The organism is Bradyrhizobium sp. Unk1 (assembly GCF_059512345.1).
In genome coordinates this window covers 1-57,193 of the sequence record NZ_JCAMOP010000034.1, presented here as the reverse complement: position 1 = coordinate 57,193, position 57,193 = coordinate 1, and the positions used below count along the sequence as shown (strand labels likewise).

Sequence of the window (57,193 nt, the reverse complement as noted above, 5' to 3'; positions counted from 1 at the left end):
CATAGGCCGCTTCGGGACGGCCCGCGCCGCGATAGGCGTCGACCGGCACGCTGTTGGTGAAGATGGTGCGCACCCGGCAGTGGAAGGCCTGGATGTCGTAGAGGCCCGGCAGCATGCCGGCGCCGCCATGCGGAATGTAGGGGCCGAACGTCGACAGATACGCGCCCATGTCGCCCATCAGGTCGCAATCCATCGCGAGGAATTTGCCGTCCTCGGCCAGCGCCATCTTGGCGGTGGTGACGTTATCGCGGCCCTGCGCGTCGCCCATGAAATGCTCGGTGCGGTCGGCCGCCCATTTCACTGCTGTCTTGAGCTGCCGCGCGACGACCGCCATCAAGGCGTATTCGCGGTACGGAAACAGCTTCGTGCCGAACCCACCGCCGACGTCGGGGCAGATCACCCGCATTTTCTCGGTGGAGATGTTGAGCACGTTCTGGCAGAGGATGTCGCGCAGACGATGGCTGCCCTGGCTGCCGACGGTCAGCGTCAGATGATCGCGCTTGGCGTCGTATTCGCAAACCGCCGCGCGCGCCTCCATGAAGCTCGCGACCACGCGCGGATTGACGATGGAGATCTCGGCCACCGCATGCGCTTTGGCAAAGGCAGCCTCGGTCGCGGCCTTGTCGCCGATCGAGACGTCGAACAGCACGTTGCCGGCCTTGTCCGGCCAGACCTGCGGCGCGCCCTTCTTGACGGCGTTGACGACGCCGGTCACCGCCGGCAGCGGGCTCCATTTGACCTCGATCGCCTCGATCGCGTCGCGGGCCTGGTCAATGGTCTCGGCGACCACGAAGGCAATGGAATCACCGACATGGCGCACCTCGTCCTTGGCGAGGATCGGGTAAGGCGGGCCGGTGAACGGATCGGTCTCGAGATTGAACAGGCAGGGCAGATTGCCGAGATCCTTGACATCATCGGCGGTCAGGATCAGCGCAACGCCCGGCAGCGTGCGGGCCCGGCTCGCATCGATGGTGTATTTGGCATGCGCGTGCGGCGAGCGCAGCATCAGGCAGCGAAGTGCGGCCTGCGGCGCGTAATCGTCGGTATAGCGGCCCTTGCCGCGGATGAGCGCGTCATCCTCCTTGCGCAGCACGCTTTGGCCAACGCCGAACTTGATGGGAGCCGCCATTTTCTTATCCCGTCCTCATGGTTGTTTTGCGGGCATATTGCCGTGGAAAAAGTGGCAAGGCAAACGGCTTTGGGCAGGCGCAGGCCGCGAAGACTCGCCCGGTGCCTCGCCTGTCAGAGCGGGATACGACGAAAACGCCGCAGCCCGGTCATTTCCCTGTGAACAACGGTCCGGTCGATGGCACGATAGTTGCCGAACTCGTCCCGCGGTGCACTCCTAAGAAAGTAGTCGTGCTCACCGCCGCTTGTTCGCAAAGCGTATCTCCGCTTCTGACGGTTGATCACCTATATCACGCCCCGCCTCCAAAGATCTGTGGCGCGATCTCTCAGCGTATCGATGGCGCGTTGAGGCGTGAGGTAGTCGATCTCGCCGCGCGTCAAACCGATATCTATCAGCTCCCTGTCACTCAGGTCGTGCAAGCAGACGGTGGGGCTCCGGCGCCGCTCCCGAAACGCGCGCCAGTATCGCTTGAGCAGGCTCAAGGCGATGGAAAAGTCGAGGCGGAGCCGCTCGGCGTCGACCTCCGGCTCGCTTGTGCTGTTCGTCAATTGAGGTGGCATCGGATGCTCCTGCTGTTGTGCCGGCAGGGAGCGTGGCCAAACAAAAGGCCCCGTCCGATGCCGGCGGGGCCTGGTGGAAAAGATGTCGTCGTCGAATTCCTAGCGCGCGACTCCTTCCACGGCCCAGCCGAAGCGGGTCATGTCCATCGAGTTGATGTTGCGCACTGATTTGATCATGAGAGGCCTGTACCACGGCAATCGTGCAAAATCAAGGGATGTGCGGAGGCTGGCTGCATCCTGGAGGCGAGTCCCTCGCTCCGGCGAATTCGCTCATTCGACGCAACGGTTCACGCCCCCTGCGCGAGGGGCATTCCATAGCGGACGTTTTCGACCGCTCTGAGAGGGCGGCCATTGCCCCCTGGGACATTCTCAACAGCCGGCCGACCTGGACGAGCCGGCCGGCTGCGCGCGCATCAACGGACGTGCGTCGCTCAGGGACGAACGCGGATAATCGTATTCCCCTTGCGTCGCTCGGCCGGATTTAAGGCGGCGACGGCATCGTCGAGGGTCGCGACGTTGCCGATGTTGGTCCGCAGTCGTCCGTCCCGCACCCGCTGGACGATCTCACTCAGTTGGGCACGATCAGCCTCGACGACGAAGTCGATCGCCAGCCCGTTGGAAGGCCGCGCCTCCGCCGGTCCGACGATGGACACCAGTGTTCCCCCCGCTCGAATGAGTGCTGTGGACCGCTTCTGGATGTCACCACCGATGACATCGAACACCAGATCGACTTCGCCGATGTCCTCCAGTGCGTCGTTGTCGAGGTCGACGAACTCCTTCGCACCGAGATCGAGCACTGTCTGACGATCGGCGGCACGTCCGGAGCCGATGACGTAAGCTCCGGCCGCTTGTGCGAGTTGCGTCACCATAGACCCGACTGCGCCTGCCGCCCCGTGTGCCAGCACGCTCTGTCCCGCCCGAACGCGACCGTGCTGGAACAGCCCTTGCCACGCGGTGAGGCCCGAGATCGGCAGGCTCGCGCCCACGGTAAAGTCGACGTCGCCCGGCAACGGCGCAAGGTTGCGCGCCTCGATTGCCACGTACTCGGCCAGCGTGCCGTCGCGATACCAGTCCGCGAGGCCGAACACCCGTTGTCCCACCGACAGCCCCGCCGTTCCATATCCAAGGGCAGAGACCACTCCGGCCAGCTCGTGCCCAGGGATCGACGGCGTTCGGTCGCGATCAAGGCGATCGGCCCAGCTCGAGGGCCACGCAAGCTCAGTCGGGATAAATCTCGACGCATGAACCTGGACGACGACATCGTTTATCGCCGCCTGCGGCTCGGGCCGATGCACCAGCTTCATACCGGCCGTTCCCGCGGCTTGCTCCGTTACAACGATCGCCTTCATGAGATTTCCTCCTTGGTCATTTATCTGTTCGGTGGAAATGTGAGGGAGCGCGCCCGCGCCCGCTTTCCACAAAATGCTAGGCAGTGTGGAACTCCTGTCTCCGTGTCGGCGATCTCGTTGTCTGCACCGACCGGAACTCCCGCTAAGCCCGATGGATCGGGCTCGTTCCGATCCATGGTCGTAGCGAGTAGATGCGTTACGTCTGGCTATAAAAAAGTACCAAGATTGACGATTCTGGCTGTACCAGCCGATGCCGCGATGTCGGCCTTGAGACTGCGAGCCGACGAGAATCGCAAACTGGGCTTTGCAAGTTGCTGCAGACGCCACCCGACTGGACTTATTCAGTCAGCTCACGGGGCGAACAACCCCAAGAAGCGACCGGTCAGCGATGATGAACTCACTGACGCCTTCGCGCTTCCGGCCCTAACTGAGACTGCCTCGTGATGCCTCGCTAAGGTTGGCTCCTGGCCCTTCCGAAGTGCACCGACTGCAGGTCCGCTTTTCGTGGGCAGAGCGGACCTGACAAACCTACCGGCACTCGCTTAGCCACGCACCAGCGAGACCAGCCACTTGCGTCCGAACAGCACGAGGACCGTGAGCGCGTAGACGATCGTGCCGCCGACGGCGAGCAGGGCCAGCGTCGCTTCGTCGTGGAAGTGCATCGAGGACAGATAGGAACCGCCGAAGCGCGCGATCAGCCAGAACGTGGCGGCGAGGATCAGTCCGGTCAGCAGGAATTTGGCGAGCGACATCAGCCAGGCGCGGTCCAGCACGAGAAAGCCTCGCCGCACGGCGAAGAACAGCACCAGCAGCAGATTGGTCCAGACACCGACGGCTGTTGCCAGCGCCAAACCGATCTGGGCGAGCGATCCCATCAAGGCGACCTTCAGCGCGACGTTGACGGCGATGCCGGTCAGCGACGCCCGGACCGGCGTTGCGGTGTCCTTGCGCGCATAGAAGGTCGCGACCGCACTGCGGATCAGCACGAAGGGGATCAGGCCGATGGCATAGGCCGCGAGCGTGGCGCCGGCGGCGGCGGCATCGGCCTTCGAGAACGCGCCACGGGCGAACAGCGCACGCATGATCGCGTCGGGCACGGTGATGAAGGCCGCCACGAACGGCACCGAGAACAGCAGCGTGAAATCGAAGGCGCGGCGCTGGGCCTTCATCGCGCCGTCATGGTCGTTCGCCGTAATCCGCCGCGACATCTCCGGCAGCAGCACCGTGCCGATGGCGATACCGATGACGCCGATCGGCAGCTGGTTGAGGCGATCGGCGTAGTAGAGCGCCGAGAGCGCGCCAGCCGGCAGGAAGGTCGCGATGATGGTGTCGGCGAACAGCGCGACCTGCGTGCCCATCGAGCCCAGCGTCGCCGGGCCGAGCGCTTTGAAGAATCCACGTACGTCTTCGTCGAGTTTGAGCGGCGCAAAGCGCGGCAAGCCGCCATGGCGCGCGAGATCGCCGGCGAGCAGAAAATATTGCAGGAAGCCCGAGATCAGGACGCCCCAGGCAGCGGCATGCCCTGCACTGGGAAACCAGGCGGCAACCGCCAGCGTCATCATCATGGAGATGTTGAGGAAGATCGATGCGGCGGCGGCGCTCGCAAAGCGCTGCATCACGTTGAGCATGCCACCGTAGAGCGTCACCAGCGTGATCAGCAGCAGATAGGGAAAGGTGATCTGGGTCAGCTCGATCGCGAGCTTGCGCTGCTCGGCGTCCTCACTAAAGCCGGGCGCCAGGATGCTCATGGCCTGCGGCATGAACAACCAGGCGACGATCAGCAGTACCACCTGAGAGGCCAGCAGCAGCGTGAAGATGCGGTCGGCGAACAGTTTTGCCGCCCCCTCCCCGCGCTCGCCATGGACGTGGGCATAGGCCGGCACCCAGGCGGCGTTGAAGGCGCCTTCGGCAAAGATCGCGCGGAAATGATTGGGCAGCCGCAGCGCCACGAAAAAGGCGTCGGCCACGGGGCCGGCGCCGAGGATCGCCGCGAGCATGATGTCGCGGGCAAATCCCGTCAGCCGCGAGAGCAGCGTGTAACCACCGACGGTGAAAATGCGTCCGAGCATGCGCCTGTTTTAGAGATGAATCGAACAGAGGTCGATTGCATCTTGCGATGCGCATTGCTGCGCCCTCTCCCCTTGCGGGAGAGGGCAGCACCGCCGGTAGACGCAAACTCGTTGGGGTGAGGGGTATCTTTCTGCATTCCGCGTGGAGAGATACCCCTCACCCGTCTCGCCGCTATCGCCATAGCCGATGCAAAGCATCGGCGTTCTTAAGGGACGGCGGCCGAAGGCCGCCTATGCCACCCTCTCCCACAGGGGGTGAGGGGAAGAAAGGCGAAAATCAGCCCGCGATCGCGCCGCGTACGGCGGCGATGATTCGCTCCTGGTCGGCTTCGGTCAGGTAGGCGTGCATCGGCAGGCTGATGACGTCCTGCGACAGGCTCTCGCAGCCCGGCAGGCCGCCGTCGGCGACCGGATACTGCTTGTAGGCGGTCTGCTGGTGCATCGACTTGCCGTAATAGATCGCGGTCGGCACGCCCTGGGCCTTCAGCGCGGCGGCAAAGCCGTCGCGGTCGGTGCCCTCAGGGAGACGAATGGTGTACTGCGCCCAGACCGAGGTGTTGCTGGGTGCCAGGCGCGGCACGGTGACGACGTTCGACAGGCCGCGCGCATAGCGCTCCGCGACCTTGTTGCGGGCGGCGATCTCGTCGTCAAAAATCTTCAGCTTCTCGATCAGGATCGCGGCCTGCATGGTGTCGAGCCGGCCGGTCAGCCCGAGGCGGACGTTGTCGTACTTGTCCACGCCCTGCCCGTGCACGCGGATGCTGCGCAGCGTCGCGGCGAGTTCGTCGTCATCGGTGAAGATCGCGCCGCCGTCGCCGAAGCAGCCGAGCGGTTTGGCCGGGAAGAAGCTGGTCGCGGTGGCGAGCCCGAAGGTGCCGAGCTTGCGGCCCTTGTAGCTCGCGCCAAACCCCTGGGCGGCGTCGTCGAGCACGAACAGGCCTTCGGCCCTGGCGATCTCGGCAATTGCGTCGTGGTCGGCAGGCTGCCCGAACAAATCGACCGGAATCACCGCGACCGGCTTCAGGCCGGCCTTGCGGGCGGTCGCGATGCCGCGCTTCAGCGACTCCGGGCTCATGTTGAAGGTGGCTTCATCGACATCGACGTAAACAGGCGTCGCGCCGGTCCGCGCCACCGGCGATGCGGTTGCGATGAAGGTGAAGGACGGGCACAGCACGGCATCGCCGGGGCCGACATTCTTCGCCATCATGACCATCAGGATGGCATCGGTGCCGCTGGCGCAGCCGATCACGTGCTTGGCGCCGCTATAGGCCGCAAGCTGCTTCTCAAGCTCGGCGACTTCAGGGCCGTTGACGAACTGGCAATGGTCGAGGACGCGCTTGACGGCGGCATCGAGCGAGGCGCCGAGCCGGCGGCGCTGCGAGGCGACGTCGACGAAGGGAATGGGATCGGAACGCAGATGCTGGTTCATGGCGCCTTGCGAAGTTTGAGAAGTCGACATGGAAAGGGATCAGCCGGCGACGCGGCGCGGGCCTGTGCGGGCGGGGGCCTTGGCCGCAGGCCGCGACGGCGTTTCCAGGCACTGCGTGGCGATCTCGAGGCTGGCGACGCCCTCGTCGCCGGTGACCGCGGGCGTCTCGCCGTCGCGCACGGCCTTGAGGAACGCGATCAGCTCGGCGCGGAGCGGCTCGTCATGGCCGACCGGCAGATGCCGCATCGAATAGCTGCCGTCAGGCTTGAAGCCGAAGCACTCGGTGACCTGGCGCGTCAACAGATCGCCCATCACGTATTTGCCGCGGGTCGCGACCGTGACGCTGCGCGCCTTGAACGGCGTCAGCCAGTTGGTGTTGATGTGCGCGAGCACGCCGTTGGCGGTGCGGAACTGCAAGAGCGCGATGTCCTCGCGCTCGGCGACCGCGCTCGACAATTGCGGCTGCACCTCGACGATGTCGGATTCGGTGAACCAGCGGATCAGATCGATGTCGTGCACGGCGAGGTCGATGACGACGCCGACATTGGACATGCGCGGCGGGAACGGGCCGACGCGGGTGATCGCGATGGAGAGAATGTCTTCGCCCGCGATCGCCTGCTTGACGGCGGCGACCGCCGGATTGAAGCGCTCGACATGGCCGATCATCAGCGTGACGCCGGCCTTTTGCGCGGCGGCGACGATCTCGCGGCCTTCCGCGACCGTGGAGGCGATCGGCTTCTCGACCAGCACGTGGATGTTCTTGGCGATGCAGGCGAGCGCGACCTCGTGATGCAGATGGGTCGGCGCCGCGATGGTGACGGCGTCGACACCTTCGGCGAGGAGCTGCTCGAGCGTCTCGAAACCCTGGCAGCTGGCAAGCTCGGTGGTGCGCGTCAGATGCGCTGGCGACGGATCGACCACACCGACGAGGCTGACGCCTGGAAGACCGCTAAGCACGCGCGCATGGTTGCTGCCCATCACGCCCGCGCCAATGACGCCCACGCGCAAGCCGGCCTTTGCCGGTGCAAACCCTTTGGAACTCATCTGAGTAAACCCCGATTCAACGCAAATCCCCGGGCCGCTTCTAGCACGGGCGCCACATTTGTGGCGAATGCCGACCTGACGGTCCGGACACGATTTGATTCAAAAAGTTACACGTTCCCCGGGCCTTAAGCCGAAAAACAGGCCGCCTTGTCGGCCCGGGTCGCGTGATTCGGAGTTGGCTGGTTACGACCTTTGATAGTCGTCTTCAATCCGGATGATGTCGTCTTCCCCGAGATAGCTCCCGGTCTGGACCTCGATGAGTTCCAGCACGATCTTGCCGGGGTTCTCCATCCGGTGCACCGCGCCCATCGGGATGTAGATGGACTCGTTCTCGTGCACCGTCTTGACGGTTTCGTTGACGGTCACCCGGGCGGCGCCGCGGACGACGATCCAGTGCTCGGCACGATGATGGTGCTTCTGGAGCGACAGCCGCCCGCCCGGCTTGACCACGATGCGCTTGACCTGATGGCGCTCGCCATTGTCGACGGACTGGTAGCTACCCCAGGGCCGGTGCACCTTGAGATGTTCCTCGGTGACCTTCGGTGCGACCACTTTGAGCTTCGTCACCAAGCGCTTCAGGCCGTTGGCATCCTTCTGGCGCGAGACCAGCACCGCATCCGCGGTGGCGACCACGACGAGATCGTCGACGCCTTCGAGCGCGACCAGCGCATGATCGCTCGTGACGTTGCAGTTGCGCGAATCCTCGAACACGGCGGTGCCGTGCGCCGAGTTGCCTTGCGTGTCCTTGTCGGACAATTCCCACACGGCACGCCAGGAGCCGACGTCGGACCAGCCGCAGGACACCGGCACGACCGCTGCGCGCGAGGTCTTCTCCATCACCGCATAGTCGATCGAGATCGCCTTCGCCGCGCCGAACGCCTCGGGCTCCAGCGTCACGAAGCCGAGATCGCGGCCGGCATTGCTCACTGCATTGGACACCGCCTCGACGCTCGCCGCGTCGACCCTGCGGTACTCGTCGAGCAGGACAGCGGCCGGAAACATGAAGTTGCCGCTGTTCCAGAGATAGCCCGAGCTGACGTAGTCGGCCGCCTTCACGGCATCAGGCTTTTCGACGAAGCGCGCGACGGCGTGCACCTCACCGGTGATCACCTCGCCCGGGCTGATATAGCCGTATTCGGTCGCCGGCCGCTCCGGCTTGACGCCGAAGGTGACGATGCGCCCGGCGCTCGCGGCGATGAGGCCCTCGCGGCACGCAGCGACGAAGGCCGCATTGTCCTGCACCACGTGATCGGCGGCGAGCGCGAGCACGATTGCGTCACTGGCGCGGTTCTGCGCGAACACCGCGCCCGCGGCGATCGCGGGGCCGGAATCGCGCCGCATCGGCTCGAGGATCACATCGGCCTCGATGCCGATCTCGGCGAGCTGCTCCAGCGCCATGAAGCGATAGGACGCATTGGTGATGACGATCGGACGATCGAACAGCGAAGCGTCGGAGACGCGCAGCAGCGTGTCCTGGAAGGTCGAGCGCGTGCCGAACAACGGCAGGAACTGCTTGGGGCGCACCTCGCGCGAGGCCGGCCACAGCCGCGTGCCGGCACCGCCGCACATGATCAGGGGGATAATGCGTTTGTCCATCGTCATTTCAAACCTTGAAGTAGTCCCGATACCAGGTGACAAAATTACGAACCCCGAGCGCGATCGGCGTTGACGGTGCAAAGCCGGTGTCGCGCGTCAGATCCTCGACATCCGCGAACGTTTCCAAGACGTCTCCCGGCTGCATTGGCAGCAATTCTTTGATTGCCGTCCGACCCAGCTCCTGCTCCAGAAGTCCGACGACATGCATCAGCTCTTCCGGATGGTGGTTGCCGACATTGTAGACCTTAGACGGCGCATTTGCGGCAGCCGGGTCATCCGCGGGCACCCGATCGATGAGCTTGGATACTACACGGGTGACGTCGTCAATATAGGTGAAGTCGCGACGCATTTTGCCATGGTTAAAGAGCCGGATCGGACGATCCGCCATGATGGCGTTCACGAACAGAAACAGGACCATATCGGGCCGGCCCCACGGGCCGTAGATGGTGAAGAAGCGCAGGCCCGTGACCGGCAGCCGGTAGAGATGGCTGTAGGACTGCGCCATCAATTCGTTCGCCTTCTTGGTCGCGGCATAGAAGCTCACGGGATGGTCGGTCCGGTCCTGCACGGCAAATGGCAGTTTAGTGTTGGCGCCATAAACGGAGGATGACGAGGCGTAGACGAGATGACGACAAGAGTTGTTGCGGCAGCCCTCCAGCACGTTGAGAAAGCCCTGGAGGTTGGAATCGGCGTAAGTGTGCGGATGGTCGATCGAGTAGCGCACGCCTGCCTGGGCCGCGAGATGCACGACTTTGTCAAATCGATGTCGCGCAAACAGCGCCGCGATGGTCTCGCGGTCGGCAAGATCGGCCTCGACGAAGGCGAAGCGGGAATCGTTCCGAAGCAGCGCCAGGCGCGCCTGTTTCAGCGCCGGATCGTAATAGCTGTTGAGATTGTCGAGCCCGATCACGGGCCGGCCCTCAGCCAGAAGCTGCCGGGCGACGTGAAAGCCGATGAACCCGGCGGCTCCCGTGACCAAAATCGCCTGATCCGTCATCCTGTTCCCAAGCGATCTGTTGCCACGCGATCCCCAAGCCGGCCCCGCGGCGCCTGTTTAGCCGCGGTATCGAGGCCGTCGCAATAGCCTCGCCGCTATTCGTCACCGCTCCAGATAAGCGCTATTGCAAGATCGGCGCCAAGACCATACCAAAGCGGCCGAATTCGACGCCTCGCGTCGGGTTGCCTCAAATCTTCGCAAACCCAGTTCATGCGGGCGAGATGCGCCGAATCCTGCTGTCGACGGCCAAAATCCTGATTTCCGGAGCGCTGCTCTACCTGGCGCTGCGCAAGGTCGATCTGTCCGAACTGTTTTCGCGCCTGACCGCGACCAGCCTGCTCTGGATCGCCATGGCGATCGCGGTCACGTTCCTGCAAATCTTCGTCGGCGTGGTCCGCTGGCGCGAGATCAGCGCCGAATGCGGCGCGCCGCTCGAGCTCGGCCGCGCCATGCGCTACAACGTGATCGGCGCGTTCTTCAACCAGACGCTGCCCTCCGCGATCGGCGGCGATGCGGTCCGGCTGTGGCTGGTCGCGCGCGCCGGCGCCGGATGGCGTGCGGCCACCTACTCGATCTTCGTCGACCGCGCGATCGGCCTCGTCGCGCTGGCGATCGTCGTCGTGGCGAGCCTGCCCTGGAGCTACCAGCTCATCACCGATCCGCACGGACGCTCGGCACTGCTGCTCGTCGATTTCGCCGCGCTCGCGGGCGGCGTCGGTTTCCTGATCTTCGGCGCGCTGAAATGGCCGTGGCTGAAGACCTGGTGGGCCACCCATCACATCCACGCCTGCGCCGTGATTGCCAACCGCGTGATCTTCAACGCCAAGCGCGGACCGATCGTCGCAATTCTGTCGCTTCTCGTTCACGTGCTCGCCGTCGTCATTGCGTGGTGCGTGGTGCAGTCGATCGCCGCGCCGGTCAGCTTCGGCCAGACATTCCTCCTCATTCCGCCGATCATGCTGATCACCCTGATGCCGATCTCGATCGCCGGCTGGGGCGTGCGCGAGGCGACGATGGGCCTGGCCTTCGGTTTCGCCGGGCTTTCCGCCAACGAAGGCGTCAACGTCTCGCTGCTGTTCGGCGCCGTGCTCTTCATCGTCGGCGCCATCGGCGGCCTGGTCTGGATCCTCAGCGCGGAGAAGGCCGCGAAAGGGTCGGCGCCGCTCGGGGTGCCGGAGTGAGCCCAGCCATCGACGCTGTTGCCGCCATGTCCTCGCTGCTTGCCGTCGCGGTCGCCGCGCTGATGTCGGCCTTCATCACCTGGACCAGCCGTCCCCTGCTCCAGCGCTACGCCCTGGCGCGGCCGAATGCCCGTTCCTCGCATCGCATTCCGACCCCGCAGGGCGCCGGTATCGCGGTGATCACCGCCACGCTGCTGGTCGCATCGGCCTGGGCCGCCTGGGCGAACCTTGCGATCCCGCCGGCGCTGGTCATTGCAACGATCGTGATCGCGCTGGTCGGATTCGCCGACGACATCGTGTCGCTGCCGGTGCTGGCGCGGCTCGCGCTGCAAGCAGCCTGCGTCGGCGCGGTCGTGTTCACCGCGCCCGAGACCGCGCGCATCGTGCCGGCAGTGCCGCTTGCGCTCGAGCGCGGCCTCATCCTGCTCGCCGGCGTCTGGTTCGTGAACCTCGTCAATTTCATGGACGGGCTGGACCTGATGACGGTTGCGGAAGTCGTGCCGGTCACTGCGGCGCTGCTGCTGCTGGGACTGCTCGGTGATCTCTCGTGGCCGGCCGCGCTGATCGCCACGGCGCTATGCGGCGCCATGCTCGGCTTTGCGCCGTTCAACCGTCCGGTCGCAAAAGTGTTCCTGGGCGATGTCGGCAGCCTGCCGATCGGACTTTTGCTCGGCTGGTGCCTGCTGGAGCTCGCCTGGCACGGGCAGCCGGCCGCGGCGCTGCTGCTGCCGGCCTATTACCTCGTGGATTCCACCATCACGCTGTTTCGGCGCATCGCGCGGCGCGAACAATTCTGGTCGGCGCACCGCTCGCACTTCTATCAGCGTGCCACCGACAACGGCTTCACGGTCCGCCGCGTGATCGGCGATGTGTTCGCGCTCAATCTATTGCTGGCGGTGCTTGCCGTCGTCACCGTACGCGCAAGCTCGACCTCGGTCACATGGCTCGCGCTCGTCGCGGGCGCGATCGCGATCGGATTCGTCCTGCGCCGCTTCTCTCGCTCTCAGGCGTCCTGAGCCGACAGCGCGAGCCGCAGGCCCTCGTCGAGGGAGACCTGCGGCTGCCAGCCGGTCGCGATCGCCTTGGCGAGGTTGAGCTCGAGCGAGCCGATCAGGCTGTCATGGGTATCCTGCCGGCCCATCACGCTGAGCAGCGTCCGGCGGCATGCCGAACAGGCGCGAGTTCTTGCCGGCTGCCTTCGCCAGCCGCTCGATGAATTCGGGCGTCGAGACCTGTTCCCTGTCGGCGACCAGGAAGATCTCGAAATTGCTCGTGGGATCGGGGTGAGCCAGCCGGCGCAGGATGAACGACGACAGATTCTGCACGGCCAGGAACGCGCGCTGATTGCGGATCGCGCCAAAGGGCAGCGGCAGTCCCAGATTCACCGCGCGCGTCAGCAGCGCGAAATTGCCCTTGGCGCCCGCGCCATAGACCAGCGGCGGCCTGATCACCGAGATCTTCATGTCGCTGTCGCGCGCCAGCGTCCTCAAGCCCGCCTCGGCGGCGGCCTTGGACATGCCGTAGAGGCTGCGCGGCGTGAGGATATCCTCTTCGCTGAACGGCGCGCGGCCTTCATTGCTGCGGCCGTGCACGAGAACGGTGCTGACGAAGATGAACTGGCGCACGCCCGCCGTCGCCGCGGAGCGCGCCAGGTGCAGCGTGCCGGCGATGTTGACGTTGCGGTAGAGCTGGACCGCGTGCTCCTCGTGCTTGTGATGCACGCGCGCGGCGAGATGGACCACGGCGTCGACGCCTTCGAGCGCCGCCTGCCAATCGGTATCGGGACCGATCGATTCGATCACGACCTCGTCCTCGATCCCCGCCAGGCTGCGCACCGCGCGGCGGACCAACCATCCCTCGCGCACGAGCTCAGGCGCGACATGGCGGCCGACGAAGCCGCTCGCCCCTGTCACCAGCACGACCGGTTTTCGCTCGCTCATCGTTGCTCCGCCAGATCGGGGTTGCGCAACAATTCGTCGATCAGCCCGGCATAGGCGTCCATCGCGGTCGTCCGGTCGAATCTCGCCGCCGCCTTCACCGCGCGTTCGGCCATGGCGGCGGCGTCGCAACGGGATGCCGCGCGGATCGCGTCGGCAAGCTGATCGGCGCGGCCCGGCGTCACGACCCGGCCGAGCCCGTTCTCCACCAGCGCCACGGGACGGCCGACCGCCAGCAGATTGTAGAACCGGCTCGGCACCGACACCCCCGCCACGTCCTTCCGGTACGGAATGATCCAGAGATTGGCAGCCGCCAGGAACGCCTCGAGCTCGGCATCCGCGACCCGCGAAACGAAGGACACATTGGGCAAGTTCGCTTCAGCCTGCAACTGCTTCAGCCGCTCGAAGCCGATGCCCCAGCCGGACAGCAGGAAGTGGAAGTCCGGCTCGTCCTTCAAGAGGCGTGCCGCCTCGAACACGATCTCCGGATCATGGGTGAAGCCGAGATTGCCCGACAGGCCGACAATGAATCGCGCGGAAAGCGCTTTGCGGAACGGATTGTCCTGCGACAGGGGACGTGCCGCGGGTACGAGCGTCGCCCAGTTCGGGATGAAGCGGATCTTGTTCCGCGTCATGCCGGAATAGCTCAAGAGCGGCCGCTCCGCATCGCGGCCGATGGTGATGACGGCATTGAGCGCCCGGAACATCAGGCTGTTGGCCGCGCGCATCGTCCGCGTCACGAACGAGCCGGGTTTGAGGATTTCCGCCATCACGAGAACATCGGGGAAGAGGTCGTGCATGATCAGCGCCGAGCGCGCGCCCTTGCATCTTGCCGCTGCCGCGACCGCGTAAGGCAGCATGAACGGCGCGGTCACGGTGAGCACGACGTCGCCTGCCTTGAGCTCTCGGATCAGCGCGAAGAAGGTGCGCGCCGCGAACAGCAGCGGGACAATCCACGCCGCACCAGCGCGGCCTTTCCCGCCATCCGGTTCCTGATGGCGATTACGCGCGGCTTGCCCGGGCCGGTTTGCGAGGCCGGCAATTCGCCGGGCGAGCCCGACAGCACGATGACCTCGTGGTTGACGGCGACGCGACAGGCGATCTCTGCCATGATCGCCGCCGTCGTGCTCGGATCAGGCGGATAGTGCTGGCTCGCGACGACGATCTTGCCTTGAGACTGCATGGTCAGGCCGCGGTCGACCCGAATTCCGGAACCGCATCCTTCAGGATCGTCTTGATCGTGGCCCGATCGTCCCGCGCGATCGCCTGCTCCAGCGCCGCGATCCATTTGCGCAGCGTCTGCATCGGCGGCTCGTTGGGCTGCGCGGCCATGATGCCGGCGACACCGATCTCGCGGGTCGGCTCCTCGGAGGCGAACAGGATCTCGTGCAGGCGCTCGCCCGGCCGCATGCCGGTGAACACGATCTCGATGTCGTAGCCGGGCTGGAGGCCCGAGAGACGGATCATGCGCTCGGCGAGATCGACGATCTTCACCGGCTGGCCCATGTTGAGCACGTAGACCGAGACATCGGGGCGCGCGGTGCCGAGCGCATGGGTCGCCGCCGTGATGACGAGATCGCAGGCTTCGCGGATGGTCATGAAGTAGCGGACCATGTCCGGGTGCGTCACCGTCACGGGGCCGCCGGCCTCGATCTGGGCCTTGAACTTCGGGACCACCGAGCCGTTCGAGGCCAGCACGTTGCCGAACCGGACCGAGATCAACCGCGTCGGCGGCCTGGCACTGCCGCTAGCTGCGGCAAGATCGTGGTCGAGCGCCTGGCAGTACATCTCGGCGAAGCGCTTGGTGAGGCCGAGCATCGACACCGGCTCGATCGCCTTGTCGGTCGAGATCATCACCATGGCTTCGGCGCCGGCGCCGTGCGCCGCATCGGCAACGTTGATCGAGCCGAAGATGTTGGTCTTGACGCCCTCGCTCCAGTCGCGCTCCAGGATCGGCACGTGCTTGAGCGCGGCGGCATGGAACACGATGTCCGGCTTGAACTCCGCCATCAGGCGGATGATGCGCTCGCGGTCGCGGATGTCGGCGATCCGCCCTTCGATCGCGGCCGGCGCGCCCTGCGCAGCCAGCGTCTCCGTGACCGCGTAGAGCGCCGGCTCGGAATTTTCCACGATCAGCAAACGCGCGGCGCCGAAGGCAACGACACGCTCGCAGATCTCGGACCCGATCGATCCGCCGCCGCCGGTGACGATGACAGCCTTGCCCTTGATCAGCGCTTCGACCCGCGCATAGTCGATCTTTTCGCTCGGCCGCAGCAGGAGGTCCTCGACCGCGACGGCCGTGAGGCGCGGCGCATCGCCACTCTCCAGCGATGGCATGCGGTTGACGATCACGCCCAGCTTGCGCGCGCGCATCAGGATCGATTCCGGTTGAGCGTCCGGCTCGAACGCGGACGGCGTCATCACCAGGCGTGCGATCGGCTTGTCGCGTTTGGCGAAGTCGCCGATGACGTCCTCGATGTCGTCGATGTCGCCCAGCACCGGCACGTTGCGGATGAACTGGCCGCGATCGGATCTCGAAGGCGACAGCAAGCCCACGGGCCAGATGCGCTTGATCGCTCCGCTCTCGATCCCGCGCAACAGCACCTCGGCATCCGCGGCGCGGCCGATCAGCAGCGTCGGCGCGGCATCCTCGCCCCTCGCATGCCGGCGCACCCGCGTATAGCGAAAATAGCGATAGGCCATGCGCAGCGCGCTGAGGAAGGAGATCTCGAGGAACCAGTAGAGGACGATCGTCACCTTGCCGAGGAAGAAGGCGCCGCGGACGTTGGGGGCGACGAAGATGTAGTCGAGCGCCAGGAGGGCAACCGTCAGCACGGTCGCGACGCGGATGATGTTCAGCGCGTCAGGCAGCGAGATGAAGCGCCATTTCGTCGTGGTCAGGTTGAAGAGGAAGAACACGACCACGCTGAAGGCGAGGAAGTAGGGCAGGATCTGGAACAGCAGCGGCAGCCGGTCGAAGAAGCCGTCGCCGCCCTCGAACCGCAGGTAGAAGGCTGCGAACAGCGCCGCCGTGGTCGCCAGCAGGTCGTGGAGCGCGATCAGGAAATTGCGCAAGGTGAGATGCGAAAGACGCGTCATCCGCCGACCGATGAAATCCCAGTTAGGTGCAACCTGACCGCGCTGATAGCCCATCTCGACAAGACTTGCCAGTACGACAAGACTTGCCAGTACCAGACTTGCCAGTACCAGACTCGCCAGTACCAGACTTGCCAGTAAAGGCTTGCCAGCCGCGCGGCCGTTCAGGAACCGGCTTCCCCCGCCTTCGCCTCGGCGTGTCGGGCCCGGATCACCATGCCGCCGGCAACGCCGACGCCGATGACATACATCCAGCCCTCGTGGAAGTCGAACAGATGGGAGTTGAACAGCGAGGTGAAGACGTTCTGCACCACGACCAGAAGGCCAATCCAATGGGCCAGCCCGTCGCCGCGGAACAGCAGGAGATGCAGGATCCAGATCGCGTAGAGAACGACGATGCCGATGACGCCCCATTGCACGGCGACATTCAGCGTCTGGTTATGCGGATTCCCGATCACCTCGGCGGACGCCTGGTAGTTGCCGCTGGGCGTCGCGACCGCTTCGAACAATCCGCGCGTCGAGCCGGTGCCGTGCCCCTTGATCGGCGCCTCCGCGAAGAAGCCGAGCGATTTCCGCCAGAACTCGAGCCGCAGGCCCAGCGAGGTCGGCTCGCCCTTTTCGACATAGCGCGTGTAGTCACTGGCGAAGGTGTCGGCGGTCTTGCGCAATTGCGGCGAGGCCTGCCAGGCGAGAGCGGCGCCGGCGAGCAGAGCGGCCGAGATGATCGCGATGCTGTGCCATCTCAGATGCAGCAGTGCGAACACGCCGAACATGATCGGAACGGTGACGAGCGCGGTGCGCGATACCACCACGAAGGCCATGTTGACGAAGAAGCTGAGCGCCAGCGCGGTCAGCAGTCCGGCGAGCCAATAGCGCTTCTGGCGCAGCAGCATCACGATGGGATAAGCGAGCGCGACCGCGCACAGGGTGAATTCCTGGCTCTGGTCGATGTAGTTCTTGACGAAGATGCCGCGCTCGAGATGGTCGGACTTGAGCGTCAGGTTGGGATAGAAGGCGACCAGCCACGACATCACCGACAGCAGCGCGCAGGACACCAGGAACGCGATGAAGATCCAGTGCCCGCGCGACGAGCGCTCGAAATGATAGAGGAAGACCGGCAGCACGAGCAGCTTGACGGTCGGGTTGACCGCATAGAGCCGCGCGCCCCAGGCCGCATCCGACCACAGCGTGCCCACCAGCGCGAGCAGGACCAGCGCGATCGGCGCGGCTGCGATCGGCCGCTTCAGCGATTGCAGGAATGCGCGGACGTCGAGAAACGGCACCATGCAGACCAGGAACACAGCGTTGAAGATCGCTGCGAGCGAGGTCGACCAGGGCAGTGAGGCCACGGTCAGGATCGCGAACAGGTCGGCCGTCTCGCACCACGCCGCCGGGCTGCGAAAGCGCCGCCACAGCATCTGGGCGGTCGTCTCCCGTGCAAGCGTCGTCGCTTGGTCCGTCACTTGCCCCCTCCCCGCGCGCGATGGACCAGCGCGGTCGTGCTGAAGCCCTGGAGGATGTCGACCAGCACGACGGTTCCGCCGGCGGCTTCGACGACCTCGTGGCCGACCACCTGCTCGCGGGTGTAGTCGCCGCCCTTCACCAGCGCGCTCGGCTTGATCCGGGTGATCAGCTCGATCGGCGTATCCTCCTCGAAGATGACGACGAGATCGACGGCTTCGAGCGCCGCGAGCACTTCCGCACGCGCCCGCTCGTCCTGAACCGGGCGATCGGCGCCCTTCAGCCGCCGCACCGAGGCATCGCTGTTGAGGCCGACGATCAGGCGATCGCAGGCTCCGCGCGCCGCGGTCAACACCTTGACGTGGCCGGGATGCAGGATGTCGAAGCAGCCATTGGTGAAGCCGACGCGCAGGTCCTGCCGGCGCCATTCCGCGAGCTGCGCGTCGAGTGTATCAGGCTCGAGCACGATCTTCTCCTCGGCCGCAAGATAGGCATGCGGCAGGATCTTCCGCCGCAGCTCGGCCGCACTCACGCTGGCCGTGCCTTGCTTGCCGACGGCGACGGCAGCGGCCGCATTGGCCATGCGCAAGGCCGTGTCCCAGTCGGCACCCGCCGCGAGCGAGACCGCAAGCGCGGCGGCGACGGTGTCACCGGCGCCGGAGACGTCGCGCACCTTCACGGAGACAGCCGGAACGTGAACGGCCTCGCCATTGCGCGGCACCAGCGTCATGCCGTGCTCGCCTTGCGTGACCAGGATCGCCTCGCAATCGGCGAGCCGCATCACGTCCTCGCTGGCATCGACGATGCTCTGCGGCGTATCGGCGCGGCTGCGGGTCGCCTCCGAATATTCCTTGCGATTGGGCGTGAGCAGCGTGGCGCCGCGATAGATCGCCCAATTCAGGCTCTTGGGATCGACGATCACGGGCTTACCGAGCGTTCGCGCGGCGTCGATGGTGTGGCGGATCACGCGCGCGGTCAGCACGCCCTTGGCGTAGTCGGAGAGCAGCACGATGTCGGCGCGCGCGATCTGCGGCAGGATTGCGTCGATCAGCCTGGTCTCGATGTCGTCGGAGGCAGGCACCGCCTGCTCCCAATCCGCGCGCAGCATATGCGTGGAAAAATGCTCGGAGACGAAGCGGACTTTTCGCGTGGTCGGCCGCGACGGATCGCACACCAGCACGCTTTCGATGCCGGCATGCCCCGCAAGTGCCGCTTCGAGCCGCTTGCCCGCATCGTCCTCGCCGACGAGGCCGACGAAGATGCAGCGCGCCCCAAGGGAGGCGATATTGCGCGCGACGTTGCCGGCGCCGCCGATATGGATCTCGCTGCGCTGGGCGGCGATGACAGGCGCCGGTGCTTCCGGCGAGATCCGCGACACCTCGCCATAGACGAATTCGTCCAGCATGATGTCGCCGATGCACAGCACCGTCCGGCTTGAGATGGCTTGCGCGAGGGCGTCGAAATCGAGAATGGGCGTCGGCATGGTCCTTGAAGCCTCAGCGGAAGCGGTCGGGCCGGTCGAGATAATCGCCGACATAGGCTTTCACCGCATCCTCGAGCGTCGTGAAGCCGCCGTTATAGCCGGCGCGATGCAGGCGATCGACCTCGCTCTGGGTGAAGTATTGATAGCTGCCGCGGATCTGCTCGGGCATGTCGACATATTCGATGTTGGGCCTGGTGCTGAGCGCCGCATAGGCAGCGAGCATCAGGTCCCTGAAGCTGCGCGCCTTGCCGGTACCGACGTTGAAGAGACCGGACACCGATGGCGTCGCCAGCAGCCACATGACGACGCGGACGACGTCGTCGACATAGATGAAATCGCGGCGCTGATCGCCGTCGGCGATGCCCTCGCGGTGCGACTTGAACAATTGCACGACACGGCCCGCCCTCACATCGTCGAAGCGGCGCGCCAGCACGCTCATCATCGAGCCCTTGTGGTATTCGTTGGGACCGAACACGTTGAAGAATTTCAGTCCTACCCATTGCGGCGGGAGCGGATCGCCGTTCGCTGCGCGACCGGCGACCGCGAGATCGAACAGGTGCTTGCTCCAGCCGTAGAGATTCATCGGCCGCAGTTTCTTCAATGCAGGCAGCGAGGCGTCGTCGTCAAAGCCGTCGGCACCATCGCCATAGGTCGCGGCCGACGAGGCGTAGATCAACGGCACCGCTTCCTCCGTGCACCAGTCCAGCAGGCGCATCGACAGGCGAAAATTGGTCTCGATCACGAGGTCGCCGTCGGTCGCGGTGGTCTCGGAAATCGCTCCGAGATGGATCACGGCGTCGAGCTTGCGGCCCTTCAGCCAGTCGAGCAGCTCGGCCGGCGGGACGATATCCACAAGCTGGCGCTTGGCGAGGTTTCGCCACTTGCCCTCGGTCCCGAGGAGATCGCAGACGACGATATCGCTGCGGCCGGCCTCATTCAGCGCAGCCACGACATTCGATCCGATAAAACCGGCCCCGCCGGTCACCAGCAACATTCCACCTACCCTGCCAGGTTTTGCCCTGCCCGATTTTCACGGCCCGGTCCTGCCCTAGCGCATGATCCGCCAAAGTGTAAGCGGTTTTGGGATCGGTCCTCAGCCGGCTTTACCTGCCGGCTCGGAGCGGGTAACCGAACCGCCACATCAGCTCGTTCCGGGTCCTATTAACGAATGAACCAAGATTCGCAATTTAGCGGAGATGCAGATCGGAGCGACACAAGCCCGATCCTGATCATCCCCTATATGTGGATCGGCGATTTCGTCCGGAATCACACCGTTGTCCGGATCTTGAACGAGCGCTGGCCCAACCGGCCGGTCGATCTCCTGACCACCTCCCTCTGCGCGCCCTTGGTCGATTACATGCCCGGCGTGCGCGATGGCCTCGTCTGGGACCTGCCGCGCAGCCGGCTCGCCATGGGCCGCCAGTTCGGCCTGGCGAAGCTCCTGCGCGAGCGGAATTACCGGACAGCCCTGGTGCTGCCCCGGACCTGGAAGGCGGCCATCGCGCCCGCCCTGGCCGGGATTCCGGAAAGGGTCGGCTTCGTCGGCGAGTTCCGGTTCGGCCTGCTCAACCGCTGGCGCTGGGGCGAGAAGAAGCTGCCCCGCTTCATCGACAAGAACGCTGCGCTGGCCCAGCCCGATGGCGCCCCCCTGCCCCCGGAATGGCCGGTGCCCCAATTGCGGGTCCCGGCCGAGGACATCGTCCGCTGGCGGCAGGCCAATGGCCTCAGCGCCGGCGCCGCCGTGGCGCTCGCCCCCGGCTCGGTCGGCGCTTCAAAGCGCTGGACCTACTATCCGGAGGCCGCCCGCCTGCTGGCCAAGCGCGGGCTGGAGGTCTGGGTGGTCGGCGGCCCCGCGGAAAAGGGCCTCGCCCAGGAGATCGTCGCCGCAGGCGGTCCGGGCGTACGGGACCTCACCGGCACCGATTTGCGCAACGGCGTCCTCGCCATGGCGGCGGCCGGCGTCGCCATCTCCAACGATTCCGGCCTGATGCATATCGCAGCCGCGCTCGGCACGCCCACCATGGGCATCTTCGGCCCGACCAGCCCCTACCTCTGGGCGCCGCTCAATGGCCTCGCCGCGACCGTGGTCCAGGACAAGAGCGTGCTCTCATGCCAGCCCTGCCAGAGCACGATCTGCAGGATGAACGACCACCGCTGCATGCGCGACATCGCGGCCTCCGAGGTCGTGGCGATCGCGCAGCGGGTGCTCGGAGTGTGAACTCATTGACGCCATGAGTACGCGCCCTGGTCGGGTCCTCGGGCAGACGAGTGCTCTGCAGACCCTATTGATTTAGATCAACTAAGCGTTCGCCAGTTCGCCGCATCCAAATGCTGCTCGAAACCGATACGAAGGGCCGCGTCTTGCTGCGCCCCCGTCGAAGAGGCTGATCTAGCGGTATTGACCATTCAGTCGGAGAGTTTCATGAGAACCTTCAATCCTTTGGTGACGTTGGTACTTCTCGTGATGCAAACGGCCTCGATTCAGGCTGCGGATTTGAACGGAGCCTGGTCAATCGACGCTTCGGCCTGTGGCCAAATATTCACCAAAGAGAACAACAGGCTCGCCTTCAAGAAGGATGCCGATCTTCACGCGGGCGGCTTGATCGTCCAGGGAAGGCAAGTCACCGGCACATTTGAAAAATGCACGGTCAAATCGTTGCGCGATGACGGGCCGAATATGCGAATAATCGCGTCGTGCTCGGACGGCGTCGCGATTTCAGACGTGACATTCGATCTGACATTCTCCGGAGAGAATAATATCACACTCAGCTCCAAGGAGCCGGTGCCAGTGCAAATGCCGTATGTGCGCTGCCCAATGTGAAGTCGACCGCGACGGCCGTCGAGGCCGTGCCGATGATGACATCATGCCGGTGTTTTGCCCGACGAGTCAAATCCATTTCGTAAAATCAGAATAAAATCTCGCCGGCCGCCAAGCCATTGATTCTGCTGGCACCGGCTACTGTGCATGGGGTTGTTTTCGCAGTTTTTGTTTGCGGCGGCGAAAATGGCGGCTCAGACCAGCGGACGATAGACCTCCCCGATCCGCGCCGCTTCGGCATCGAGGCTGAACTTTGCCAGCACGCGCTGGCGTCCCCGCTCGCCCATCGCCGTTGCAGCGGCCACGTCGCGCATCAGCGGCCCGACAGCCGCCGCGAGCGCATCCGCATCGCCCGTTGGGATCAGCACACCAGTCACCCCATCCTCGACCACAAGCTCGGCGGCACCGGCGCGCGCAGCTACCAGCGCGCTGCCGGCCGCCATCGCCTCGATCAGCGTCAATCCAAAACCTTCGTTGCGTGAGGTGAAGGCGTAGATCGTCAGCCGCTGATACCAGCGCTGCACCGCTTCGATCGGCAGTTCGCCGGTGATGACGATGCGCGATTGCAGGTTGGCGGCCTCGATGCGTTTCTTCAGGTCGTTCGCGAAAACAGTCTGCTCGGCCGTGACCTGACCGACGATGACTGCGGTGAAGTCAGGATAGCGCGGCAGCAACCGGCACATCGCATCGACGAACACATCGGTGCCCTTCTGCGCGCGCACGCGACCGAAACAGCCGATCGCGTAGCGGCCCGGCAGCGCGGCTTCCGCGAAAGCCGCGGCGCGATCGATCGGCGGCGCATAAACGTCGGTGTCGACGCCGTGCGGGATCACCGTCGCCTTCACTTTCAGGAACGAGGCCGAGAGATCTGACGTCGCGATGATCGCGTCCATGCGCCGGATCAGCCAGCGCGTGATCCAGCTGTGTTGCCGCTGCGCGGCCGACGTGAACACGAGTTTGAGCGGCCAGCCGAGCGCGCGCAGCACGACGCCCGCGATCATCTCGTTGTTGCGCCGCGCGTGCCAGATCAATGGCGTTTTGCGGCGCCATAGTTTGAGGAAATCGGCAGCGCTCAAGCGCGAGATCCCCTCCGGCGCATCCGAGCCGAACCACGCCGCGCGATACAGTTTCGCCAGCCGCGGCGCCACCATCCGGTTGGTCGCGGTGACCCCGGAATAGCGCCTGTGCAGATTTGGCACGATCACTTGCAGATCGCCGGGGGAATTCGCCACGTCATGCTCCGTTACGGAAGCCCCCTATACGCAACATTAAGCATAGTGACCAGTTCAGGGCTGCCGAAACCCCCTCTTCACCGCGCAAACGTTAACTTGGCGCGTTGATCGAAGACGGGTGAGATCATGACTGTGCTAGTCACCGGCGGCGCCGGCTATATCGGAAGTCACACGGTCCTGGCGCTGGCGGAAGCCGGCGAGGACGTCGTCGTGATCGACGATCTCTCCACCGGTTTCTCCGCCTATCTGCCCGAGGGCGTGCCGCTGTTCATTGGCGACGCCGGCGACGAGAACCTGGTCGAAGGCGTGATCGCCCAGCACAACATCGAGAGCATCATCCATTTCGCGGGCTCCGTCGTCGTGCCGGAGTCGATGCGCGATCCGCTCGGCTACTACCGCAACAATTTCATGACCGCGCGCAACCTGCTCAATGTCGCTGTCAAGCGCGGCATCAGCCGTTTCATCTTCTCCTCGACCGCCGCGGTCTACGGCAATCCGGACCTGGTGCCGGTGCCAGAGCATGCGCCGACGCGGCCGCTGTCGCCCTACGGCTCGTCGAAGCTGATGACCGAGATCATGCTGCACGACGTCGCCGCCGCCTACAGCATGCAATACGTGACCTTGCGCTACTTCAACGTCGCCGGTGCCGATCCGCAGGCGCGTATCGGGCTGGCCACCGTCGGCGCCACGCATCTGCTCAAGATCGCGGTCGAGGCCGCGACCGGCCAGCGCGCCAAGATCGACGTGTTCGGCACCGACTACCCGACCCAGGACGGCAGCTGCATCCGCGACTTCATCCACGTCTCCGACCTCTCGCAGGCGCATCGCTCGGCACTCGCTTACCTGCGCAATGGCGGGGCCTCGACGACGCTGAATTGCGGCTATGGCCGCGGCTATTCGGTGCTGGAGACCATCGACGCGGTGCGCCGGATCTCGGGCCGCAGCTTCGCCGTGCAATACGCCCCGCGCCGGCCCGGCGACATCATGACCATGGTTGCCGACACCAGCCGCATCCGCGGCCTGCTCGACTGGAAGCCGCAATACGACGACCTCGAGACCATCGCGGCCCACGCGCTGGCCTGGGAGGACAAGCTGTTCCGCGAGCGCCATGGCGAGCTCCGCCACGCCGTCTCGGCCTAGATTCCATCCCAGCGCAAGCCCTTAATTGGGCTTGAAAAGCGCGGCTTTAGCGGGCACAGAGGCCCTTCGATCCCTGACGCGCGGGCAGGCTTTTACTTGCCCCGTCAATGGACACCGGATGGCCCAGTTTCCAAAGAAAATCACCGACGATCCCTATACGGCGGCAATCTTGATTCACCGCCTGGTCACGGAACAAGGGGTCATCTACTGGCGGCGTTACCTCGTCGCCTTCGCGCTGATGGCGCTTGCCGCCGGATCGACCGCGGGCGCGACCTACGTGCTCGGCCAGGTCATCAACCAGGCCTATGTCGACAAGAACGTCCCGGGCATCGCGATGTTCTCAGGGCTCACGGTGATCCTGCTGTTCATCAAGGGCGTGGCGACCTACGGCCACATGGTGATCCTGACCAAGATCAGCAACGCCATCCTCGCCACCAACCAGCGCCAGCTGTTCGCCAAGCTGATGCGCGAGAGCGTCGGCTTCTTCTCCGAACGGCATTCGTCTGAATTCCTGGCGCGCCTGACCGCCGGCGCCAAGGCCATCACCGATGTCCTCAACATGCTGGTCAACGCCGTCGGCCGGGATCTGATGATGCTGCTCGCCATGATCGGCGTGATGGTGTGGCAGGACCCGGTGATGTCGTTCATCGGCCTCGTCGTGGTGCCGCCGGCAATGCTGGTGCTGCGCAAGCTGGTCAAGCGCATCAAGGGCCTCGCCTTCAACCAGTTCACCGGCACCGCCGACATTTTGGAGACGATGCAGGAATCGCTCCAGGGCATCCGCACGGTGAAGGCATTCACGCTCGAAGACACGATGCAGAAGCGCATCGACGAGAACATCGCGATCGTCGAGCGCAACGCCAACAAGATGGCCCGCGTCGCCAACCGTTCCAACCCGCTGATGGAGATGCTCGGGGGCTTCGCGGTCGCCGGCTGCCTGCTCTACGGTGGCTACAGCGTGGTCGCGCTCAACGCCACGCCCGGCGCGTTCTTCTCCTTCATGACCGCGTTCCTGATGGCAACCGAGCCGGCCAAGCGGCTGGCGCGGCTCAACATCGACCTCAACAGCCAGCTCGTCGGCGCGCGCATGCTGCTCGAAGTGGTCGACAGCCCGGCGAGCGAGCATTCCGACGACGACAAGCCGGCGCTGAAGCTGTCCGAAGCGAAGATCGAGATGCGCGACGTCAGCTTCTCTTACCGGACTGGCGAGACCGTGCTCAACCGCATGAGCTTCGTGGCCGAGCCCGGCAAGGTCACCGCGCTGGTCGGCCCCTCCGGCGGCGGCAAGTCGACCGTGCTGGGGCTGCTGCTCCGCTTCTACGAGGTCACGCAAGGCGACGTCGTCATCGACGGCCAGTCGATCGGCGCCGTCTCGCGCAAATCGCTGCGCGCGCAGACCGCCTATGTCGGCCAGGACGTGTACCTGTTCCGCGACACCATCCGCAGCAACATCGCCTTCGGCAAGCCTGGCGCGACCGAAGAGCAAATCATTGATGCCGCGAAAGCCGCCTGCGCGCATGATTTCATCATGAGCTTCCCGCTGGGCTACGACACGCCGGTCGGCGAGCACGGCACGCAGCTCTCCGGCGGCCAGCGCCAGCGCATCGCGGTGGCGCGCGCGCTGATCAAGAACGCGCCGATCATCCTGCTGGACGAGGCTACCGCCGCGCTCGATTCCGAGTCCGAGCGGCAGGTGCAGGAGGCGATCGAGCATCTCTGCCAGAACCGCACCACCATCGTGATCGCGCACCGCCTGCACACCATCATGCACGCCGACGCGATCCTGGTGGTCGAGGGCGGCGAGATCGTCGAGCAGGGCCGGCACGACGAGCTCTTGCGCCGCTCGGGCCGCTACGCCTCGTTCTTCCGCCTGCAACACCACGATGCCGGCGCTCTGGCGCCGATCAGCGCAACCGCATAGAGTTTCCTTCACCCCACCAAGAGCAGCGAGACCGCTTCATGAACGCCGCCTCCTACGTCATTCCGCTTCCGCCCCAGGCCTCGCTTCCCGTCGTCGGAGAGAGCGGCCGTTACCCGGTGCGCCGCATCTGGTGCGTCGGCCGCAATTATCTCGAGCACATCCGCGAGATGGGCAACGACGAGCGCGCCCCGCCGTTCTTCTTCGCCAAGCACGCCGACATGCTGGTGCCCGACGGCGCCACCATTCCCTATCCGCCGCTGACCAAGGATCTGCATCACGAGGTCGAGCTGATCGTCGCGATGAAGAGCGGCGGCCTCAACATCCCCGCCGACAAGGCGCTCGACCATGTCTACGGCTATGCCGTCGGCATCGACCTCACTCGCCGCGACCTCCAGATCGCCTCGCGCAAGAAGGAGCGTCCCTGGGAGATCGGCAAGTCGTTCGACGGCTCGGCCCCCTGCTCCGCAGTGCAGCCGGCCTCGAAGATCGGCCATCCCGCCAAGGGCAAGATCTGGCTGACGGTCAACGGCAAGGAAGCCCAGAAGGGCGATCTCACCGAGCTGATCTGGAACGTGCCCGAGATCATCTGGCAGCTCTCGCAGCAGGTGATGCTCGCCGCCGGCGACATCATCATGACGGGCACGCCGGCCGGCGTGTCGCAGCTCCAGCCGGGCGACAAGCTCGAATGCGGCGTCGACGGCGTCGGCACGCTGAAGGTGAGCATCGGCCAGCCGGAATAGGCTGAACGACATCTGGAAATCGAAAGGCCCCGGACATGTCCGGGGCCTTTTGCATTTCTACCAGGCCTTCACCGGCCGGTTGGCGTGGCTCGCCTGCGGCACCCCGCGATTGAGCGACATGTGGGAATGCACGCACAGCCAGCCATCGCCATTTTTTGAGAACACCATCGTCGCCCGGCCGGGGCGCGGAAACGCGCTGCCATCGGGATAGTAGCCTGTGCTCGTCCACGGCGCGACCACCGTCGCCATCGTGCCGTCGGGGGATGCCAGGATCGAGACCTGGTCGAAGACGAAGCGGAAGTCGGTCGTCTTCGGCCAGACGTTGTTCCATTGGGACGAGACCCATTGGTCGAGGCCGGGGATGACATCGTTATGCGTGCCGAAGGCCAGCACGTCCGGGTGGAAGAGCGGCCGCGCCGAGGCGTAGTCGACCTCACGGACATACCCTGAGAAGGTGTCCAGCCACGCGCGGAAGAATTGCACGATCTCGGTGTTCGCAAGTGGCAACGGGGCCATTGCCTGCTCCATGTTTGGTCGCTAAATCGCGGCGATCTTGTTGCCATGGACCGCAGAGTGCAGCAAGATTCGCAAGGTTCGGACCGGAGGGTCCCGCAGAGACTGCGTCACAAAACGAGAGGATGTCTCGGATGTCGAACACGATCACGGAGCTCGAGGGGCTGCTGATGCAGCGCTCGCTCACCGACCCACAGCTTGTGGCCGCAGCGGAAAAGGCAGCGGACTTCCGCATCCTGCCGGAAGCCACTGTCATCAAGATCGGCGGCCAGAGCATGATCGATCGCGGCCGTGCCGCGGTCTATCCGGTCGTCGAGGAGATCGTCGCCGCCCGCAAGGCGCACAAGCTGCTGATCGGCACCGGCGCCGGCACCCGTGCGCGTCATCTGTATTCGATCGCCGCCGGGCTCCGCCTGCCCGCCGGCCTGCTGTCGCAGCTCGGCGCTTCCGTTGCCGATCAAAATGCCGCGATGCTTGGACAGCTGCTTGCCAAACACGGCATCTCCGCCGTCTCCAGCGCCGGGCTGTCGTCCGTGCCGCTGTTCCTCGCCGAGGTGAATGCCGTGATTTTCAGCGGCATGCCGCCCTATAGCCTGTGGATGCGGCCCGCGGCCGAGGGCGTGATCCCGCCCTATCGCACAGACGCCGGATGCTTCCTCGTCGCCGAGCAGTTCGGCTGCAAAGCGATGATCTATGTGAAGGACGAGAACGGCCTCTACACCGCGAATCCCAAGACGTCGAAGAACGCCACCTTCATCCCGAAGATCTCGGTAGCGGAGATGAAGGCCAAGGGCCTGCAAGACTCCATCCTGGAATTCCCGGTGCTCGATCTACTCAACGCCTCGCGCCATGTCCGGCAGGTGCAGATCATCAACGGCCTCGTCCCCGGCAATCTCACCCGCGCGCTCGCTGGCGAGCATGTCGGCACCATCATCACCGCGAGCTGAAGAGAGCACCGTCATGGCTGATACCAACCAGATCAAGCACGTCGCCTCGCCGCTCGCGCGCCAGACTCTGCTCGACAGCGATCTCACCCGTCCCGTTGCCGGCAACCGTCCGATCAAGCTGCTGCCCTGGCTGCAGGTCATCAAGATCGGCGGCCGCATCATGGACCGCGGACACGAAGCGATCCTCCCGCTCGTCGACGAGCTGCGGTCGCTCTTGCCGGAGCATCGCCTGCTCATCCTGACCGGCGCCGGCATCCGCGCGCGCCATCTTTACAGCGTAGGCCTCGACCTCGGCCTGCCGGTCGGCTCGCTCGCCCCGCTCGCCGCCAGCGAAGCCGGCCAGAACGGACATATCCTGGCGAGCCTGCTCGCGCCGGAGGGTGTGTCCTATGTCGAACACCCGACCATCGCGAGCCAGCTCGCCATCCACCTCACGGCCGCGCGGGCGGTCGTCGGCAGCGCCTTCCCGCCCTACCACCATCATGAATTCCCGACTGCGCGCATCCCGCTGCATCGGGCCGACACCGGCGCCTTCCTGCTCGCCGACGCGCTCGGCGCTGCCGGGCTCACGATCGTGGAGGACGTTGACGGCGTCTACACGACCGATCCCAATGGCGCGGATGGCAAGAAGGCCGAGCTGCTGAAAGAGACGAGCTTTGCCGATATTGCGAAGCTGAAGGGCACACTGCCGTTCGATCCGGCACTGCTCGAGGTGATGGCCAACGCGCGGCACATCGCGCGCGTACAACTGGTCAACGGCCTCGTGCCGGGCCGGATCAGCGCGGCGCTGCGCGGGCAGCATGTGGGGTCGATCATCAACACCGGCGCCAAGCCGGTGTGAGGCCGCAGCAACGTCCGCAAAAACAAAACCCCGGAGCCTGCTCCGGGGTTTTTCGCAACTCAGATCACCGTAGCGCCGATATCACGATGAGACCGAGGATCAGCGCCGTCAGCGAATATTTCAGCGTGTAGTAGACGTTGCGGTTCCACTCCTTGACCTTGCGGCTGCCGAGGTGGATCTCGTAGAGCTTGCCGAACACCTTGTTGAGCACGCCGACGCTCTCGCCGTCCACGTTCTGGGTCGCCGAAGCCTTGACGATATGATGGCTGACCCAGCGGTTGATCGCGGTCATGAAGCCGTACTTCATCGGGCGCTCGACGTCGCAGAACAGGATGATGCGGTTGACGTCGGTCGCATTCTCCGCGCTGTGGATGAAAGTCTCGTCGAACATGAAGGCCTCGCCGTCGCGCCAGACGCATTCGACGCCGTCGACGAGGATGCGGCACTTGTTCGAGTTCGGCGTGACGAGGCCGAGGTGATAGCGCAGCGAGCCGGCGAAGGGATCGCGGTGCGCGCCGAGCTTGCCGCCCGGCGGCAGCATCGCGAACATCGCGCCGTGCACGCTCGGGATCGCGTTGAGCAGGTCCACCGTCTTCGGGCACAGCGTGCGCGCCGAGGGCAGGAAGTCGTCGTACCATTTCAGGTAAAACCGCTTCCAGCCGCTCTTGAAGAAAGAGTAGAAGCCCCAATCGTTGTTCTTCGCGGCGGCCCGAATGAAGCCTTCGTCGAACAGGCGCACCGCCTCGTCGCGAATGGTCTCCCAATTCTCGCTGAGCGGCTTCAGCTCCGGAAACTGCTCGACCGGGATCACCGGGCTGTTCGGCACGGCCGAGCCCGCATACATCAGCACATTGTAGGGCGAGAGGTAGGTGGAGTGATCGCCGAGCTGGCGCGCGAAGCGCAGTCGCTGCTTGCCGCGGAAGTGAACGTAAATGGTTGAAGCCGCGAGCACATAGAGAATGACGAGCTGCGGTGCAAAAAGCTGTTTTAGCATTTCCCCGAATCCCGAGTGACCCAGCCGGGAACGTGATCTACTCCGACCCGGCCCGAGCTGCAAGATATTGGCGTGCATCCTGAGGCTGTTCCGCAGGTTGTGATTGGGACGTCCCGAGCCGTGCCGCGCACAATTTGAAATCGTAGCTGACCCGCCGCCAATCCCGGCGTTGCGGTCGGTTTGCAGCATGCTATCCTGGTTCCAGGGCTGGAAAATCGGGGTGCGTCTTGGGGATGTGGCGGTCGTTGGCGGGCTCCGCGCTCGCGCTGGTTCTGCTTGGAATATTCGCACCCGTGAACGGCCAAGCCACTTCGAACGGCCAAGCCACTTCGCCGTTACCCCAAGGCCGCAAGCGTCCGGATCCGGAGCTGCGCGGCCAGTGGCTACGGGTCGGGCAGACATTCGCCTGCAAGGTCGAAGCCGGTAAGCGCATTACCCCGCCCGATCCGGACATCCTCAGCTTTGCCTGTCAGCGGATGGGCGCGCTTGGGGTCGGCATCTCGGAGGCCTCACTCAAGGCCGCGCTCGGCGAGCCGCACCGCAAGCTGCCACCGGCGGACAACGCCACGAACTATGTGTACTTCCTCGGCAAGCCAGACCCTCGCCGCGACCGTGAAGGCGAACCGCGTCGTCGCACTTCAGGTCAGCGGGCCGGCGCCGGTCACCGCCTACAGCTTCAACCAGGTCAATCTCGGCGACAGCACCGACAAACTGATGGCGCGCTTCGGCGGCCCCTTCCATGTCGGGCCGAGCGGGCTGGAGAAAACCGAGCTCTGGACTTACGAGCCATGGCCCTTCTCATTCGAGGTGCGGCAAGACCGCGTCACCTCGATCCGGATCAGCGATCCGACCGTCGGGGCTAAGTAGGTTCGATTGCGAGCGTGCCGCTCACACCCGCGACAGCGCCTGCAGGCCCTTGAAGGTCAGGCGCTTGGGGTCGGTGACGCCGGCGAGATAGAGCCGGCGGATGAAGGCGATGACGGCGTCGCGGTCGCAATCGGTCAGCGCGACGACGGCGTCGACCGCAATCTTCTGGGCTTCCATTGGGCTCACCTCGGCCTTGCGAGTAACCCCGGCCGAGACAGGCTAGGACTCATCCGTTAAATCGGCGTTAACCGTTCTGGAACCATCGCCGATTCAGCCCGGCGGCCGTATACGCAAAACAACGCATTGGCTGTCGTCGCGCGGCCGGAATGTCTAGCGCGCACCGAGGCTCTTCTTGAGCTGCGCAAAGTGCTTCTTCAGCCGGGGCACGGCGAAGTCGGTGAAGGCCCGTACCTTGGGCACCGCGAGCCGGCCCTGCGGGCAGATCAAATGCGCGGGCATCTCCGGATCCTCATCGCCGGCCAGCACGATCTTGAGCTCGCCGCGCCCGACCTGCTCGGCCACCTGATACGAATACATCCGCGCCACGCCGCGCCCGGCGACCGCGGACGCCACCGCCGCGTAGGTGCTGTTGACGACGAGGCGCGGCGTGAACTGGACTGTCCTGGCTGCCGATGAGCCGGCCTGTGGCGCAAAGGTCCAGGAATTGGGAAGGTGCGCCATCGCCACGATCTGGTGCTTGGCGAGATCGCCGGGTTCAGCGATGCGCGGGTGCTGCTTCAGGTAGCGCGGCGCTGCGACAACGACGCGGCTGATCTCGCCGACCCGCAACGCCACCATCGCCGAATCCGCGAGAGGCCCGATGCGAAGCGCAATGTCGACGCCCTCCTCGATCAGATTGACCGAACGGTCGAACAGCAGGAGCTTCGCCGACACCGTCGGATAGGCATCGAGAAATGCATCGAGGATCGGTCGCAGCACCATCTCGCCCGACACAACGGGAGCAGTTATCGTGAGCAGGCCGCGGGGTGCCGTGCGCGGTCCGGCCGCGATGTCGTCGGCCTCCTCCAGCTCGGTGAGCACGCGGCGGCAGATCGCCACGTAGCGCTCGCCCTCCTCGCTCAGCTTGATCGATCGCGTCGTCCGGTGCAGCAGCTCGGCGCCGACCCGCTCCTCGAGGAAGGCGATGGCGCGGCTGACCGCCGCCGGCGAGCGGCCGAGCTTGCGCCCTGCGGCGGCCAAGCTGCCCTCGTCCACCGCAAGGACGAACACCTTCATCGCATCCAGACGATCCATGCCTGCCCGTCGCCCCATCAAATTCCAGTGACAAGCTAGGCGTTCGCCCCCGCCGCGACAACCGCCGCCAAGGGCCGGACCGGCATTCGTTCGCGCCACGTAACAGTGTCTGCCGGACAATGTGTATTCGCAGCCGGGCCGCCGTGGCGTACCTCAGCACGCAAGCCAGCCGCTGCTGGCGCAGGTTCTGAAAGCCAACAACAGGAGTCCATCATGGGTATCGAGCAGAAGGTCGCCATCATCACCGGTGCATCGCAGGGCATCGGCGCCGCCCTGGTCCAGGGTTTTCGTGATCGCAACTATCGCGTCGTCGCAACGGCGCGTTCCATCAAGCCGTCGGGGGACGATGACATCCTCGCCGTTCCCGGCGACATCGCCGACCGGGCCACCGCCGAACGTGTGGTTTCGCAGGCCGTCGCGCGCTTTGGCCGCGTCGACACGCTGGTCAACAATGCCGGCATCTTCGTCGCAAAGCCGTTCACGCAATATACTGCCGAAGACTATGCGGCGGTGATGGGGACCAACGTCGCCGGCTTCTTCAACATCACGCAGCTCGCCATCGCCGAGATGGAGAAGCAGGGCTCTGGCCATATCGTCCAGATCACGACTACGCTCGTCGATCAAGCAAACTCGAACGTGCCGTCGGTGCTGGCCTCGCTGAGCAAGGGCGGACTGAATGCCGCGACCAAGTCGCTTGCGATCGAATACGCCAGGCGCGGCATCCGCGTGAACGCGGTGGCGCCCGGCATCATCAAGTCGCCGATGCATCCCGTTGCGACACATGCCCAGCTCGGCGCGCTGCATCCGGTCGGCCACATGGGCGAGATGTCCGACATCGTCGGCGCCGTGCTCTATCTCGAGAGTGCCTCCTTCGTCACCGGTGAGATCCTGCACGTCGACGGCGGCCAGAGCGCCGGCCACTGAGCGCGGAGAAACACCATGCCGATCGTCACCATTCAAGTGACCCGAGAAGGAACGACGCCGGGAGCGGCGTCGCTCACGGCGGAGGAGAAGGCCGCGCTGATCAAGGGATCGAGCCAGCTGCTGCTCGATGTGCTCGGCAAGCCGCTCGAGTCGACCTTCGTCGTGATCGAGGAAGTCGACACCGACAATTGGGGCTGGGGCGGCCTGCCCGTGCAGGACTTCCGGCACCGTCGCGCCGCAAAGACCGGATGATCCGTGCGCGACCGTGCGCAGGAGGATGACATGACTGAACTCAATGCAAACACTGGGCACCGCGCCCGGCCGCATCAGCGGCCGGGATCGGAATCGCAATCGACGTCGCGGCAGGCCTGGCGATACGCCGTGGCGGGATTGTCCGCATCACTGGTCGGGCTTGGCCTCGCCCGCTTTTCCTACACGCCGCTGATCCCGGCGCTGATCGCCGCAAAATGGTTCAGCGCATCCGACGTCGTTTATCTCGGCGCTGCCAACCTCGCCGGTTACCTCGTCGGCGCGGTCGCCGCACGCGCCCTGGCCACCCGCATCGGCGCAGTCCGCGCGCTGCGGGCGATGATGCTGCTTGCCACGCTCTCCTTCTTCGCGAGCTCTACCCCGGTGTCGTTCACCTGGTTTTTCGCCTGGCGCTTTCTGTCGGGCCTCACCGGCGGAATCATCATGGTGCTGGCGGCCTCCGTCATTCTGCCGCACGTCTCAGCTGCACGGCGCGGCATCGTCGGCGGCGTGATCTTTGCGGGCGTCGGCCTCGGCGTCGCCGCATCGGGCACGCTGGTGCCCTTGCTCCTTCAACAGGGCTTGCAGCAGAGCTGGTATGGCCTCGGCGTGCTCTCCGCCGTGCTCACGCTCGCGAGCTGGTGGAATTGGCCCGCGGAGGCCAAGAGCGATAGCGCGCCTTCGCATCACGCGAAGTCCCATCAGGCCTCGCCCGCCGTCCGCGTGCTTCTGGTCCAGTATGGCCTCAACGCGGTGGCCCTGGTGCCGCACATGGTCTTCATCGTCGACTTCGTGGCGCGTGGCCTCGGCCAGGGCATCGCGGCGGGCTCGCGCTACTGGGTGCTGTACGGTCTCGGCGCCATCGTCGGCCCGCTCGTCACCGGCCATCTCGGTGACCGCTCGGGATTTGGACCGGCCCTGCGCGCAGCCTTCCTGATCGAGGCGGCCGCCGTGCTGCTGCCGACCGTCAGCACCGCACCGGTTTCGCTGATCGTGTCGAGCGTCGTGGTCGGCGGCTTCACCCCTGGTATCGTGCCACTCGTGCTCGGGCGTATCCACGAGCTCGTGCCGCACTCGACCGAGCAGCAGCGCGCGACATGGAGCCACGCCACCACGAGCTTCGCGCTGTTCCAGGCAGCGGCAGCCTACGGTTTCTCCTGGATCTACGCGCAGACCGGTGGTGACTATCTGGTCCTGTTCGGACTTGGCGGCGCCGCCGTGGTGCTCGCGCTTGCGATCGATCTTGGGCTCGCGCTCACCACGCGCAAGGCATAAAGCGGGCGGCGGCGTGATCAGGAATACTGCATCACGCCGTCGTCGATCTTGCCGAAGCGCAAGGAGACGATGTCGAGCGCGTAGTTCTGGTACAGCCGCCATGGCTGCTTCGAGCCCTGCTTCGGCATCTTCGCGACCGAGCGCTGCACATAGCCCGAGGTGAAATCGAGCGACGGCTGCGCGGTGATCGTGGGATCGTCATTGTGCGGCATGCATTGCCGGAAATTGTGCCGGTCCATGTAGTTGATGAGCCGGCATACATATTCGCAGGTGAGATCGCATTTCAGCGTCCATGACGCGTTGGTGTAGCCGAAGGCCGACGCCATGTTCGGCACGTCGGCATACATCATGCCCTTGTAGGTCAGCGTGTTGGCGAAATCGACCGCGCGGCCATCGACGCTGATTTCGAGACCGCCGACGACCTGGAGCACCAGCCCCGTCGCCGTGACGATGATGTCGGCCGCAAGCTCGCTGCCATCCTTCAGGCGAATGCCGTCGCGCGTAAAGGTGTCGATCTCGTTGGTGACGACGGCGGCACGCTGCTCGCGGATCGCCTTGAACAGGTCGCCATCAGGCACGAGGCACAGCCGCTGGTCCCAGGGGTTGTAGCGCGGCGTGAAATGGGTCGCGACGTCGTAGTCGGGGCCGAGCGCCATCTGCACGCCCTTGAGCACCAGATCCTTCACTTTGGCAGGCCGGCGCCGGCTGAGCTGGAAGAAGAACATCCCCCACATCACGTTGCGCCAGCGGATGACATGATAGGCAAGGCGCGTCGGCAGATTGCGGCGCAACTTGTTGGCGACGGGGTCCTGCGCCGGACGCGACACCACGTAGGTCGGCGAGCGCTGGAGCATGGTGACCTGCGCCGCCTTCTTGGCGAGCTCCGGCACCAGCGTCACTGCGGTTGCGCCCGAGCCGATCACGACGACGCGTTTTCCCGCGTAATCGATGTCCTCGGTCCATTTCTGCGGATGCACGATGCGGCCGGCGAAATCCGCCACGCCCGCAAACTCCGGCGTATAGCCCGCCTCGTATTTGTAATAACCCGAGCATATGAACAGGAAATTGCAGGTGAAGCGCACGAGCTCGGCTGCGCCCTCGCCCGTGATGCGCTCGGCCTCGACGGTCCAGCGCGCATCCGGCGTCGACCAGGACGCGCGCTTGACGCGATGGCGAAAGCGGATGTGCGTCTCGATGCCGTTCTCGGCTGCTGTCTCGCGTACGTAGTTCAGGATCTGCGGCCCGTCGGCGATCGCCTTCGGATCGGTCCACGGCTTGAACGAATATCCGAGCGTGAACATGTCGCTGTCGGAGCGGACACCGGGATAGCGAAACAGGTCCCAGGTCCCGCCGATGCAGTCGCGGCCCTCGAGAATGACGTAGCTCTTGCCCGGGCACTTGCTCTGAAGATGATAGCCCGCGCCGATGCCGGACAGGCCGGCACCGACGATGAGCACGTCGAAATGTTCTTGTTGCATGGTTTCCTCCGCCACCGAGGATTGTCCGCCCGCCGCTCCTCGCCGTCAATTGGCAATCAGCCGTGCAGCAACTGCAAGGCGAGTGGAATTCCATGCGCCGAAACAACGAAGCCCCGGATCACTCCGGGGCTTCGCGTCGATGGTCGATCGAACCAGTGCCTCAGTAGCGGTAGTGGTCCGACTTGTACGGACCTTCCTGCTTCACGCCGATGTAGTCGGCCTGGTCCTTGCGCAGCTCGGTGAGCTTGACGCCGATCTTGGCGAGGTGGAGGCGCGCGACCTTCTCGTCCAGCGACTTCGGCAGCACGTAGACTTCCTTCTTGTACTTGCCGTCCTTGTTGTTGGCGAAAAGCTCGATCTGCGCCAGCGTCTGGTTGGTGAAGGAGGCCGACATCACGAAGGACGGATGGCCCATCGCGTTGCCGAGGTTCACGAGGCGGCCCTCCGACAGCATGATGATGCGGTGCTTGTCGGGGAATTCGATCTCGTCGACCTGCGGCTTGATGTTGGTCCACTTCAGGTTACGCAGACCCGCGATCTGGATCTCGTTGTCGAAGTGACCGATGTTGCAGACGATGGCACGATCCTTCATCGCGCGCATGTGCTCGATGGTGATGATGTCCTTGTTGCCGGTCGCGGTGACGAAGATGTCGGCGCGGGGCGCGGCGTCTTCCATGGTCACGACCTCGTAGCCTTCCATTGCGGCTTGGAGCGCGCAGATCGGATCGACTTCCGACACCATCACGCGGCAGCCGGCCTGGCGCAGCGAGGCGGCCGAGCCCTTGCCAACGTCGCCGAAGCCCGCGACCATCGCGACCTTGCCCGACATCATCACGTCGGTGCCGCGACGGATGCCGTCGACCAGCGATTCACGGCAGCCATAGAGGTTGTCGAACTTCGACTTGGTGACGCTGTCGTTGACGTTGATCGCCGGCCACAGCAGCGTGCCGGCCTTCTGCATGTCATAGAGACGATGCACGCCCGTGGTGGTCTCTTCGGAAACGCCCTTGATGCTCTTGGCGATCTCGGCGAAGTAGCCCTTCGGCTTCTCCTTGAGCTGCTTCTTCAGGAGCGCGAAGAAGACTTCCTCTTCCTCGGAGCCGGGCTTGTCGAGGAAGGCGGTGTCGCCGTTCTCGGCGCGCAGACCGAGATGGACGTACATGGTGGCGTCGCCGCCGTCATCGAGGATCATGTTCGGGTGACCGCCGCCGTGCCAGTCGAACAGTTTTGCGGTGTAGTCCCAGTACTCGGCAAGGCTCTCGCCCTTGACCGCGAACACCGGAATGCCGGCGGCTGCGATCGCGGCGGCGGCGTGGTCCTGGGTCGAATAGATGTTGCAGGAGACCCAGCGAATGTCGGCGCCGAGTGCTGCCAGCGTCTCGATCAGCACGCCGGTCTGAATCGTCATGTGCAGCGAGCCGGCGATGCGCGCGCCCTTCAGCGGCTGCTTCGGGCCGAACTCCTCGCGGGTGGCCATCAGGCCGGGCATCTCGGTCTCGGCCAGCGAGAGTTCCTTGCGGCCGAAATCGGCGAGCGAAATGTCCTTGACGATGTAGTCGGTGAAGCCGGGCTTCGCATTCATAGCGGAGGTCCTGTTGTTGAATTGGTCATTCCGGGTCGCCCTGGAAAGGCGACCCCGGAATCTCGACATGATGGATAAGGATCCCGGGTTCGCCGCCGTCGCGGCGCCCCGGAATGACGTTGGTACTTAGACTGCGCGCTTGAGCGCTTCGACCAGGTCGGTCTTCTCCCAGGAGAAGCCGCCCTCGTTGTCGGGCGTACGGCCGAAATGGCCGTAGGCCGAGGTGCGCGCATAAATCGGACGGTTGAGGTCGAGATGGCTGCGGATGCCGCGCGGGGTGAGATCCATCGCCTTGGCGGCGGCCTTCTCGAGCTGGTCCTCCGACACCTTACCGGTGCCGTGGGTGTCAATGTAGATCGACAGCGGACGCGCGACGCCGATGGCATAGGCGAGCTGGAGGGTGCAGCGATCGGCGAGACCGGCGGCAACGATGTTCTTGGCGACGTAGCGCGCCGCGTAAGCCGCCGAGCGGTCGACCTTGGTCGGATCCTTGCCCGAGAACGCACCACCGCCATGCGGAGCCGCGCCACCATAGGTGTCGACGATGATCTTGCGGCCGGTCAGGCCGGAATCGCCGTCGGGACCGCCGATGTAGAACTTGCCGGTCGGGTTGATGTGCCAGATGGTCTTCGGCGTGATCCAGTCCTTCGGCAGCGCCTCGCGGACATAGGGCTCGACGATGTCGCGGATCTGCTTCGACGAGATGTCCTCGACCAGATGCTGGTGCGACACCACGATCTCGCGCACGCCGACCGGCTTGCCGTTCTCATACTGCACGGTGACCTGGCTCTTGGAGTCCGGACCCAGCACCTTCTCGCGGCCGGAGTGACGCGCTTCCGAGATGAGGCGCAGGATCTTGTGGGCGTAGAAGATCGGCGCCGGCATCAGGTCCGGCGTCTCGTTGGTGGCGTAACCGAACATGATGCCCTGGTCGCCTGCGCCCTCTTCCTTGACCTCGCCCGGCTGCAGCGCATCGACGCCCTGCGCGATGTCGGCCGACTGCGGGTGCAGCAGGATCTCGATATCGGCCTTCTCCCAGTGGAAGCCGTCCTGCTCGTAGCCGATGTCCTTGATCGCGGCGCGCACGACGCCTTCGATCTGCTCGTTGGTGACGGATGCGGGACCGCGGGTCTCGCCGGCGATCACCACCTTGTTGGTGGTCGCGAGCGTCTCGCAGGCCGCACGGATCTGCCACGGATCGATGCCGGCTTTCGGCCCTTCGCGGTAGAACAGATCGACGATTTCATCGGAGATCCGGTCACAGACCTTGTCGGGATGGCCCTCGGACACGGACTCGCTGGTGAAGAGATAGGACGCGCGCATCAGTAACCCCTTGTTCCGCCGTTAACCTGGCGGGCGTTTGCGATGTTTAACCTTGGATTATGTCAATCACGCCGTCGCGAGATGACGTAGGACTCGTCGAGAAACCAGAGCCCGTTGTACTTCCGCAGCACGTCCCGGGCGGCATCCAGAGTGCGGCCGTTTTGAGTCATTTCTGTCAATCGGTCGTCCTCGATCTGCGCCACATACACCGCCGCATTCCACGCTGCAAAGGCCGTCGAGGTTCCGATGGTACCCGTCACCTCGTTGGGCAGCGCTTCCATATCATACCTGAAGATCGAACGGTTGTCCGCATAAGCATTAAAATTTAGGTCCCGGCCCAACGATCCGAGCTCGTACTTCACCGCGCGCAATAGCTCATGACGACTGACCGCGAAAGGATTTTCTCCGGGCCAGATCGCCTGGATCATTTCCATGCCGGGATCGTGACCGTGGGAGTGAATACCGATCAGCCGCCCGCCCGGCCGAAGCGCCCGCGCAAGCGGTGCAATGATCCGCTTTGCCCGGAAATTGACCGAGGACAGGGCGCGGTAGGGCTGGGACGCAATGACCAGGTCGAAATTGGCCTCGGTCTGGCCCGGCCGCGGAATGGTCGAATCCAGCAGGAACCTGTGGTCCTCGCGGTAGAGCACCAGGACAACGGGGCGCTCGTAGAGCGGCATGGCCGTGCGTGGGCTGATCGCGGCACGCCAGTTCTGCTCCAAAAACGGTCTCAACTCGGCGATCTGCTGCTCGAACTCGCCTGATGAGGAGCCCCGTAGCGGAACCTCGTGCCAGACGGTGGCCGCAGCCGCCGCAGGCGATGCCGGCGTGAGCCAGGGCGCCTCGGAGTAGAACATGTTGGTGAACACGAACACCGACGCCGGATGCTCGAAAATGCGGTCCGGCACCCTCTCCAGCGTCAGCCGCAGGTCCTCGAGGCTGAGCTCCTTGCCGGCGACGTAGAACGGCATGTGCGGGTAGCGCTGATGCGTTGCGCGCAGCACCCGGGCCAGCACCGTGCCGTCGCCGACCCCCGCATCGAAGATGCGCAGCGCCGGCGGGCGCGGATGGATGCTGGCGAGCTCCAGCGCGACGCGCTCGGCGACCACCCGCTTCTCGCTGCAGGTATGGACGAACAGCAGGTATTTTTGCCGGTTCTCGAAGAAACGGAAATTGCCGCGCGGATCGCGTTTTTCCGGGGGCACCTGGAGTCCCCGCGGCGGCGGCAGGCCACCCGTCGTCGACGCGGCGATATAGGCCTGGATCCGCTCCAGCGTGTCGATCGTGATGCGCTTTCCCTCACGCAGGCGATGGACCAGCTTCCCATCGTTCACCGCGCGCCGACCAAACGTCGATTCCGCCATGTCCGCCTTGCGGCAGAACTCCGTGATTTGGCTGAGGATTTCGTCGTTCTTCATGAGTGGGAACGCGGTGGGCAGGAATGTTGGGACCAGCGTCGTAGCAAAATCTGCCCACTGAGGGAATACCCTCCCCCGCTTTACCCCACGTCCAATGACGAGCGCGTGAACCCCGGCGCACCGCCGGGCAACAAACAAGCGCTTCTCCTTCAAAGGGATCACCGCCATGCGCCGCCTGCTCGTCGCGCTCTGCCTGCTCACAGCACCCCTGTGGGCCGCGCCCGCCTTCGCGCAGGGGCGCAGCCAGCTCGGGCCGCTCTGTACGACCGACACCACGCCGCCGGACCAGATGATCGATGCCTGCAACAAGATCGTCGCGCTGAAGGTGTTCAAAGGCGAGCAGCTCGCGACGATCTATTTCTGGCGCGCGGTGGGCTGGAACAAGAAGGGCGACTATTCGAAGGTGATCGCCGACACCACAGAGGCGATCCGGCTCCAGCCGAGCCAGGCGGTCTACAATCTCAGGGGATCGGCCTATTACGACAAGGGCGACTACGACATCGCGATCGCCGATTTCGACGATGCGCTGAAGCTCGGACCGCCTGATGGCACCATCTTCCACAATCGCGGCAATGCCTGGCGCGGAAAAGGCGACTACGCCAAAGCGATTGCCGACTACGATGCCACGATCAAGCTGCAGCCGAAATCGACGTTCTCGTTTCAGAACCGTGGCATCGCGAAGGAGGCGCTCGGCGAGCTCGACGGCGCGCTGGCCGACATCAACCGGGCGATCCGGCTCGACCCGACGCTGCCGCAGCCGCTGATCAACCGCACCGCGATCTGGCGCGTGCGGGGCGATCTCGATCGCGCCATCGCCGATGGCAGTGAGGCGATCCGGCTTGCGAAAGAGAAGCCGCCCGTCAACATCATGACGCCGCCGAACAGCGTGCTGATCTCCGGCTATATCCACCGCGCGCTGGCCTATGAGGCGAAGGGCGACTACGCCCATGCGCGCGACGACTACAAGGCGACGCTGGCGGTCGTGGCGTCCGATGCTGGCAGCAAGGCCAACCAGGCCACCGCCAAGGTGCGGCTGTCGCTGGTGACGGATGCGCTCACACCCATCCCGCACGATGCACCGTCACCGGTGACGCAGCCGGCCCCGCAGCAAACGGGCGCGGCGCCTGGGCCCTCGCCCGCCCCGGCGACGCCTGGCAAGCGCCTGGCACTGGTGATCGGCAACGGCGCCTATGCGCATGTGAAAGCGCTGCCCAATCCGGCCAACGATGCGCGCGCCGTCGCCAGGAGCCTGCGCAACATCGGCTTTACGGTGTCGGAGGGCATCGATCTCGACCGCGCAGCGATGCAGAAAGTGACGCGCGACTTCCTGCGCGAGGCGGCGCGGGCGCAGGTCGCGTTGGTCTACTATGCCGGCCACGGCGTGCAGGTCGACGGCCGCAACTATCTCATTCCCGTCGACGTCGAACTCAAGCCGGGCGCGGGCATGACTGAGGCGATGATCGATATGGACACGATCATGGCCGGCCTCGACGACCAGGTCCGCACCAACATTCTGATCTTCGATGCCTGCCGCAACAATCCGATGGCGCAGCAGGTCGCAGCCGCCGGCACCAACCGAGGCATCGAGGGCGCTTCGGGCCTCGCAGCGCTAACGAGCCTGGGCGCCGGCGCAACGCTGGGCGCGGGCACGCTGATCGCGTTCGCCACCGCGCCGGGCCAGGTCGCGCTCGATGGCGAAGGCGCCAACTCGCCGTTCTCCGCCGCCCTCTCCCGCCATCTCGGCACGCCGGGGCTGGAGGTGCAGCAGATGCTGACGCGGGTGCGGGCGGAGGTGGTCTCGAGCACGAAGAACAAGCAGGTGCCGTGGTCGAACTCCTCGCTGCTGGGCGAGGTCTATCTGGCGGCGCAGTGAGGGCGGGTTTGCGGACTGGTTTTGAATACCCCGCTGTTCGCCCAACACTCAGGTGTCATCGCCCGGCGTGACCGGGCGATCCAGTACTCCGGGGCAGTTGTGGTTGAATCGATGGGCCGCGGCGTACTGGATTCCCCGCTTTCGCGGGGAATGACAGTGAGTGAGTGGTGAAGCCTCGCCGCCACTCACGCGCCGGACCGCGTGAGCTCAATTGCCCCACACTTCGTTCGCGATCTCGACCGCGAGGCCGAGCTTGGCCCACTGCTCTTCCTCGGAGAGGATGTTGCCTTCCTCGGTCGAGGCAAAGCCGCACTGCGGGGACAGCGCGAGCTGCTCCAGCGGCGCGAATTTGGCGGCCTCTTCGAGACGACGCTTGATGTCATCCTTTTTCTCGAGCTCGCCGAACTTCGAGGTGATGACGCCGACCACGACGACCTTGTTGCCCTTGGGCAGGAAGCGCAGCGGCTCGAAGCCGCCGGCGCGGTCAGAATCGTATTCGAGGAAGTAGCCGTCATAATTGGTGCCGGCGAGCATGGTCTCGGCCACGGGCTCGTAGCCGCCCGAAGAAATCCAGGTCGAGCGGAAATTGCCGCGGCAGACATGCGTCGTCACCACCATGTCGGCCGGCTTCTCGGCAAGCGCGTAGTTGATGACGCGCGCATAGATCTGCTGGAGACCCTCGGGATTGTCGCCGCGCTCGCGCGCCTTCTGCAACTCGTCCTGCGAGCAGAGATAGGCCCACACCGTGTCGTCGAACTGGAGATAGCGGCAGCCGGCGTCGTAGAAAGCCTTCACAGCCTTGCGGTAGGTCTTGCCGAGGTCTTCGTAGAAGGCGTCGAGATCGGGATAGACGTCCTTGGAGATCGCCTTGCGGCCGCCGCGGAAGTGCAGCACGGCCGGCGAGGGAATCGTCATCTTGGCGGTGACGTGGGCCTGGTCGGCGGACTTCTTCAGGAAGCGGAAGTGATCCAGCATCGGATGGTCGTCGGGGAAATCGAGCTTGCCGATCACGCGGACCGCGTCATGCCGCGTCTCGACACCCGCGAACTGGATGCCCGTGTCCGGATGAAACATTTCGCAGCCGGTGAGCTTGGCCAGGAAATCGAAATGCCACCAGGAGCGGCGGAATTCGCCGTCGGTCGCGAGCTTCAAGCCGATCGAGGCCTGCTTGTGCACGACCTTCTCGATCTCCATGTCCTCGATCTTGCGCAGATCGTCGGCCGAGATCTCGCCCTTCTCGAGCCTGACGCGGGCTTCCTTGATCTTCGCGGGACGCAAGAGGCTGCCGACCTCGTCGGCGCGGAAGGGGGCTTTGGTTCGCTGCATTTTCTACTCCCAGAATATTTTAGTGGGCCGCCGCCCCTGCGACGCCGAGGTGGCGCTCGAGGACCGACGGGTCGGCCTTCAGCGCGGCGCTCGGGGCGTCGTGGACGATCGTTCCGCGCTCCAATATCACAACACGGTCGGCGAGCCCCAGAATCTTTTGCGCGTTCTGCTCGACGATGATCGAGCAGATGCCGCCCGCCCGGGTGATGGTGCCGATCGCCTTCAGCAGCTCCTCGACGATGATGGGGGCGAGGCCCTCCGTCGGCTCGTCCAGCAGCAGGACCTTCGGGTTGAGGGTCAGCGCCCGGCCGATCGCCAGCATCTGCTGCTCGCCGCCGGAGAGCTGGTTGCCAAAATTGCTCCGCCGCTCCTTCAGCCGCGGGAACATCTCGTAGACCCTCTCGACCGTCCAGGGGCCGGGCTGCGCCACCGCGGTCATGTTCTCTTCCACCGTCAGCGAGCGGAAGATGTTGCGCTCCTGCGGCACCCAGCCAATGCCGGCCCGCGCCCGCTGATCGGGCCGCAAGCTCGTGACATCGGTCCCGGCCAGCGCGACCGAGCCGGAGAAGCGGCGGGTGACACCGACGATGGAGTTGATCAGCGTGGTCTTGCCGGTCCCGTTGCGGCCCAGCAGCGCAAGCACCTGTCCCTCGGCGAGGCACAGGGACATGTTGGGCAGCACCACCGCCTCGCCATAGCCGGCGCGCAGGGCGTCGATCGCGAGCAGGTCAGACATTGACCGCCTCCTCGCCGAGATAGACGGCCTTGACCTGCGGGTCGCGCGCGACCATTTCGGGCGGCCCCTCGGTGAGCAGAGCGCCCGAGACCAGGACCGAGATGCGATCGGCGAAGGAAAAGACGAGGTCCATGTCGTGCTCGATCAGCAGCACGGTGACGTCGCGCGGCAGGCTGCCGACGACCGCGAGAATGTCGTGGCGTTCGCTCTCGGGCACGCCGGCGGCGGGCTCGTCGAGCAGCAGCACCCGCGGCTTGGCAGCGATCGCGACCGCGATCTCGAGCAGGCGCTGCTTGCCGTAAGGCAGCGTCACGGTCTCTTCGTTCATGACGTCGAGCAGATGGAAGCGCCTCAGGAGATCGGCGATCTCGCCATTGACGTCGCTCCGCGTGCCCATCCGCCGCCACCAGTCGCCGCCATGGCCGAGGCGCTCGGAGACGGCGAGGCCGATGGTCTCGAGCGGGGTCAGGTCGGGATAGAGCTGGTTGATCTGGAAGGTGCGCGACAGGCCGCGCAGCACGCGCTTGTGCACGGGCAGATCGGCAATGTCCTGGCCTTCGAGCAGGATCCGGCCCGAGTTCGGCTTGAGCACGCCGGTGAGCTGGTTGATGACCGTGGTCTTGCCGGCGCCGTTCGGGCCGATCAGCGCGTGGCGGGCGCCCTGCTCGATCTTGAGCGACAGGTCCCGCGTCACGCGCAGGCCGCCGAACTGCTTTTCGAGGTTCTGGGTTTCGAGCGCGATGGTCATGCGTCGCTCTCCGGCACGGCAACGACGGCCTTGCGTCCGGCAACCTGCTTGATGACCAGGTTCGGCACGTACAGCACCCAGCGATGCAGGCGCTGGCGGCCGACCAGCACGATCACGACCAGCACCAGACCGATCCAGAACTGCCAATATTGCGGGGTGATGGTGGAGAACAATTCCTGGAGCATGCGGAAGATGACCGCGCCGACCAGCCCGCCATAGAGATAGCCGGTCCCGCCGATGACGAGCACCAGCATCAAATCGGCCGAACGCTCGAAGGCGAACACGTCGAGCGAGGCGATCGCTGTGGTCTGGGTGAACAGCGCGCCCGCGATGCCGGCATAGAACGCCGCGAGCGTGTAGATCGCGATCAGGCGGCGGTCGACGGGGATGCCGATGGCAGCAGCGCGCAGCGGATTGTTCTTGATCGCGCGCAGCGACAGGCCGAACGGCGAATGCACGACGCGGCGGGCGAACAGGAACAACAGGAACAGCACCGCCAGCGAGTAGAAGAAGCCGGTCTTGCCGAACATGTCGAACGGGATCTCGCCGAAGATCGGCTGCATCTCGATGCCCTGAAGGCCGTCGGTGCCGCCCGTGATGTTGGAGAAGCGCTCAGCGAGTGCCTCCAGCAGCAGCGCGATGCCGAGCGTGACCATCAGCCGGGTCAGATCGACGCCGCGGATCACCAGGAAGCTGGTGGCGAAACCCAGCACCATCGCGGCAAGGCCGGCTACGATCAGCGCGAGCACGGGCTCGTTGATGATCCCATGCAAGGCGAGAAGCCCCGCGGCGTAGGCGCCGACGCCGAAGAAGGCGGCGTGGCCGAGCGAGACGATGCCGGCATAACCGAGGATGAGATCGAGCGACATCGCAAACAGCGCCAGCCGCAGGATGTCGGTCATGATCAGATAGCGCGTGGGGAATGCGAAGCCGCAGGCCAGCACGACCAGCCAGAAGGCGACTTCGCCATAGTGCCAGCGCGCCTGGCGCTGGGCGTGATAACCGACGTCGGAGGAAGCGCTCATCGGCGGCCTCAACGCGCGGCCGTGCGGCCGAACAGGCCGTTCGGGCGCCAGATCAGGATCACGATCATCATGGTGTAGATCACGAAGGGGCCCATCTTCGGCACGTAATATTTGCCGGCGACGTCGCCGATGCCGAGCAGGAGCGAGGCCAGGAACGGCCCGGTGATCGAGGACGAGCCGCCGACGGTGACCACGATCAGGAAGTAGATCATGAACTTCAGCGGGAAATACGGATCGAGGCCGAGGATCTCGGCGCTCAGCGCGCCGCCGAGACCGGCGAGCCCGCAACCGAAAGCGAAGGTGAAGGCGAACACCTGCGGCACGTTGATGCCGAGGCCGCTCGCGGCACGGGGATCATCGACCGCGGCGCGCAGCCGGCTGCCGAACCGGGTCTTGGCCAGCACCATCTGGAGAGCAATGGTGAGCAGGCCGCAGATCACGATGATCATCAACCGGTAGCGGCCGATGCCGACGCCGAACACGTCGAATTGGCCCTGGAGCGCAGCCGGCAAATTGATGAAGACGCGCGACGACCCCTGGATGTAGTCGACGGCCGCGACCGACATGAACGTCAGACCGATCGTGAACAGCACCTGGTCGAGATGGCTGCGCGCATAGAGATGGCGGTAGAGCGTTCGCTCGAGCACGATGCCGATCGCAGCCGACGAGACGAAGGCGAGCGGCAGTGCGGCGAAGAACGGCCAGCCCATCCGGTTGACCAGGACCATGCAGACATAGCCGCCGGCCATGGCGAAGGCGCCGTGGGCAAGATTGACGAAGTTCATCAGGCCGAGCGTGACCGCAAGCCCGCAAGCGAGCACGAACAGCAGCATGCCGTAGGCAACGCCATCGAACAGGTTGGTGAGGATAGAGGTCATCGGAAGCGGGTGAACCCTGGTAATCACTCGTCATTCCGGGGCAGCGCGCAGCGCTGAACCCGGAATCCATTTCCATCACGTCGAGATCCCCGATGCGCGCTAAGCGCGCTCGGGGATGACGCGCTTTCGCGCGTCACTTCTTGGTCTTGCCGAGATCCTTGACGGCTTCGAAGGTCGCGAACTCGACATTGTAGAGCTCGCCGTCGACCTTCTCGACCTTGCGGATGTAGATGTTCTGCACGATGTCGCGGGTCTCGGGGTCGATCGAGATCGGGCCCCGCGGGCTTTCCCATTTCTGGCCCTTCATGGCTTCGACCAGCTTGGTGCCGTCGGTGTCGCCATTGGTCTTCTTCAGCGCCTCGTAGATGAGGTGGATGCCGTCATAGCCGCTTACCGCCATGAAGCCCGGACGGGTGCCGTAGGCCTTCTTGTAGGCTGCGACGAAATCCTTGTTCATCTGCGAGGGATGCGCCGCGGAATACAGATGCGCGGTGACCGTGCCGAGCACGGCATCGCCCATGTTGTTGAGCAGGTCGTCGTCGGTGACGTCGCCCGGTCCGATCACCTTGATGCCGGCCTTGTCGAGGCCACGCTCGGCATATTGCTTCATGAAGTTGCCACCCTGGCCGGCCGGCACGAAAACGAAGATCGCGTCGGGCTTGGCGTCCTTCATGCGCTGGAGGAACGGCGCGAAATCGGGATTTGCGAGCGGCGTCTTCACCTCTTCGACCACCTCACCGCCGCCGGCGGTGAAATTCTGCTTGAAGAAGTTCAGCGCGTCGTTGCCCGGCGCGTAGTCGGAGGTGAGCGTCGCCACCTTCTTGATGCCGTTCTTCACCGCCCAGTCGGCGATGATGGTCGAGGACTGCGCCAGCGTGAAGCTGGTGCGCACGATGTAGGGCGAGCGCTCGGTGATGATGGAAGTGCCGGCCGCCATCACGACTTCCGGGATCTTGGCCTGGGTTGCGAGCGGCGCGGCCGCGAGCGCTGCCGGGGTCACGCCGAAGCCGGCGATGAAATTGACCTTGTCGTTGACGATCAGCTCCTGCGCGGCCGTCTTGGTCTTGTCCGGAATCGCGGCGTCGTCCTTGAGGATGATCTCGATCTTCTTGCCGGCGACGGTGTCGCCCTTCTGCTGCATGTAGAGCTTGATCGCATTCTCGATCTGCTTGCCGGTCGAGGCCTGGCCGCCGGTCATCGGCAGGATCAGGCCGACCTTGACGGTATCCTCGGCCTTGGCCGGCACGATGGCCGCGAGGCCGGCGATGGCGGCCGCTGCTGCGGTCCAAGAGACCTTATAAGAAAACGTCTTCCGTTCGAACATCAGATGTCCCTCCCCTTCAATCCTGACCTCTTGTGCGCCGGACCGAGTGCCCGGTCCTTGGCTCAACCTTGGCTCACGCACGCGCGATGTCGCGCCACATGGCGTCTTTCGCGCCCTTATTGTCAATCGGACGTTTGGCGACCATTCGGCGCAAGCCGCGCGTCCCGATTGCCGACGACGGGAGCGATGCCGTGGTTACGTCGGGGTAACCCGAGCATCCCCATCCCGGCCGCTCCTATTTGTACGATTGTACAAATAAAATGGACCTGTCAACGAAAAAGCCCCGCCGCCGACCAAGCCAGTTTCTCGCGAGCCCCTTGCCACAGTCTAGAAAGCGACCGGGCGCGTGGATGGAGGATTTCGTCTTTCTTTTGCAGAATGCGGACACCGGCGAGGTTTCGGTTCAACGCAAATCGGTAACTAATTACCTATCTCGAATAAGTCTATTTTACCTTGTTGAAGACTACTCTTCCCGCGCCAGCCTAACCCGGCGTCCAACCTGACCGAATTCGCGCGCGCACAATGCTCAAGCCCTTCCGCTCCGTCCTCACCCTCGTTGCGCTCGCCGCGGGGCTGTCCGGCTGCGGCACCGTCAACGAAAAGCTGTCCGCCGGCATGGGCGACTACGTCCCGCAATGGGCCGGCGGCCTGCCGGCCGACGCACCGCCGCGGCCCGGCACGCCGCAATACGACGCCTACATGAAGGAGCGCGAACGCAAGCGGCTGCTGCCGGCGGCGGATCGCGAGAAGGAAGAGCAGGCGCAGAAGGGTGCGACGGGCTCCACGTCGGGCGGCGCGGTGCGCTAGGGGAGCGAATGGCGAATAGGGAGTGGCGAATATCGCCACCCTCTCCATTCGCTACTCGCCACTCACTATTCGCTAATCCATGAACACCACGGTCTTGCGGCCGTTGAGGATGACGCGGTCGTCGAGGTGGTAGCGGATCGCGCGGGCCAGCACGCGCCGCTCGATATCGCGGCCCTTGCGGACGAGATCCTCCGGAGTGTCGCGGTGGCTGATGCGCTCGACGTCCTGATCAACGATCGGGCCTTCGTCGAGGTCGCGCGTGACGTAATGGGCGGTGGCGCCGATCAGCTTGACGCCGCGCTCATGGGCCTGGTGATAGGGCTTTGCGCCCTTGAAGCCCGGCAGGAACGAGTGGTGGATGTTGATGCAGCGGCCGGAAAGCTTGGCAGAAAGATCATCCGACAGGATCTGCATGTAGCGGGCGAGCACGACGAGATCGGTGCCCGTCTCGGCGACGAGATCGAGGATCTGCGCCTCCTGCTCGCGCTTGGTCTCCTTGGTGACAGGCAGATGGTGGAACGGGATGCCGCCGAAATCGAGCCCGGCATAGACCTCGCGCGGATGGTTGGAGACGATTGCGGTCGGGACCATCGGCAGCTCGCCGGTGCGCCAGCGATAAAGGATGTCAACCAGGCAATGGTCGGATTTCGACACCAGCAGCATCACCTTGCGATGCGCGGCACGGTCGCGCATCTGCCACTCCATGCCGAAACGCTCCGCGATCGCGGCAAAGCCGGTCTGGAGCGCCGACAGCTCCACGGCGAGATCGGCCGCGGTGAACACCACGCGCATGAAGAACTTCTTGGTCTCGACGTCGTCGAACTGCTGGGCATCGAGAATGTTCTGTCCGTTGTGGGCCAGAAAGGTCGACACCGCCGAGACGATGCCGGGACGATCCGGACAGGACAGGGTCAGGACATATTGATGATCGGGCATGGCTCTTGATGAAGGTTTGGGCAGCGACTGCGGAACGACCCGCGATTTGCGCCCTGCTCTATCACCGACCCCGCCCTCGCGCCAATCCCAAGACTTGATCCCAAGACTTGCTTCTACATAAAGCGCGGAGTCAGGATGAACGGACCATTGAAATTTACCACCGGAGCACACCCATGGCCGACCGCTTGAACGGCTACCGCATCCTGATCCTGGAGACGCGCGAGGAGGCGCAGTTCTCAAAGCTTCTGGCGGAGCAAGGCGCCGATGTCGTGCAGTGCCCGATGTTCACCATTCACGACGCGCCCGATTCCGCCCCGGTCGAGGCCTGGATCCGCCGCGCCATCGACCAGCCCTTTGACGATCTCGTGCTGATGACGGGCGAAGGCCTGCGGCGGATCATGAAGCTCGCGCGGAGCCGTGGTCTCGACCAGGCTCTGGTCGCAGCCCTCGCCAAATCGCGAAAATTCACCCGCGGCCCGAAGCCCGGCAAGGCGTTGCGCGAGATCTCCCTCGATGCGCAGCAGACCACGGAGAAGCCGACCACCGAGGGCGTGATCGAAATGCTGGGCAGGCTCGACTTGAACGGGCGACGCGTCGGCCTTCAGCTTTATCCGGACAAGGACCACAGCGTACTGACCGGCGCACTTGCCGCGCAAGGCGCCGATGTCGATACCGTGCTGCCTTATGCCTACGATTCCAAGGCAGCGGATGCCAACATCGTCGCCGCCATCGACGAGATGGCCGAGGGGCGGATCGATTCCATCGCGCTGACCAATCTTGGCCAGGTCCGCCGCCTCGTAGAAGCCGCGAACGCACACGGCAGTGAGGCGAAGTTGCGCGCAGGCTTGGAGCGGACGCTGATTGCGTCAGTGGGCCCTGCGGTGTCGGGAGAGCTCGCCGCGCATGGCCTGCGCACGGACATCGCACCGGCGGAAGACCACTATTTCATGCGCCCGCTGATCTCGGCGATGGCGGCGGCGCTCGCCGAGAAGCGGCCGAAGGTGGCGGGTTAATCACCAGGCGCCGATGCCTAGCTTGCCACCTGCGAGGCGGCCGACATCAACTCCTGAGGGCTCGGAGCCCCGAACATGCGGTGGCCGCCTTCAGGAACCTCGGTAAAGGTCCAGCGCACGATCCCCTCGCGATCAAGCAGGAACTGGCCGAACAGCTGGCCCTGGCCGGTTGCCGCCATGCGCTGATCGGCCTCCATCATCTCGTAACCGTCCTTGTTGTTGAGGTACTCGGAAGCCGCCAACCGATTCATCGGCCCCGACGTTTCGCCGGGCACATCCACCTGCATGCTCTTGACGACGTCCATACCGACCTTGCGCGGCCACTCGGTCTCGTTCTCCGTAAATTCGATATTGGGCAGGCCGAACGCGCGGTGCGAGACCCGCTCGGGGTCGGACGCGGCGAGCAGATTGGGCAAGGGATGATAGCGGAAGTAGAGCCGCGCGCGCTCGATGGGCGTATTCACGACCGTGAGACTTTCGACGCCCTTGTCGCGCAGCGCTGCGTCAAGTTGCGCCTGTGCCGCGATATGGCGCCGACAGAACGGGCAGTGCAGCCCTCGAAACAAGCCGATCAATATCGGACTATGCCCGCGAAAATCCTGGAGCGCGATCGTTCCATCGCGTGTGATGGCATCCAGCACGATGTTCGGTGCGCGATCACCCGGTTGAAGCGGCCCGTCGACATGAAGTTCTGACATGGTTGAACTCCTTCATATGACCTAGTCAAGAAATGGCAGTACGATCAGCCCGGCGGGATCGAGCCCGTGGCGGGTGCAGACATCATGGGCCAGCGCGAAATATCGGTCGGCCTCGGGCATGTCGCCTCGATCAAGGCTCAGCGTGGCGAGACCATCATAGCATGGAAAGAGCTGCTGCGGTTCGCCGGTTTCGTTCGCCACCTCGATTGCCTCATTGTAGCAGAGGGCGGCCAGATCGGGGCGGAAATGGCATTGATGGATTTGCCCGAGCACGATCAAGGGCACGGAGAGATGCTCGCGCTGATCGAGCGCACGGTCGATTTCGATCGCCCTTTCGGCAGCCGGCACCCCTTCCTCGGTGCATCTGTCCGTGAAGGTGCAACAGGCAACGGCAAAATTGGCAAGGAGGCGCGCCTGGAAGCCGAGATCCCCGATCCGGCGCGCGACATCGAGTCCACGCCGGCAGACCTCCATGGCTTTCGCCGGGTCGACAATCGTGTAGAGCACACTGAGATTGGTGTAGCTGCGGCAGGCGACGTTGAGGAGGCCGGCGGTTTCGGCGGCTGCTACGCTTTGCTCCACTTCGCGCACCGCCTCCTCGTGTCGTCCAAGCCGCGCCAGCGCAACGCCCTTGGTGTTGAGGGCCTCCGCAATGGCACGTGCCGCCTCGAGCCCGGCCTGCTCGTCCGCGTCCACCGGTGCGGACCGTGCATAGCCGAGCGCCTCGTCTGCCCATCTTGCGGCGGCGACGTGATCGCCGGTCCGAAACGCGAGACGGCCGCGCTCCTGCAGGAGATGCGCCCACTCGATGGGCGCGTCGGTCCCTCCAAGGAGGTTGGCCGCCTCGGCGTAATGCGTCTCAGCCTTGATCCGCTTGCCGGCGTCCCACAGCAATCGGCCAAGCTTGCGAAGAATTCGTGCTTCGCCGATCACGTCCTGTAAGGCGCGGTGCCCCTCCAACGCGCTCTGATAGTGCTCCTCGGCCGTGTTCCGGCGGCCAGCCGCGCCACAGAGGTTCGCAATCCGCTCGTACAGGACCAGACGTTCCGGCTCCCGTTCACCGCCGGTCAACAGCACGGCGAGGGCCTGTTGGTAGAGACGGATGGCATCGTCGTTGGCATAGCTGGCGCGTGCGCGATCGCCGGCCGCGCGTAGATAGCGCGCGCCTTTCGGCTTGCTCGCGCTCAGACTGAAGTGATGTCCGAGCCGTATGAGATCTTCGAGGCGCTCGGGCTCATGGCCATAGAGCCTCTCGAGCACCCCGCCAATCCGTCCATGAAGCTCGATCCGGCGCTGCAGAAGCAGGTTTTGATAGATCACGTCCTGAAGCATGGTTTGCGTGAAGCGGTAGGTCCGCAGCGAAATCGAGTTCGCGCCCGCGATCTCCTCGATGATCTCCGCGTCGCACAGAAGCTCGAGCCCAGCTTCAACCCTCGCCGGCTCGGTTGCCGCCGCACCGAGAGCAGCCGCATCAAAACGCGGGCCGATCACGGCGGCTTCCTGTGCCAGGCGGCGCACCTGATGCGGCAACCGGTCGAGACGCGCCAGCAACAACGCCTGAATGCTTGCCGGAATATCGGCGGAGGCTTCATCCGATTTCATCCGCCACTGCGCGCCGTCGCGCTCCAGGGTGCCGGCTTCGATGAGGCCGCGTATGATCTCCTCGAGGAAAAGCGGATTGCCGCCGGCGCGATCGAGGATTCGACCGAACAGGCCTCCCGGCGGTTCACGCCAACCGTGACTGAAATAGGCCGCGAGCAGCTCTTGTCCGTCGGCGTCGCCAAGCGGGGGCAGCCGAAGCGTCGTGTGGCTGATCCTGCTCGAACCGAACTGATCCAGCTCCAGCATCGGCCGATGCGTAAACAGCAGCATCAGCCGCGTCCGCTCCAGTCGGTCCATCAGGAACCGCAACGCTTCAAGCGACACCGCGTCGGCCCAGTGCAGATCCTCGACGATGATCAACAGTGGCGACAGTGCCAGGCGGCGTTCGAAGACGGTGCGTATCGCGAAAAATATCTGCCGACGGAGCTGTTCGGGCTCGACATGCCTGAGCACGGCGTTGGGGTCGCCGAGGCCGAGCACGTGCAGATAGAGGGGCATCAGGCGGTCGGCCTCGTCGGTCGCGAGGCCAAGCTCCGACAGCGCGGCGGCGACCTTCGCCTCCGCCTCCGCGGCGCCCGCCTTCTGCGCGATGCCATAGGCGCTGCGCAGCACGGCGGCGAGAGTGCCGTAGGATTGTTCGCCGAGCGGCGAGCACGCCGCCTGCCGGATCGCCACGCCGGCGAATCGATCTTGGTCGCGGATGCGCGCGACGAATTCGCCGACCAGGCGCGTTTTCCCGATGCCGGCTTCGCCGACCAGCCGCACCAGTTGAGCCGCGCCGCCGCACGCGCGATCAAGGCTGCCGATCATGCGCGCAAGCTCGGCGTCGCGCCCGATCAACGGCGCATTGAGGCCCAGCGTGTCGAGACCGCGCGCCGCACGGGGCGTGTCGAGCGGCTCCTTCAGACGGTGGACCAGCACGCTGCCCATCTTGCCCTTGAGCGAGACCTCGCCAAGCGAGTCATAGGAGAACGCATGCCGCGTCAGACGGTGGGTCAACGGCCCGACCAGCACCTCGCCCGGAGCCGCCATCGATTGTAGTCGCTGGGCGGTATTCACCGTGTCACCGGTCACCGAATAGGATTTGGAAACACCCGCACCGAGCCCGCCCGCGACGACGTGCCCGGTGTTGATGCCGACATGGAGCAGCAGCGGCGAACCGGCATACGCCTTCGCGCGTTCGCTGAGGCGCGCCGTCCGGCCGATCATGTCGAGGGCAGCGCGTACCGCCCGCTCCGGGTCGTCCTCGTGCGCCGCCGGGGCACCAAACAGAGCCAGCAGCGCATCGCCGATGAATTTGTCCACGAAGCCGCCAAAGCTTTGCACCGCGGCCGTCAACTCCTCGAACAATTCGTTTTGAAGCGTCTGCATGACCTCGGGGTCGAGCCGCTCGCTCATCGCAGTGAAGCCGCTGAGGTCGGCAAACAGCACGGTGATGGTGCGGCGGTTCGCCTCGCTGTCGATCTGGTCCGACGGAAGTCGAAATGCGGCTTGAGCCTCCTCCGCCGGCACGAGCGGCGGAGACGAGGACCGGATCGGGAGCGTCGTCGGGCTCGTCCGCGCCGATGCCTGCCCGCCTGTGAGGACCTCAGAGACGAAGGCACCGCATTTCGGGCAATAGGCGAAATCCGGCGCGCATGGAAAACCGCAGCCGGGGCACGCGTTCGGCTGCTTCGTGCCGCACTTCGGGCAGAAGGCAAAGCCGCTCTGGACCTCTAAACCACAGCAAGAGCAGTTCATGGGTCAAGACCTCGCGGAAGCCGCGACGGCGCGATCTGCTGGACCCGTCCGGATGGGTCCAGGACGCAGACCAGAATGGGCTCTGCGCGCCGGAAGAGCAAGCGGCGGCTAGTCTACCTCTCCGTATCGGCTGGGCAACGAAGCGATGCTGCGGGCGCACTCGCGCACCGCACGTCGTCGGCAAGCATGGCGGCATGCGGTAGCGCCAATTGACAGGGGCATGGCCGGGGCTACCCTGCCGAACAGAAGAACAAAAATAAGGGGGAATCGCCGTGAAACCCGTCATCGCATCTTGAGCACATCCGCACGACCTTCCGCACTCGCGCCATTCCGCATCCGCAACTATCGCTTCCAGTGGCCGTCCGATCTGCTCACCTCGTGGGCGTTCGAAGTGGAGACGCTGGTGCTCGGCTGGTACATCATGGTCGAGACGGGCTCCGTGCTGCTGCTCACCGTGCTTGCGTCGCTGCAGTTCGTCGGGACCTTGGTCGCGCCGGTGCTCGGCATGATCGGCGACCGGATGGGTCATCGCGATCTCCTGGTCGTGATGCGCCTGGCCTATACGGCGCTCTCGTCGACCATCATGGTTCTGGCGCTGACCGGTCATTTGTCGCCGCTGAGCGTGATGATCATCGTCGCGCTCATGGGCCTGATCCGCCCCTCGGATCTCGGCGTTCGCGGCGCGCTGCTTGCCGAGATCATGCCGGCCGAGCAACTGGTGGGCGCCATCAGCGTTGCGCGCACGACCCAGGACAGCGCCCGCATCGCCGGAGCGTTGACGGGTGCAGGCCTGTTCGCCGTCCTCGGCATCGGGCTCGTTTACGTGGCGATCGCCTGTCTGTATCTCGCGGCTGCACTTCTCATGCTCTGCCTGACCCGGCCGAAAAGGACCGTCACGACGAGCGATCTTCCGGCGAACAGCCACGCGGTTTCGCGATTGCTGGGCGACCTCAAGGAAGGGATCGTCTATGCCTGGAACGGCCCGGGAATGCGCGCGGCGCTGTGCGTCGCCTTTCTGGCCAATCTCACCGCCTTTCCCTTCACCGGCGGACTATTGCCCTACATCGCGCGGGACATCTTTCATACCGACCAGACCGGCCTCGGCTATCTCTCGGCGAGCTTCGCCGTGGGCTCGCTGATCGGCTCCATCACGCTCAGCCTGGTCAGCGGACTGCGCATTGCCCGGCTTCTCATCGGCGCGACGCTGGCCTGGTACGCCATGCTGCTGGTGTTCGTCGAGATCAGGACCATGCCGGTGGCGATGGCCTGCCTCGTTCTCGCCGGCATCGCCCAGAGCATGTCGATGATATCAGCTGCCGTGATCCTGATGCGGACGGCGAGCGCGCACCTGCGCGGCCGCGTGATGGGCGTCCGCATGATGGTGATCTACGGCCTGCCGCTCGGATTGCTCGCGGCCGGCAGCCTGATCGACATCATCGGCTACTCCGCGACGGGTTCGCTCTATGCCGTCGCGGGCTTCATCGCGATGCTGGCGATCGCGGTCCGCTGGCGCGCCGACCTCTGGCCGGTCCACGCCCCCGCAAACGCGCGCTAGGGCCTGTCCTCATCTGTGGACGCCCCGCCAGATGCAAGCGGTTTTTGAGGAAGATTGGCACGTAGTCGGATGCTGCCATCTGTCC

At 64.9% G+C, this 57,193-nt stretch carries 47 protein-coding genes and 2 pseudogenes (1 of these 49 cut by a window edge); 17 read left to right on the top strand and 32 right to left on the bottom strand.

The window, feature by feature from the left end:
- The 8 genes from AC5ZFO_RS34195 to AC5ZFO_RS34160 form a co-directional block, all read right to left on the bottom strand.
- Positions 1-1,129, bottom strand: the 5' end (the start) of a protein-coding gene (locus AC5ZFO_RS34195; protein WP_496123158.1) for a xanthine dehydrogenase family protein molybdopterin-binding subunit. Its footprint begins 1,181 nt before the window's first position; only the first 1,129 of its 2,310 coding nucleotides appear in the window; it begins with the start codon at positions 1,127-1,129; its stop codon lies beyond the left edge, outside the window.
- A gap of 284 nt (positions 1,130-1,413) precedes the next feature.
- Positions 1,414-1,689: a DUF1127 domain-containing protein gene (locus tag AC5ZFO_RS34190; protein WP_282523665.1), complete on the bottom strand. Its 276-nt coding sequence runs from the start codon at positions 1,687-1,689 to the stop codon at positions 1,414-1,416.
- A gap of 431 nt (positions 1,690-2,120) precedes the next feature.
- Complete coding sequence (locus AC5ZFO_RS34185; RefSeq protein ID WP_496123157.1) at positions 2,121-3,038, bottom strand: NADP-dependent oxidoreductase; 918 nt, start codon at positions 3,036-3,038, stop codon at positions 2,121-2,123.
- A gap of 542 nt (positions 3,039-3,580) precedes the next feature.
- On the bottom strand, positions 3,581-5,107 hold the full coding sequence (gene murJ / locus AC5ZFO_RS34180) for a murein biosynthesis integral membrane protein MurJ (RefSeq protein WP_496123156.1): 1,527 nt from the start codon (positions 5,105-5,107) through the stop codon (positions 3,581-3,583).
- Positions 5,108-5,384: 277 nt separating this feature from the next.
- Positions 5,385-6,536: a DegT/DnrJ/EryC1/StrS family aminotransferase gene (locus tag AC5ZFO_RS34175; RefSeq protein WP_496123155.1), complete on the bottom strand. Its 1,152-nt coding sequence runs from the start codon at positions 6,534-6,536 to the stop codon at positions 5,385-5,387.
- A 39-nt stretch (positions 6,537-6,575) separates the two neighbouring features.
- Positions 6,576-7,580, bottom strand: a complete 1,005-nt coding sequence (locus AC5ZFO_RS34170) for a Gfo/Idh/MocA family protein (RefSeq protein WP_496123154.1) — start codon at positions 7,578-7,580, stop codon at positions 6,576-6,578.
- Positions 7,581-7,763: 183 nt separating this feature from the next.
- The gene (locus AC5ZFO_RS34165) at positions 7,764-9,176 is read right to left on the bottom strand and encodes a mannose-1-phosphate guanylyltransferase/mannose-6-phosphate isomerase (protein ID WP_496123153.1); all 1,413 of its coding nucleotides are present in this window, start codon (positions 9,174-9,176) and stop codon (positions 7,764-7,766) included.
- A gap of 7 nt (positions 9,177-9,183) precedes the next feature.
- Positions 9,184-10,173, bottom strand: a complete 990-nt coding sequence (locus AC5ZFO_RS34160; RefSeq protein WP_496123152.1) for an SDR family NAD(P)-dependent oxidoreductase — start codon at positions 10,171-10,173, stop codon at positions 9,184-9,186.
- A gap of 221 nt (positions 10,174-10,394) precedes the next feature.
- Here AC5ZFO_RS34160 and AC5ZFO_RS34155 point away from each other — a divergent pair, with 221 nt between their 5' ends.
- The gene (locus AC5ZFO_RS34155) at positions 10,395-11,354 is read left to right on the top strand and encodes a lysylphosphatidylglycerol synthase transmembrane domain-containing protein (RefSeq protein WP_496123151.1); all 960 of its coding nucleotides are present in this window, start codon (positions 10,395-10,397) and stop codon (positions 11,352-11,354) included.
- Entirely contained in the window at positions 11,351-12,370 is a 1,020-nt protein-coding gene (locus AC5ZFO_RS34150; protein WP_496123150.1) for an MraY family glycosyltransferase, read from the top strand. Before AC5ZFO_RS34155 ends, AC5ZFO_RS34150 begins: the two co-directional genes overlap by 4 nt.
- On the opposite strand, the pseudogene AC5ZFO_RS34145 reads toward AC5ZFO_RS34150, so the two are convergent.
- The 6 genes and pseudogenes from AC5ZFO_RS34145 to rfaD form a co-directional block, all read right to left on the bottom strand.
- A pseudogene (locus AC5ZFO_RS34145) lies at positions 12,358-13,294 on the bottom strand (NAD-dependent epimerase/dehydratase family protein). The gene AC5ZFO_RS34150 and the pseudogene AC5ZFO_RS34145 overlap by 13 nt on opposite strands.
- A pseudogene (locus tag AC5ZFO_RS34140) lies at positions 13,291-14,474 on the bottom strand (glycosyltransferase family 4 protein). Before AC5ZFO_RS34140 ends, AC5ZFO_RS34145 begins: the two co-directional pseudogenes overlap by 4 nt.
- Before the next feature lie 2 nt (positions 14,475-14,476).
- The gene (locus tag AC5ZFO_RS34135; RefSeq protein ID WP_496123149.1) at positions 14,477-16,390 is read right to left on the bottom strand and encodes an SDR family NAD(P)-dependent oxidoreductase; all 1,914 of its coding nucleotides are present in this window, start codon (positions 16,388-16,390) and stop codon (positions 14,477-14,479) included.
- A gap of 161 nt (positions 16,391-16,551) precedes the next feature.
- Positions 16,552-17,805, bottom strand: coding sequence for an O-antigen ligase family protein (locus tag AC5ZFO_RS34130; protein ID WP_496123192.1), 1,254 nt, complete (start codon positions 17,803-17,805; stop codon positions 16,552-16,554).
- A gap of 41 nt (positions 17,806-17,846) precedes the next feature.
- Positions 17,847-19,331, bottom strand: a complete 1,485-nt coding sequence (rfaE1, locus tag AC5ZFO_RS34125) for a D-glycero-beta-D-manno-heptose-7-phosphate kinase (protein ID WP_496123147.1) — start codon at positions 19,329-19,331, stop codon at positions 17,847-17,849.
- Positions 19,332-19,344: 13 nt separating this feature from the next.
- On the bottom strand, positions 19,345-20,325 hold the full coding sequence (gene rfaD, locus AC5ZFO_RS34120; protein WP_496123146.1) for an ADP-glyceromanno-heptose 6-epimerase: 981 nt from the start codon (positions 20,323-20,325) through the stop codon (positions 19,345-19,347).
- 174 nt (positions 20,326-20,499) lie between these two features.
- On the opposite strand from rfaD, the gene waaF reads away from it, so the two are divergent.
- Both waaF and AC5ZFO_RS34110 read left to right on the top strand, forming a co-directional pair.
- Complete coding sequence (gene waaF, locus AC5ZFO_RS34115) at positions 20,500-21,549, top strand: lipopolysaccharide heptosyltransferase II (protein WP_496123145.1); 1,050 nt, start codon at positions 20,500-20,502, stop codon at positions 21,547-21,549.
- A 204-nt stretch (positions 21,550-21,753) separates the two neighbouring features.
- A complete protein-coding gene (locus AC5ZFO_RS34110; protein WP_496123144.1) occupies positions 21,754-22,152 on the top strand; it encodes a hypothetical protein in 399 nt (132 codons plus the stop codon).
- A gap of 191 nt (positions 22,153-22,343) precedes the next feature.
- On the opposite strand, the gene AC5ZFO_RS34105 is transcribed toward AC5ZFO_RS34110, so the two are convergent.
- Complete coding sequence (locus AC5ZFO_RS34105) at positions 22,344-23,381, bottom strand: glycosyltransferase family 4 protein (protein WP_496123143.1); 1,038 nt, start codon at positions 23,379-23,381, stop codon at positions 22,344-22,346.
- Positions 23,382-23,507: 126 nt separating this feature from the next.
- Here AC5ZFO_RS34105 and galE point away from each other — a divergent pair, with 126 nt between their 5' ends.
- From galE to AC5ZFO_RS34090, 3 genes are all read left to right on the top strand, one after another.
- Complete coding sequence (gene galE / locus AC5ZFO_RS34100) at positions 23,508-24,521, top strand: UDP-glucose 4-epimerase GalE (protein WP_496123142.1); 1,014 nt, start codon at positions 23,508-23,510, stop codon at positions 24,519-24,521.
- 118 nt (positions 24,522-24,639) lie between these two features.
- Entirely contained in the window at positions 24,640-26,442 is a 1,803-nt protein-coding gene (locus tag AC5ZFO_RS34095) for an ABC transporter ATP-binding protein (protein WP_496123141.1), read from the top strand.
- A gap of 38 nt (positions 26,443-26,480) precedes the next feature.
- Complete coding sequence (locus AC5ZFO_RS34090; protein ID WP_496123140.1) at positions 26,481-27,182, top strand: fumarylacetoacetate hydrolase family protein; 702 nt, start codon at positions 26,481-26,483, stop codon at positions 27,180-27,182.
- 57 nt (positions 27,183-27,239) lie between these two features.
- Here AC5ZFO_RS34090 and AC5ZFO_RS34085 read toward each other — a convergent pair whose 3' ends face one another.
- Positions 27,240-27,698 carry a YybH family protein gene (locus tag AC5ZFO_RS34085; RefSeq protein ID WP_496123139.1) on the bottom strand — a complete coding sequence of 153 codons (459 nt, stop codon included), beginning with the start codon at positions 27,696-27,698 and terminating at the stop codon, positions 27,240-27,242.
- Between the two features lie 131 nt (positions 27,699-27,829).
- Here AC5ZFO_RS34085 and AC5ZFO_RS34080 point away from each other — a divergent pair, with 131 nt between their 5' ends.
- The gene (locus AC5ZFO_RS34080; protein ID WP_496123138.1) at positions 27,830-28,642 is read left to right on the top strand and encodes an amino acid kinase family protein; all 813 of its coding nucleotides are present in this window, start codon (positions 27,830-27,832) and stop codon (positions 28,640-28,642) included.
- Between the two features lie 13 nt (positions 28,643-28,655).
- Positions 28,656-29,483 (top strand): amino acid kinase family protein, encoded by an 828-nt coding sequence (locus AC5ZFO_RS34075; protein WP_496123137.1) that lies wholly within the window; start codon positions 28,656-28,658, stop codon positions 29,481-29,483.
- Between the two features lie 64 nt (positions 29,484-29,547).
- Here AC5ZFO_RS34075 and AC5ZFO_RS34070 read toward each other — a convergent pair whose 3' ends face one another.
- A complete protein-coding gene (locus AC5ZFO_RS34070) occupies positions 29,548-30,477 on the bottom strand; it encodes an aspartyl/asparaginyl beta-hydroxylase domain-containing protein (protein WP_496123136.1) in 930 nt (309 codons plus the stop codon).
- Between the two features lie 573 nt (positions 30,478-31,050).
- Here AC5ZFO_RS34070 and AC5ZFO_RS34065 point away from each other — a divergent pair.
- Complete coding sequence (locus tag AC5ZFO_RS34065; protein WP_496123135.1) at positions 31,051-31,344, top strand: hypothetical protein; 294 nt, start codon at positions 31,051-31,053, stop codon at positions 31,342-31,344.
- Positions 31,345-31,365: 21 nt separating this feature from the next.
- On the opposite strand, the gene AC5ZFO_RS34060 is transcribed toward AC5ZFO_RS34065, so the two are convergent.
- Both AC5ZFO_RS34060 and AC5ZFO_RS34055 read right to left on the bottom strand, forming a co-directional pair.
- The gene (locus AC5ZFO_RS34060; RefSeq protein ID WP_167768006.1) at positions 31,366-31,521 is read right to left on the bottom strand and encodes a hypothetical protein; all 156 of its coding nucleotides are present in this window, start codon (positions 31,519-31,521) and stop codon (positions 31,366-31,368) included.
- A 153-nt stretch (positions 31,522-31,674) separates the two neighbouring features.
- The gene (locus AC5ZFO_RS34055; protein ID WP_496123134.1) at positions 31,675-32,598 is read right to left on the bottom strand and encodes a LysR family transcriptional regulator; all 924 of its coding nucleotides are present in this window, start codon (positions 32,596-32,598) and stop codon (positions 31,675-31,677) included.
- A gap of 213 nt (positions 32,599-32,811) precedes the next feature.
- Here AC5ZFO_RS34055 and AC5ZFO_RS34050 point away from each other — a divergent pair, with 213 nt between their 5' ends.
- The 3 genes from AC5ZFO_RS34050 to AC5ZFO_RS34040 are packed head-to-tail and all read left to right on the top strand — an operon-like array spanning position 32,812 to position 35,046.
- Positions 32,812-33,522 (top strand): SDR family NAD(P)-dependent oxidoreductase, encoded by a 711-nt coding sequence (locus tag AC5ZFO_RS34050; protein WP_496123133.1) that lies wholly within the window; start codon positions 32,812-32,814, stop codon positions 33,520-33,522.
- A 15-nt stretch (positions 33,523-33,537) separates the two neighbouring features.
- The gene (locus tag AC5ZFO_RS34045; protein ID WP_496123132.1) at positions 33,538-33,774 is read left to right on the top strand and encodes a tautomerase family protein; all 237 of its coding nucleotides are present in this window, start codon (positions 33,538-33,540) and stop codon (positions 33,772-33,774) included.
- 30 nt (positions 33,775-33,804) lie between these two features.
- Positions 33,805-35,046 carry an MFS transporter gene (locus AC5ZFO_RS34040; RefSeq protein WP_496123131.1) on the top strand — a complete coding sequence of 414 codons (1,242 nt, stop codon included), beginning with the start codon at positions 33,805-33,807 and terminating at the stop codon, positions 35,044-35,046.
- Positions 35,047-35,063: 17 nt separating this feature from the next.
- Here the strand turns inward: AC5ZFO_RS34040 and AC5ZFO_RS34035 are convergent, their stop codons facing one another.
- The 4 genes from AC5ZFO_RS34035 to AC5ZFO_RS34020 form a co-directional block, all read right to left on the bottom strand.
- Complete coding sequence (locus tag AC5ZFO_RS34035; protein WP_496123130.1) at positions 35,064-36,524, bottom strand: flavin-containing monooxygenase; 1,461 nt, start codon at positions 36,522-36,524, stop codon at positions 35,064-35,066.
- Positions 36,525-36,684: 160 nt separating this feature from the next.
- On the bottom strand, positions 36,685-38,106 hold the full coding sequence (ahcY, locus tag AC5ZFO_RS34030; RefSeq protein ID WP_496123129.1) for an adenosylhomocysteinase: 1,422 nt from the start codon (positions 38,104-38,106) through the stop codon (positions 36,685-36,687).
- A gap of 126 nt (positions 38,107-38,232) precedes the next feature.
- Positions 38,233-39,429 (bottom strand): methionine adenosyltransferase, encoded by a 1,197-nt coding sequence (gene metK / locus AC5ZFO_RS34025; protein ID WP_028151996.1) that lies wholly within the window; start codon positions 39,427-39,429, stop codon positions 38,233-38,235.
- Between the two features lie 62 nt (positions 39,430-39,491).
- Positions 39,492-40,847, bottom strand: a complete 1,356-nt coding sequence (locus AC5ZFO_RS34020; RefSeq protein ID WP_496123128.1) for a hypothetical protein — start codon at positions 40,845-40,847, stop codon at positions 39,492-39,494.
- 166 nt (positions 40,848-41,013) lie between these two features.
- Between AC5ZFO_RS34020 and AC5ZFO_RS34015 the strand changes: the two genes are divergently transcribed.
- On the top strand, positions 41,014-42,720 hold the full coding sequence (locus tag AC5ZFO_RS34015) for a caspase family protein (RefSeq protein ID WP_496123127.1): 1,707 nt from the start codon (positions 41,014-41,016) through the stop codon (positions 42,718-42,720).
- A gap of 207 nt (positions 42,721-42,927) precedes the next feature.
- Here AC5ZFO_RS34015 and AC5ZFO_RS34010 read toward each other — a convergent pair whose 3' ends face one another.
- The 6 genes from AC5ZFO_RS34010 to AC5ZFO_RS33985 all read right to left on the bottom strand — a co-directional run bounded on the left by AC5ZFO_RS34010 (position 42,928) and on the right by AC5ZFO_RS33985 (position 48,757).
- Positions 42,928-44,046 carry a cobalamin-independent methionine synthase II family protein gene (locus AC5ZFO_RS34010; RefSeq protein WP_496123126.1) on the bottom strand — a complete coding sequence of 373 codons (1,119 nt, stop codon included), beginning with the start codon at positions 44,044-44,046 and terminating at the stop codon, positions 42,928-42,930.
- 19 nt (positions 44,047-44,065) lie between these two features.
- On the bottom strand, positions 44,066-44,782 hold the full coding sequence (locus AC5ZFO_RS34005; protein WP_496123125.1) for an ABC transporter ATP-binding protein: 717 nt from the start codon (positions 44,780-44,782) through the stop codon (positions 44,066-44,068).
- Positions 44,775-45,530, bottom strand: a complete 756-nt coding sequence (locus tag AC5ZFO_RS34000; protein WP_496123124.1) for an ABC transporter ATP-binding protein — start codon at positions 45,528-45,530, stop codon at positions 44,775-44,777. The genes AC5ZFO_RS34005 and AC5ZFO_RS34000 overlap by 8 nt, the downstream gene beginning before the upstream one ends.
- Complete coding sequence (locus tag AC5ZFO_RS33995) at positions 45,527-46,555, bottom strand: branched-chain amino acid ABC transporter permease (protein ID WP_496123123.1); 1,029 nt, start codon at positions 46,553-46,555, stop codon at positions 45,527-45,529. Before AC5ZFO_RS33995 ends, AC5ZFO_RS34000 begins: the two co-directional genes overlap by 4 nt.
- A gap of 8 nt (positions 46,556-46,563) precedes the next feature.
- The gene (locus AC5ZFO_RS33990; RefSeq protein ID WP_283017111.1) at positions 46,564-47,433 is read right to left on the bottom strand and encodes a branched-chain amino acid ABC transporter permease; all 870 of its coding nucleotides are present in this window, start codon (positions 47,431-47,433) and stop codon (positions 46,564-46,566) included.
- 133 nt (positions 47,434-47,566) lie between these two features.
- Positions 47,567-48,757 (bottom strand): ABC transporter substrate-binding protein, encoded by a 1,191-nt coding sequence (locus AC5ZFO_RS33985; protein ID WP_282523630.1) that lies wholly within the window; start codon positions 48,755-48,757, stop codon positions 47,567-47,569.
- A gap of 522 nt (positions 48,758-49,279) precedes the next feature.
- On the opposite strand from AC5ZFO_RS33985, the gene AC5ZFO_RS33980 reads away from it, so the two are divergent.
- Positions 49,280-49,564 carry a hypothetical protein gene (locus tag AC5ZFO_RS33980; protein WP_014493877.1) on the top strand — a complete coding sequence of 95 codons (285 nt, stop codon included), beginning with the start codon at positions 49,280-49,282 and terminating at the stop codon, positions 49,562-49,564.
- 72 nt (positions 49,565-49,636) lie between these two features.
- Here AC5ZFO_RS33980 and purU read toward each other — a convergent pair whose 3' ends face one another.
- On the bottom strand, positions 49,637-50,500 hold the full coding sequence (gene purU / locus AC5ZFO_RS33975; RefSeq protein ID WP_028152006.1) for a formyltetrahydrofolate deformylase: 864 nt from the start codon (positions 50,498-50,500) through the stop codon (positions 49,637-49,639).
- 173 nt (positions 50,501-50,673) lie between these two features.
- Here purU and AC5ZFO_RS33970 point away from each other — a divergent pair, with 173 nt between their 5' ends.
- Complete coding sequence (locus AC5ZFO_RS33970) at positions 50,674-51,513, top strand: uroporphyrinogen-III synthase (protein WP_496123122.1); 840 nt, start codon at positions 50,674-50,676, stop codon at positions 51,511-51,513.
- A 17-nt stretch (positions 51,514-51,530) separates the two neighbouring features.
- Here the strand turns inward: AC5ZFO_RS33970 and AC5ZFO_RS33965 are convergent, their stop codons facing one another.
- Both AC5ZFO_RS33965 and AC5ZFO_RS33960 read right to left on the bottom strand, forming a co-directional pair.
- The gene (locus AC5ZFO_RS33965; RefSeq protein WP_496123121.1) at positions 51,531-52,211 is read right to left on the bottom strand and encodes a redoxin domain-containing protein; all 681 of its coding nucleotides are present in this window, start codon (positions 52,209-52,211) and stop codon (positions 51,531-51,533) included.
- Positions 52,212-52,232: 21 nt separating this feature from the next.
- A complete protein-coding gene (locus AC5ZFO_RS33960) occupies positions 52,233-55,553 on the bottom strand; it encodes an adenylate/guanylate cyclase domain-containing protein (protein WP_496123120.1) in 3,321 nt (1,106 codons plus the stop codon).
- A 292-nt stretch (positions 55,554-55,845) separates the two neighbouring features.
- On the opposite strand from AC5ZFO_RS33960, the gene AC5ZFO_RS33955 reads away from it, so the two are divergent.
- On the top strand, positions 55,846-57,108 hold the full coding sequence (locus tag AC5ZFO_RS33955; protein ID WP_496123119.1) for an MFS transporter: 1,263 nt from the start codon (positions 55,846-55,848) through the stop codon (positions 57,106-57,108).
- Positions 57,109-57,193 lie beyond the last annotated feature (85 nt).

Bases quoted from the DNA above. Each gene is read 5' to 3' on its own strand.
- AC5ZFO_RS34015 (WP_496123127.1), top strand. From the start codon at position 41,014: ATGCGCCGCCTGCTCGTCGCGCTCTGCCTGCTCACAGCACCCCTGTGG.
- AC5ZFO_RS34155 (WP_496123151.1), top strand. From the start codon at position 10,395: ATGCGCCGAATCCTGCTGTCGACGGCCAAAATCCTGATTTCCGGAGCG.
- AC5ZFO_RS34135 (WP_496123149.1), bottom strand. From the start codon at position 16,390: ATGACGCGTCTTTCGCATCTCACCTTGCGCAATTTCCTGATCGCGCTC.
- AC5ZFO_RS34010 (WP_496123126.1), bottom strand. From the start codon at position 44,046: ATGCAGCGAACCAAAGCCCCCTTCCGCGCCGACGAGGTCGGCAGCCTC.
- AC5ZFO_RS34170 (WP_496123154.1), bottom strand. From the start codon at position 7,580: ATGAGTTCCAAAGGGTTTGCACCGGCAAAGGCCGGCTTGCGCGTGGGC.
- AC5ZFO_RS33985 (WP_282523630.1), bottom strand. From the start codon at position 48,757: ATGTTCGAACGGAAGACGTTTTCTTATAAGGTCTCTTGGACCGCAGCA.
- AC5ZFO_RS33960 (WP_496123120.1), bottom strand. From the start codon at position 55,553: ATGAACTGCTCTTGCTGTGGTTTAGAGGTCCAGAGCGGCTTTGCCTTC.
- AC5ZFO_RS34130 (WP_496123192.1), bottom strand. From the start codon at position 17,805: ATGCTGTGGCGGCGCTTTCGCAGCCCGGCGGCGTGGTGCGAGACGGCC.
- AC5ZFO_RS34090 (WP_496123140.1), top strand. From the start codon at position 26,481: ATGAACGCCGCCTCCTACGTCATTCCGCTTCCGCCCCAGGCCTCGCTT.
- AC5ZFO_RS34050 (WP_496123133.1), top strand. From the start codon at position 32,812: ATGGGTATCGAGCAGAAGGTCGCCATCATCACCGGTGCATCGCAGGGC.
- AC5ZFO_RS33980 (WP_014493877.1), top strand. From the start codon at position 49,280: ATGCTCAAGCCCTTCCGCTCCGTCCTCACCCTCGTTGCGCTCGCCGCG.
- AC5ZFO_RS34160 (WP_496123152.1), bottom strand. From the start codon at position 10,173: ATGACGGATCAGGCGATTTTGGTCACGGGAGCCGCCGGGTTCATCGGC.
- AC5ZFO_RS34085 (WP_496123139.1), bottom strand. From the start codon at position 27,698: ATGGCCCCGTTGCCACTTGCGAACACCGAGATCGTGCAATTCTTCCGC.
- AC5ZFO_RS34060 (WP_167768006.1), bottom strand. From the start codon at position 31,521: ATGGAAGCCCAGAAGATTGCGGTCGACGCCGTCGTCGCGCTGACCGAT.
- AC5ZFO_RS34165 (WP_496123153.1), bottom strand. From the start codon at position 9,176: ATGGACAAACGCATTATCCCCCTGATCATGTGCGGCGGTGCCGGCACG.
- rfaD (WP_496123146.1), bottom strand. From the start codon at position 20,325: ATGTTGCTGGTGACCGGCGGGGCCGGTTTTATCGGATCGAATGTCGTG.
- AC5ZFO_RS33990 (WP_283017111.1), bottom strand. From the start codon at position 47,433: ATGACCTCTATCCTCACCAACCTGTTCGATGGCGTTGCCTACGGCATG.
- murJ (WP_496123156.1), bottom strand. From the start codon at position 5,107: ATGCTCGGACGCATTTTCACCGTCGGTGGTTACACGCTGCTCTCGCGG.
- ahcY (WP_496123129.1), bottom strand. From the start codon at position 38,106: ATGAATGCGAAGCCCGGCTTCACCGACTACATCGTCAAGGACATTTCG.
- AC5ZFO_RS34110 (WP_496123144.1), top strand. From the start codon at position 21,754: ATGAGAACCTTCAATCCTTTGGTGACGTTGGTACTTCTCGTGATGCAA.
- AC5ZFO_RS34095 (WP_496123141.1), top strand. From the start codon at position 24,640: ATGGCCCAGTTTCCAAAGAAAATCACCGACGATCCCTATACGGCGGCA.
- AC5ZFO_RS33965 (WP_496123121.1), bottom strand. From the start codon at position 52,211: ATGTCAGAACTTCATGTCGACGGGCCGCTTCAACCGGGTGATCGCGCA.
- waaF (WP_496123145.1), top strand. From the start codon at position 20,500: ATGAACCAAGATTCGCAATTTAGCGGAGATGCAGATCGGAGCGACACA.
- AC5ZFO_RS34175 (WP_496123155.1), bottom strand. From the start codon at position 6,536: ATGAACCAGCATCTGCGTTCCGATCCCATTCCCTTCGTCGACGTCGCC.
- AC5ZFO_RS33995 (WP_496123123.1), bottom strand. From the start codon at position 46,555: ATGAGCGCTTCCTCCGACGTCGGTTATCACGCCCAGCGCCAGGCGCGC.
- AC5ZFO_RS34070 (WP_496123136.1), bottom strand. From the start codon at position 30,477: ATGCTAAAACAGCTTTTTGCACCGCAGCTCGTCATTCTCTATGTGCTC.
- AC5ZFO_RS34075 (WP_496123137.1), top strand. From the start codon at position 28,656: ATGGCTGATACCAACCAGATCAAGCACGTCGCCTCGCCGCTCGCGCGC.
- purU (WP_028152006.1), bottom strand. From the start codon at position 50,500: ATGCCCGATCATCAATATGTCCTGACCCTGTCCTGTCCGGATCGTCCC.
- AC5ZFO_RS34045 (WP_496123132.1), top strand. From the start codon at position 33,538: ATGCCGATCGTCACCATTCAAGTGACCCGAGAAGGAACGACGCCGGGA.
- AC5ZFO_RS34020 (WP_496123128.1), bottom strand. From the start codon at position 40,847: ATGAAGAACGACGAAATCCTCAGCCAAATCACGGAGTTCTGCCGCAAG.
- AC5ZFO_RS34040 (WP_496123131.1), top strand. From the start codon at position 33,805: ATGACTGAACTCAATGCAAACACTGGGCACCGCGCCCGGCCGCATCAG.
- galE (WP_496123142.1), top strand. From the start codon at position 23,508: ATGACTGTGCTAGTCACCGGCGGCGCCGGCTATATCGGAAGTCACACG.
- metK (WP_028151996.1), bottom strand. From the start codon at position 39,429: ATGCGCGCGTCCTATCTCTTCACCAGCGAGTCCGTGTCCGAGGGCCAT.
- AC5ZFO_RS34055 (WP_496123134.1), bottom strand. From the start codon at position 32,598: ATGGATCGTCTGGATGCGATGAAGGTGTTCGTCCTTGCGGTGGACGAG.
- AC5ZFO_RS34000 (WP_496123124.1), bottom strand. From the start codon at position 45,530: ATGACCATCGCGCTCGAAACCCAGAACCTCGAAAAGCAGTTCGGCGGC.
- rfaE1 (WP_496123147.1), bottom strand. From the start codon at position 19,331: ATGCCGACGCCCATTCTCGATTTCGACGCCCTCGCGCAAGCCATCTCA.
- AC5ZFO_RS34005 (WP_496123125.1), bottom strand. From the start codon at position 44,782: ATGTCTGACCTGCTCGCGATCGACGCCCTGCGCGCCGGCTATGGCGAG.
- AC5ZFO_RS34185 (WP_496123157.1), bottom strand. From the start codon at position 3,038: ATGAAGGCGATCGTTGTAACGGAGCAAGCCGCGGGAACGGCCGGTATG.
- AC5ZFO_RS33970 (WP_496123122.1), top strand. From the start codon at position 50,674: ATGGCCGACCGCTTGAACGGCTACCGCATCCTGATCCTGGAGACGCGC.
- AC5ZFO_RS34080 (WP_496123138.1), top strand. From the start codon at position 27,830: ATGTCGAACACGATCACGGAGCTCGAGGGGCTGCTGATGCAGCGCTCG.
- AC5ZFO_RS34190 (WP_282523665.1), bottom strand. From the start codon at position 1,689: ATGCCACCTCAATTGACGAACAGCACAAGCGAGCCGGAGGTCGACGCC.
- AC5ZFO_RS34035 (WP_496123130.1), bottom strand. From the start codon at position 36,524: ATGCAACAAGAACATTTCGACGTGCTCATCGTCGGTGCCGGCCTGTCC.
- AC5ZFO_RS34065 (WP_496123135.1), top strand. From the start codon at position 31,051: ATGTGTACTTCCTCGGCAAGCCAGACCCTCGCCGCGACCGTGAAGGCG.